Raw genomic sequence first — 57,671 nt, 5'->3', positions numbered from 1 at the left:
TGGTCGAGAGCCCAATTTGCGATGACAGCCATGTACCACTGGATTTTCGTTCCGCTCACCCTCGGACTGGCTGTGGTGATGGGAATAATGGAGACGCTGTATTATAAAACAGGCAATGAATTCTGGAAGCGGACTGCCAAGTTTTGGATGAAACTTTTCGGTATTAACTTCGCCATCGGTGTGGCAACGGGGCTGATTCTGGAGTTTGAGTTTGGTACGAACTGGAGTAATTATTCTTGGTTTGTGGGGGATATTTTCGGTGCGCCGCTTGCTATCGAAGGTATTCTGGCGTTCTTTATGGAAGCTACGTTTATTGCGGTCATGTTCTTCGGATGGGATAAGGTAAGCAAACGCTTTCACCTTGCTTCTACTTGGCTGACAGGCTTGGGAGCTACCATTTCCGCTTGGTGGATTCTCGTTGCGAATGCATGGATGCAACATCCGGTAGGCATGGAGTTCAATCCTGATACGGTGCGTAATGAAATGGTAGATTTCTGGGCGGTGGCAACTTCACCTGTAGCGGTCAATAAGTTTTTCCATACGGTGTTGTCCGGATGGGTGCTTGGCGGTGTGTTTGTTGTAGGTATCAGCTGTTGGTTCCTGTTGAAGAAACGTAACCGTGAGTTTGCACTTGCCAGTATAAAGATCGGTGCTATTTTCGGACTGGTCGCTTCGTTGCTGGCAGTATGGACGGGCGATGGTTCCGGCTATCAGATTGCACAGACACAACCGATGAAACTGGCGGCTGTAGAAGGACTTTATGAAGGAGGCACCAAGGTAGGTCTGGTGGGAATCGGAATGCTGAATCCCGAAAAAGAGACTTACAATGATGGTAAAGACCCTTTCCTGTTCCGGATTGAGATACCCAGCATGCTTTCGTTCCTTGCCGAACGGGATGTGGATGGTTACGTTCCGGGAATTACGAATATTATCGAAGGTGGCTATCAGCTGAAAGACGGCACGACTGCCCTGTCGGCAGCCGAAAAAATAGAGCGGGGTAAGACCGCTATCGGTGCATTGGCAGCTTATCGTGCGGCAAAGAGTGCAGGACACGAAGAAGATGCTGCGGTTGCCTATAAAGTGTTGCAGGAAAATATGCCATACTTCGGATACGGATATATTAAAGATGTTAATCAGTTGGTTCCGAATGTTCCTCTGAACTTTTACGCTTTCCGTGTAATGGTGATCTTGGGCGGATATTTTATCTTATTCTTTATCGTTGTGCTTTTCTTTGTATATAAGAAAGACTTGAGTAAGATGCGCTGGATGCATTGGATTGCTTTGCTGACTATTCCTTTGGCTTACATCGCCGGACAGGCAGGTTGGGTGGTTGCCGAATGCGGTCGCCAGCCTTGGGCTATCCGTGATATGCTTCCTACGACGGCGGCTATCTCTAAATTGGATGTAGGCTCCGTTCAGGCTACTTTCTTTATCTTCCTGATCTTGTTTACCGTGATGTTGATTGCGGAAATCGGGATTATGGTGAAGGCAATTAAGAAAGGACCGGAAGAAGAGGTAAGTAATAGGTAACAGGTATTAAGTAATAAGTATTAAGTATTAATCGTAGCTGCTGGCTGATTTGTCATCGTGGTTGACGTTGTTACTTATTATCTATTACTTATTACTTGATACTATATATTGCTTATTACTTGAGCTAATACTTAATACTTAAAACTTAATACTTACATATTATGTATATATTTCTACAACAATATTGGTGGCTGGTCGTTTCCTTGCTGGGGGCCATACTTGTGTTTTTATTATTTGTGCAGGGAGGAAATTCTTTGTTGTTCTGTTTGGGTAAGACGGAGGAACATCGTAAGATGATGGTGAACTCTACCGGGCGTAAGTGGGAATTTACGTTTACTACGCTGGTAACGTTTGGAGGTGCTTTCTTTGCTTCGTTCCCGTTGTTTTACAGTACCAGTTTCGGTGGGGCTTACTGGCTTTGGATGATTATTCTTTTCAGTTTTGTGTTGCAGGCTGTGAGTTACGAGTTCCAGAGCAAGGCAGGGAATTTGCTGGGTAAAAAGACCTATCAGACTTTCTTGGTAATTAATGGGGTAGTGGGACCTCTGTTGCTGGGTGGAGCAGTCGCTACTTTCTTCACCGGTTCTGATTTCTATATCAATAAGGCGAATATGACGGATACGATTATGCCGGTTATCAGTCATTGGGGAAATGGATGGCACGGACTGGACGCGTTGACTAATATCTGGAATGTTATTCTCGGACTGGCTGTATTCTTTTTGGCACGTGTGTTGGGTTCGCTCTATTTCATTAATAGTATAGCGGATAAGGAACTGACCGATAAATGCCGTCGTGCAGTATTGAATAATACTATTTTCTTCCTTGTATTCTTTTTGGCATTTGTAATCCGTACATTGGTTTCTGACGGTTTTGCTGTCAATCCGGATACATTGGAGGTTTATATGCAGCCTTATAAATACTTTATCAACTTTATAGAAATGCCGGTAGTTCTGATCATCTTCCTGACAGGTGTAGTATTGGTACTTTTTGGAATCGGTAAGACGGTTCTGAAAAAGACTTTCGACAAAGGAATTTGGTTTGCAGGGATAGGTACGGTGCTGACAGTCTTGGCTTTGTTACTCGTAGCCGGATATAATAACACTGCTTATTATCCTTCATATACGGACTTGCAAAGTTCGCTGACATTGGCTAACAGCTGTTCGAGTGAATTTACGCTGAAGACCATGGCTTATGTCTCTATTCTTGTTCCGTTCGTGATAGCTTACATATTCTATGCATGGCGTAGTATCGACCGTCATAAGATTACGGAGAAGGAGATGGATGAAGGAGGACATTCTTATTGAATATAACTTTTCCTAAATGGAATAACCGATTGAATATTTTATTGGGATTTACCGGAAATTCCCCTTATATAAGGCAATTTCTATGATATGGAGTTGACTTACATGAGGGGAGTTCTTTTAATTATAACATCCTCTGTAATAGCTTTTCTTTTATGTAACTCATCTATCGTGTTTCAAGCAGAGATGTCTTTTGGGGGATTGTCAGTACTCTTGGCAAATAATAAATATACTAACAGGAAGATATTCGCTATTGGAACGACTAATACCAATAGCCACAGACCGGATAACGAAATATCACGCAATCTTTTCATACATTGTGCAAGAAAATACCATAATGTTATGAGAATCATAACTGTAGTTATAAACAGAATGATTCCTCCCCAAAAACTTAATGAAGGTGTGGTTCCCGGTTTGTAATCGCCTCCAAAGTGTATAAATAGATCGATCATGGATATTGCCAGACATACAATGAAATTTATAATTGACAGAATCATGGATAGCAGAAACTCTTTTCTATTAATTGTGCCTTTCAGGTTAAACTTTAATTCGAACATATTCGTGAGGTTTATTAGTATAAGATTTAATTTCCTTTTAAGGAATGGTAAGATGGGTTAGAGTATAAAGGCTGTTTCAAAATAAAAAAGAAACAGCCTTTTCCGTATTATTCAAATATATAGTCTTTTACTTATTCACTACATTTTCCGGTGTTCCGGAGATATAAGCCTGTAGATTGCTAATGGCAATATTCATCAGACGTTCACGAGCTTCTGTGCTTGCCCACGCGATATGCGGAGTAATGTAGCAGTTCTTTGCAGTCAGCAACGGATTGTCGGCACGAGGAGGTTCCGAAGAAAGTACATCTACTCCGGCAGCATAAATCTTGCCACTGTTCAGTGCATCTGCAAGGTCTTGTTCGTTAACCAATGGGCCACGACCTGTATTGATCAAGATAGCATTCGGCTTCATTAGAGCAAGGCGGCGTGCATTCACCAATTCATGAGTTTCCGGAGTGAGCGGGCAGTGCAGGCTAATGATATCACACTCGCTGAACAACTGATCCAAATCCATTTTCTTGATTTCCGGCGGCAACTGGAAGTGAGACTTTGAAGTCAAAGCATATACCTGCATGCCGAAGCCGATGGCAACGCGAGCAGTCGTATATCCTGTATTTCCCAATCCGACGAGACCGATTTTTTTGTCTCTCAGCTCTATCAGCGGAGTATCCCAGAAGCAGAAATCCTTGTTGTTTGCCCAGCGGCCTTTATGCACTTCTTCCGAGTGGTGCTGTACTTGCTGGCAGATATTGAGAATATGCGCAAATACCATTTGTGCAACAGAAGCTGTGCTGTATGCGGGGATGTTGGTGACAATGATGCCACGCTCTTTTGCTGCTGCCGTATCCACTACGTTATATCCCGTAGCGAGTACACCGATATATTTCAGCTCGGGCAGAGCAGCCATGTGATCGGCGTTGATGATTACTTTATTCGTCAGAATCACTTCAGCTCCGGCTGCGCGTTCCAATACTTCTTCGGGAGCAGTACGATCATAAATGGTACATTCTCCGAGAGCTTTCAAACCTTCCCATGATAAATCACCGGGATTGGCGGCAAAGCCGTCTAAAACTACTATTTTCATTTCAATTTAACTAGTTATTATAAGTTGCTTATTGTCTTATTTGCATTAGCTATTAGCATATCCTCTCATAAATTAATAGTTCATTCATGTGGTGTAACAGCTAATTTATGGCTTATTTTTTGAATCTTTCTCCCCATAGCTGCTGCATCCGTTCTGCATGCTTTTGTTCCGCAGCATTATTCTGTGGTTGCCAGATTCGTTTTTCTTTCAGTTCGTCCGGTAAGAATTGCTGTTTCACAAAATTACCTTCATAGCTGTGGGCGTACTTATATTCTTGTCCGTATCCCAGTTGCTTCATCAGTTTGGTGGGAGCATTACGCAAATGCAGGGGAACGGGTAAGTTTCCGGTAGAACGCACTAGCTCTAATGCATCGTTGATGGCACTGTATGCCGAGTTGCTTTTAGGACTTGTTGCCAGATAAATGGTTGTTTCTGCCAAAGGGATACGTCCTTCGGGCCAACCGATTTTCATTAGAGTCTCAAAACAGGCATTAGCCAGTAGCAGGGCATTCGGATTGGCCAGTCCTATATCTTCGGCAGCAGAGATTACGAGTCTTCGTGCAATGAAAGCAGGATCTTCACCACCTTCTACCATACGGGCGAGCCAGTAAATAGCGCCATCGGGATCACTGCCGCGAATGGACTTGATAAAAGCAGAAATGATGTCGTAGTGCATTTCTCCATCCTTATCATAAGCCAGCGGATTCTGTTGCAGACGTTCGGTTACCATGTCGTCAGTGATGACTACCGTTTCTTCCGTGTCCGATTCTACTACAAGTTCGAGTATATTGAGCAATTTGCGGGCGTCTCCACCGGAGAAGCGCAGCATTGCTGTCGTTTCTTTGAGTTCGATCTTCCGCTCTTTCAGTACCGTATCGGTAGCGATGGCGCGTTGCAGAAGCTCCAGTAAGTCTTCCTTTTCCAAAGACTTGAGCACATAAAGCTGGCAACGGGAGAGGAGAGGGCGGATTACTTCGAATGACGGGTTCTCGGTCGTTGCGCCGATCAGCGTCACAGTGCCATTTTCCACTGCTCCCAGCAAAGAATCCTGTTGAGACTTGCTGAACCGATGGATTTCATCAATAAACAAAATCGGGCTGGATTGCGAGAAGAAGCGGTTGCTCTTGGCACGTTCTATCACTTCACGTACGTCCTTGACTCCTGAAGTCACGGCACTCAGCGTATAAAACGGAGTTTCCAGCTTATTGGCGATAATCTGAGCCAACGTGGTTTTTCCTACCCCCGGAGGTCCCCAGAGGATAAACGAAGAAATGCGTCCCGCATCAATCATCTTGCGCAGGATAGCCCCCGGTCCAACTAAATGTTTCTGACCGATATAATCATCCAATGTCTTTGGTCGTAACCGTTCTGCTAGAGGTTGCATAGTTTTAGAATACCATTAATACCATGAAACGAATACCGTTCTTATTGATACCCGGGTTGTCACGGTAGGTGAAACGATGTACATATTCAACGTGCAGCAGCTTGAAAATGTTGTAGATACCTATGCTTCCCTCGATATACGGCACTTTGGGGTCCATCACGAAGCTGGTGAACTTGCCGTCGCGTGTCGGGAAGCGGAAGAGATCGGGATTGCTGCTCTTGAATGGATTGTTCTTGTCGGTCAATGTTCCCCACAAGGCGCGGACACGGAACATCTCTCTCCATTTCAGATTCTTGATCAGCGGAATGCGGTTGAACAATTTTCCGTTCATGTCATAAGAAAGGGACATGGATGCATAACGGTCGTTCAGGAACTCCATATTGTTGATCAGGGAGAATGTTTCACGTTGAGTGATATATGACAAGTTGGCTTCCGGCAGAATCAATAACGGGAAAGGGACGACATTCCATTCTGCACCTGCTTTTACGCTGCAGTCTATCTTTCCCCACGAAGCGGGAAGCCAGAAGCGTTTCCAGATGCTTGCTTCCGTGCGGTTGAAGTTGTATTCTCCACCCAGTACGCCTTTGAAGCCCATGGCATGAGTCAGTGTAAAGATAGGAGCGTCCAGCGATACCGGAACACGGCGCTGCTTGGAGTTGACAAAAGACTCTCCCGGAGCATAACGCAGCGTCACACTTGCTTCGGAAGTCGTCACATCATGCACACGGGTTTGTGCAGCGTCATTCCGCAGGTATTCCAGTTTGCCGGCAGGCTCGTCGTTTCGATGACGGAGCATAGCTTTTACTCCGAATCCCGTAAGCGTTTCGAGTTCGTAGTTGATGGTGGCATCGCGCATATATGACATCTGGTCTACTGTCGTTGTTTTTATCGAAAGGAAGATGTTGTCTTTGTCCGTAAACAGGAACTTGTCCATCGGAGACATTACGTCATAACTGTATGTAGCAGATATGAAATGTTTGGGGAATTCCCACACCACATAATCCCGTTTGTTGAAAGAGTAAGTCAGCGTTCCGCTATATTTCCACTTCTCATCTTTCAGACCGTAGGCTCCGTATCCGCTCAGGAACCAGTGTTTGTCAAAGTGGGCAGTAGTCATACCACTCAGGCGGAAGCGGGTTCCGTCGATGTAGTTGCTCGAAATCATCGTGTTGATAGGACCGATATCCACTTTACTCTTATGGTCTTTACTACCGGTTTCCACGAAGTTCTCGATCAGTGCTTTCGCACCAAAGATGATATATTTGAATCCCGGGATTTGTTCCAGACGATTGACGAATACATCCATATTGCTTTCCTTCTTGGTCAACGGTACTTGGCGCACACTCGCCCAATATTCGTCACTCTTCGAAAGCATATCGGCTTCTTTGATCACAGGGCCTTTCAGGCGGAACAGCCGCTGCTCTATCGGGTCAAACTTATAATTGCTGTATTTAGTCGTTCGTTCTACCTGTAGTCCTCCCGCTGTTTTGTTGGAGCTCCATGAAAGGTCTACTGTCATGTCGTCATCTGCCAATACCCAGTTTCCGTTAGGAAGTTGCTCGTACTGTTGCACGATGTCCATGCGGTTGACGAAGTTGACGCCACTCTTTTTAGGCAGGTTCATCGTACACTTCTGAACAGCATAGGTCGAATCTTTCAGCACATAAAGATGTCCTGTAAATCCGAAATCCTGTGAGTTCTGCGGTACGAAAGTCAGATGTACGCATTCGCGCTTGTCTACCATCAGCGTATCCATCAGATAGTACTTATAAAAGGAAATGGCATTGTTGCCGATAGGACTTACGAAACGCTGTTGGAGCAGCCGGATGTCATCGTCGTAGATGTTGATATCTGCAAAAACGTCCTTCAGCACAGTCCCCAGCATGTCTCCCGTAGAGAAAAACTCTTCGATACCGTTGGAGTTCTTTCCTTTGATGATGGTCTTTTTGCTTTCAGGGTCTTTCCGGAAGATGGTCTGTGATGCCGTCTCCTGCACGGAGATCGGGAGAATCAGTTTGTTGGTAGTCTCCGATACTTCTACCTGATCTTTGAGGAATGAGTATTTCTTGTAGATACCTCTTTCCAGTTTCTCCGGTGTCAGGTCGTTGATGGACATCTTCATTTTCTCGTACTTGTCGTACTGGTAGTAATCGTTCACTTCGAGCACCTGTGCTTTTTTGTGTTCGATTACCTTCTTCATGAATTCAACTGCCGGATTATTCTTTCGGGAATATTTTTCTTTCTGGGGTTTTACGACTACTTCAGTGAGCATTACATCGTCCGGAGAGAGTTTGACATTGACGGTCTGATTTCCGGAGCCTACTTTGACAGTTTTGCTGACATATCCGATGGAAGAGAAAATAAGCGTTCCACCGTTTCTTCGTGCGTCGAGCTTATATTCTCCGTCAATATTGGTGACAGTACCCATATCTCTCTTGTCTTGATAGTAGACAGAGATATACATTAGTGGTTCATGAGTGACTGAATCAGTTACAACCCCCTTTATTTGCTGCGCAAAAGCATTTGAAACTGCAAATACGACTAAGAGCAGTATTATTATTTTATTATATCGTTGTATCATAACGTTCGTAGTAGGGCTGCAAAGTTAACAAATAACTCTGAGTAAAATAGAGTATATAACTTTTTTTACCCATCGTTTTTTGTTATTTAAGCGAATCAGCCGTTGATTTTTGTTCATTTCTGCGTCATCCTCATCTCGGTGGTGAGTAATTTTCACCTCGGTGGTGAGCTACTTTCACCTCGGTGGTGAGCTACTTTCATCTCGGTGGTGAGTAGCCTTCATCTCCGAGCTTACAGAATTCGGTCCGTATGTGGAGCCATCATAACTTGTATGTAGAATACTTTAATAGAAGTTTGATTCATCCTTGCATGGGAGATTCGTTCATACCTGTTTAAAAGGGGCAGTCTCCAAAAACTGTTTGAGCTCCATACGAATCAGAAAAGAATATATTTAGGCACGGATTACACGGATTTCACGGTTTTAGTGCTATGATTACGTAAAACAACCGTGTTAATCCGTGTAATCCGTGCCTAATCCTCAATTTATAATTTAGTTCATTTCTGTACGGAAAGAAATAATCTGAAAGCAACCGGTTTTTTCAGATTAGTCTGTTTAAAAAGTAAATTGGCGGCGGCGAAATTCTTTCTTTTCTTTCTTAATAATTCTATTTCTTTAGAATAGAATTATATACTCTTCTCTACTCTTCTCTTCTCTACTGGTTTTGATTGGGTTTTTGCGCCCTATCCATGGGGGGGCAGAGCTTTTAGTTTTTCAAATCAAGTAATATTTCCCCCATTGTTTTTTACCGAATTTCCTCCCGTTTTTCATTCGCTTTCCGGTAGTATTAGGTATTAAGTATGAATGCGAATCAGCAGTTGAGTCCGGTTCAATAACAAATGAACCGGACTCATTGCCTTCGTTATTTATTTGTTAAAATCTGTACGATTCGTTCGGCTGTTCGACCATCCCAGCGTTCGGGAAGTTCGCCTTTTTTCCATTCGCCTTTCATCAGCGTATCCATAGCCCGAGCGAGTGCGGACGGATCTTCACCGACCAGTTCATTCGTTCCTACGCGCCACGTTTCCGGATGTTCGGCATACGTATTGAGCGTAATGCAAGGGATGCCGAGGAACGTAGCTTCTTCGGCTACATTGCCGGAGTCCGTAATGATTCCTTTGGCTTTGTTGATCAGGTATCCGAAGAAAAGATAATTCTGCGGAGGCATGATGTGGAGATTCGGGGCTTCTATGCCGAGGTCTTTGACCGCATTGCGCACATAGGTGTGCATGGGAGCCACGATAGGCATACCGTCCGCTTTTTCGATCATAGTTTCCATCAATTGTCGCAGATTCTCTTTGTTGTTGAGTAGTACGCGTCGGTTGAGGGTGAGCAGGAGGTAATTGCCTTCCTGAAGTCCCAGAACAGAGAACCATACCGGCTTAAGCAGTCGGTTCCGGTTGAAGCGGACAGTGTCTACCAAAATGTTGCCGACGTAATAAACGTTTTCGCTTTCCGTACCCGTCTGATTCAGGTTTCGGTTGGCTACCATGCCGGCGGTAAACAGATAGTCGGATATTCCGTCGGTAATCATACGGTTCACTTCCTTCGGCATCTTCATGTCAAACGAACGTGTACCGGCTACCAGATGAGCTACTTTGATTCCTTGTTTCTTGGCTACGATGGCACAACTCATGGTTGCTGTCAGGTCGTCCACTACCAGAACGACATGTGCCGGATTCTCCGTCAGTTCCTGCTCGAAAGCGATCATGATTCCGGCTGCCAGACTGGTGGGGTTACTGCTCTCCACTCCGAGGTAAACGTCGGGAGCTTTCATGTCGAGATCCGAAAACAGGGAAGCATCCAGACTTGTATCGTCCCGTCTGCCTGTATATACCAAACGGTAGGAAATGCTTTTACCCAGCCCTCTTGCGGCTTCGATAGCGCGCGTGATAGGGGCTATTTTCATGAAATTGGGGCGTGCCCCGGCAACAATTGTTATTTTCATATTGTTTCTATCTAATTCGTGTAGCAAAAGTACATTTTCTTACGGAATTTATTCGTTACTTTGCATACAAAATAACAAATATATGCCCACATTCGTTCAGATTCTTGATTTTATAGGCACATTTGCCTTTGCTATTAGTGGTATCCGGCTAGCTTCGGCAAAGCGTTTCGACTGGTTCGGAGCTTATGTTGTAGGTCTTGCTACCGCTATCGGTGGCGGTACTATTCGTGATGTACTGCTGGATGTGACTCCCGGATGGATGACGAACCCTATCTATTTAATCTGTACAGGACTTGCCTTAATCTGGGTAATCTGCTTTGGCCGCTGGCTGATTCGTTTGAATAATACCTTTTTTATATTCGATACCATCGGACTCGCACTGTTTACGGTAGTCGGTGTGGGCAAAAGTATCGCTTTGGGCTATCCCTTCTGGGTGGCTATCATTATGGGTAGTATCACCGGTGCGGCGGGAGGTGTGATCCGTGATGTCTTCATTAATGAGATACCTCTGATTTTTCGAAAAGAGATCTATGCGATGGCATGTGTAGTAGGCGGCATCGCTTACTGGCTGTGCGATGCCGCAGGTATGGAATCTTATGTCTGTCAGCTCGTTGGCGGATCAGCGGTGTTCATCACGCGTATTCTTGCTGTGAAATACCACATTTGCCTTCCTATATTAAAAGGTAGCGAAGAGACTGACAGTGATTCTTAAGGATTTTACTTCTTGTTCTCTGTATCCAGTTCTCCCCGATAACTGATGGACTGGCGATTCTGCATGATGACGTCAATGCTGGCAGTACCGTTCGAGAATACTTTGGCACTGAACTCAAAGAAATCTTCCGGACTTCGGGCGGAGAACTTGATAACTGCATTTCCCTTCTTATCCAAATCCATTGTATATTCTTTGAGGGGGGCATTGAAGATCAGCCCGCTTCCTCCGCCATAAGGAACGCTATAAGCACGTCCGTAGTAGGGCAGGTAAGAGAATACCGAATCATTTCTGATTTCCAGCGAGTATGGAGAACTCAAAGTGATATTACGTCCACGCATGGGCATAGCTGTGTTGACGTCTATCTTGTAGTTTTCTGATACGATCAGCTGTCTGACAGCTTCTTTCTTTTGTTCCTTCTTCTCTTTCTTGGTTTGTGCGGAAAGAGTTGGGATTCCTGCCAGCATAGCCAGCAGTAGCATAAGGATTTGTTTTTTTGTTTTCATATCAGTTATAGTTTAGTGTATATATGTATAACACTCAAATATACTAAAAATAAGGAGTCTCCCTGCTTTCTTTAATGAAAATTAAACAGAAATCCCTAGAACTGTTCCAGAATGGAGATTCGTTTCTCGATAGGGGGATGTGTGGCAAAGAGACCGCTAAAGCCGCTGAGAGCACTTTCTGACTGCTTGCCGGGATTCTGAATGAATAACTGTGCCACATCTCCGCGTTTTACAGCTTCTATATTCGGATCATCTGAAATCTTACGCAGGGCACTGGCCAGTGCCAACGGGTTCTTTGTCATTTCAGCCGACCCGGCATCTGCCATATATTCACGTTTCCGTGAAATGGCGAAACGCATCAGGCTGGCAAAGAAGAAGCCGACAGCAGCGATTACTAAAGCAATCAGCATAATGAGGATGACACCTCCGCCATTTTTCCCATTGCTGCGTATGCGCGTGTGCGTGATAGTATAGAAGGTGATTTGTGCCAGCATCGAGAAGATTCCGACAAATACAATGGAGACAATTAGCAGGCGTACGTCCCGGTTGCGGATATGAGTCAGTTCATGGGCGATGACCGCTTCGAGTTCTTCATCGTTCAACTTCTGAATAATCCCCCTTGAGAGGGTGACGGTATAAGTACGGTCGTTGATGCCACTGGCAAAAGCGTTCAGCGAATTGTCGTCAATGATGTTGATTTTAGGAGTCTTCATTCCGTTCGCCATGCAGAGGTTCTCTACCAGATTGTAGACACGTTTGTTCTCCCTGCGGTCGAGCGGCTTTGCACCTGTGGCAGCTTTGATAATGCTTGTATTCATCCAGAAAGCAATCAGGAACCAGATCAGTACGATGCCCATTGTGTAGGGGAGGGCATTGATAAATAAAGGATTGATCATTTCCAGCATCCCTGTCTCCATGCTCTCGTCATGTCCTAGGGCAACCAGCAAGTAGCATGCCAAATAAAGCAGTGCTGCTACCAGGCAAGGAAATAGAAATAACAGAAAGACAGAGCGGCGGTTGTTCCGGCTCTGCTGTGTTTGAATTCCGACGTACTGCATGTGTGCTTCGTTTTTTAGAAACTGATCTTCGGCGCTTGTTCCAGGTTGGCACGTTCGTTGGTACCCAGATCGAACATAATTTCTCTGCGGAATCCTGCCATACCTGCTACGATATTGGACGGGAATGTCTGAACGGCGTTATTATATTCCTTCGTTGCCGAGTTAAAGTAACGGCGTACAGCGGCTAATTTATTCTCCACATCGGATACTTCTTCCTGCAATTGCAGGAAATTCTGGTTAGCTTTCAGGTCGGGATAAGCCTCCAGAGTGATTTTCAATCCCGATAAAGCGGAAGATAACTGATTCTCGGCTGCTATTTTTTCGTCGATCGTTTTAGCGCTGACTGCACCGTTACGTGCCTGAATCACCCGGTCGAGCGTTTCTTTTTCGTGTGAGGCATATCCTTTCACAGTCTCCACTAACTGCGGGATAAGATCGTGACGTTGTTTCAGTTGCACGTCGATGTCTGCAAACGCATTTTCACGGTTGTTTCTCAGTCTCACCAATGAGTTGTACATGGAAGCAAATATGATTCCTAATAATACGATAATTCCTACGATAATAAGTATAGCCATGTCTTTATCTTTTAGTTAATAATACTAGCCAAAAGTAAGTTATTTTGCATTGCCAAGCAAGTAGAAGAGAATAAAAATAGTTCTAAACCACCTAAAAACTATCAAAAAGCACCTGAAAACTATCATTTGACAGTTTCACCCCCTAAGAAATGACGAATTTCCCCCTGTTTGAGTCATAAAATACCTTTAAACTTGCAAATGTCAAGAAAGAAACGAAATATTAACCGTAAAACCCTTAAAGTATGAAAAGTTTAAGTTTCAGAAAAGATTTAATTGGAGTTCAGGAAGAGTTGCTTCGTTTTGCTTATAAATTAACTGCCAATCGTGAAGAAGCAAATGATTTATTGCAAGAAACATCATTAAAGGCCTTGGATAACGAGGAAAAATATGTTCCCGATACAAATTTCAAAGGATGGATGTATACGATCATGCGTAACATCTTTATTAATAACTACCGTAAAATAGTACGTGACCAGACATTCGTAGATCAGACCGACAATCTGTATCACTTGAATCTCCCTCAAGACTCAGGATTTGAAAGTACGGAAGGCGCTTATGACTTGAAAGAGATGCACCGCATCGTCAACGCGCTGCCGAAGGAATATAAAGTACCATTCTCGATGCACGTATCCGGTTTTAAATACCGTGAAATCGCAGAGAAACTGGACCTGCCCCTCGGAACGGTGAAGAGCCGCATATTCTTCACACGCCAACGTTTGCAACAAGAATTGAAAGATTTTGTATAAATTGGGATAACACATCAACCAGACAATTAATGCCGGTAAGGAGCAACGAGTGAGAAACTCGTTTGCTCCTTCGTTTTTGTGACAATATGATATTAAACATATCTTTATAGCCCAACTTATTCGCTGAATGTTTGTTATTATGTCAGAGAACTTTCTATATTTGTATCAACTAGTTAACCTAAGTAATATAAATCTCATCTATTTACGGCAATGAAAAAGGAAATCAAATTTAGTCTCGTTTATCGGGATATGTGGCAGTCGTCCGGCAAGTATCAACCACGTGCCGATCAGTTAGTAAGAATTGCTCCGTTAATTATCGAAATGGGTTGTTTCTCTCGTGTAGAAACCAACGGAGGTGCGTTCGAACAAGTCAATCTGCTGTATGGAGAGAACCCGAACAAAGCCGTCCGGGCTTTCACAAAACCTTTCCACGAAGCGGGCATACAAACTCACATGCTCGACCGTGGTCTGAATGGTCTCCGAATGTATCCCGTACCGGCAGATGTACGCCGGCTGATGTATAAAGTGAAGCATGCGCAAGGAGTGGACATCACCCGTATCTTTTGTGGGCTGAATGAAGTCAGGAATATTATTCCTTCCATCCGTTATGCCCTCGAAGCAGGGATGATTCCGCAGGCAACGTTGTGCATTACGTTCTCACCCGTGCATACCGTAGAATATTATACCGCTATCGCCGAGCGTCTGATAGAAGCCGGAGCACCGGAAATCTGCCTGAAAGACATGGCGGGTGTCGGTCGTCCCGAAATGCTGGGACGTCTGACGAAAGCAATCAAAGAACGGCATCCCGAAATCATCATCCAGTATCACGGACATAGCGGACCGGGGCTCTCCATGGCTTCTATTCTGGAAGTTTGTGAGAATGGTGCGGATATTATCGATGTGGCGATGGAACCTATTTCGTGGGGAAAGGTTCATCCGGATGTTATCTCCGTGCAAGCTATGCTGAAAGATGCAGGATTTCAGGTACCGGAGATTAATATGAAGGCTTATATGAAAGCCCGTGCCATGACGCAGGAGTTTATCGACGATTTTCTGGGCTATTTTATGGACCCTACCAACAAGCATATGTCTTCTTTGCTCTTGAAATGCGGACTTCCCGGAGGTATGATGGGCTCTATGATGGCCGATCTGAAAGGAGTACATTCCGGCATTAATATGATATTGAGGGGTAAGAACGAACCGGAACTGAGCATTGACGATTTGCTCGTGATGCTGTTTGACGAAGTAGAGTATGTGTGGCCAAAACTTGGTTATCCTCCACTGGTAACTCCGTTCAGCCAATATGTGAAGAATGTGGCATTGATGAATGTGATGTCTCTTATCAAAGGAGAGGAGCGTTGGACGATGATCGACAATCATACCTGGGATATGATTCTGGGTAAAAGCGGGCGTTTGCCCGGTACACTTGCTCCCGAAATTATCGCATTGGCAAATGAAAAAGGATATGAATTTACGGACGAAGACCCGCAGAAGAATTATCCGGACCAGCTGGATGAGTATCGCAAAGAAATGACAGAAAACGGTTGGGACTTTGGAAAGGATGATGAAGAACTCTTTGAGCTGGCAATGCACGACCGTCAATACAGGGATTACAAATCGGGTGTTGCCAAGAAGCGTTTCGAGGACGACTTGCAGCGTGCCAAAGATGCTGCTTTGGCCAAACAGGGATTCTCGGAAGAAGAAGTGAAACGGATGAAGCGTGCGAAAGCCGAACCGGTGACTGCTATGGAAAAAGGCCGGATCATTTGGGAGATTGACGTGGAATCGCCTTCCATGCCACCCGAAGTGGGACATAAATATGAGCCGGATGATGTATTTTGTTATATCGCTACTCCTTGGAATACGTATGATAAGGTGTTGGCAAACTTTAGCGGTCGCGTGATCGAGGTATGTGCCAAGCAGGGGGCACTGGTCAATAAAGGTGAGCCGTTGGCGTATATTGAAAGATGTGAGGAGCCGGCATAGTGCATATATAAAATAACGGATAGAAACAATCCCTTTATTCTGGTTCTGTTTCCTGATGGAATACAGACTGGGATAAAGGGATTGCTTTATTTCTTTTTCTTCCTGGTATTCTTCTTCTCTATGGCTTTTTTCTCCACAGGAGGAAATTTAGGAACCAGGTCCATTAGTCTCAATATCTGTTTTTGTCGTCTCAAAATATATGCCGAAGGCTTTGCTGAGTTAAACCGTATCGGGTTGGGGAGCGTAGCGGCAATCAGTGCGCACTGTCCTTTGCTCAACTTGGCGGCTGTCGTATTGAATTTGTATTTGGCGGCAGCCTGTGCACCGTAAATACCTTTTCCCATTTCAATAGAGTTGAGATATACTTCCATTATTCGTTCTTTCGACCAGAACAACTCTATAAGAAAGGTGAAATAAACCTCGAATCCTTTGCGCACCCAAGATGATTGCGGCCATAGGAACACATTCTTGGCTGTCTGCTGACTGATGGTACTTGCTCCGCGCTTCCGTTTCCGTTTCTCGTTTTCTTTGATCGCTTTCTCGATCTCGATAAAATCAAATCCATTATGTTCGGCAAAACGGTTGTCTTCGGAGGCGATGACCGCCATCGGCAGTTGGGGAGATATCTTATCAAAAGAAACCCACGTGTGTTTCCACGTGGGTTTATCTCCTGACGCAAGCTGCTGTACACTTCGGATGACCATCAACGGGGTGACATACACCGGCATAAACCGATAGACAATCACAGCCAGAATGGTAGATGCAAAGAAGAAAATCAGCAGGTTGCGTGCATAACGCAATATTCTTTTAATGGGAAGCGGCTTGTGCATCTTTAATCATCTGCTCACTTGCGTACATGTAAACTTCTACACGACGATTCTGCTCTCTTCCGGCAGCTGTGTCGTTGCTGGCAACAGGATCACTTTCGCCCATTCCGTCCACACCTTTAATCTGGCTGGATGAAACGCCGCAGCTCAACAAATAACTGGCTACACTCTGTGCACGTTCCTGTGACAAGTTCAGATTCTTCTGACGACTTTGTTCGGCAGTACTGTTTCTCCAGCCCTGATTGTCGGTATATCCATAGATGGATACGTCCATGTCTCTGTTCTGGTTGAGTACGTTGTTGGCGAACTTGCTCAATGCAGACTTGGCAGCAGCACTTAGAGTCGCATTACCGGTAGTGAAAAGAATACCCGAATCGAATGTTACCTTTACTGCCTGCAATCCGTTGTTGTCAGTTATCTGCTCTACTTGTGCGCCTTCAATCTGTTTTGCTTCTGCTGCCGCTTTATCCATCTTCTTTCCGATAAGGGCACCTGTTCCTGCACCTACGGCAGTACCAATAGCCGCACCGATGGCAGCACCCTTGCCTTTACCGATAACACCGCCGAGGATAGCACCTAATGCAGCACCCGAACCACCGCCGATTGCGGCACCTTTGCCCGTATTGTTCATGCTTGCGCAGCCACTGAATATAATGGTTATACTCATGAAGAGAACCATCCATTTCATTTTGTTCATAATGCAATGTTTTTTTAATAGGTTTATAAAATAATACTTTAATAAATTAACAACGCAAAGATACATATTATTTGCCAAGGTCATACTTTTTAGGTTAAAATAACTCCGGATGATCTTTGTATATGTTAAATAACAAACGACATGGCTACCTTGTTGACACGGAAGGCAGATTTAAGCATTTTTTCCTGATCATGGTAAACCATCCCAAGAGAATCATTCCTTTAGCAATCGTTGTGACGCATACTGCCCACCAGATGCCTTCTACTCCCATGCCCATCCGTACAAACAGGATGGCAAGCGGAATACGCATATAATTGCATACGATGCTGACAATGGCAGGAGGTACGGTACGTCCGATGCCATAGAACACTCCCTGCATCGTGATTTCGAGCATCATGAATAGCTGCGAATATCCGTCGATACGCAGAAATACACCGCCGGCTTCATAAGCCGCCTGTTCGGGGACAAAAATTGAAAAGACTTCGTTTCCGTAAAAAATGAACAGCAGTGTGCAGAAAGTACCGAAGATTCCTGTCATCCACAAGGTAGTATGCCATGCTTTCAGCACGCGCTCTATTCGTCCGGCAGCGAAATTCTGTGCAATAAAGGCGCTAAGTGCGGTGGAGAAGCCTTGGGAGGTATTCCAGGTGATAGCTTCTATTTGTCCTCCGGTGGTGAAGGTCATCAGTCCGATGTGTCCGCCCTGTTCGGAGGCGGTGCGGCAGAGGAACATGTTGACAAACGCAAATAACGTGTTCAGGGTAGCTACGGGCAGACCTAATTTCAGAATATGCCGTGTGTACTTCTTCTTCAGGCGGGAGAAGAATGGGAAACCGCCGAGCAGGGCGTCCTTGCGGAAACGTAGTTGGTAGATGAAGATAGCGAAAACAGTAGCTTGCGAAAGCCATGTGGCATAGGCGGCACCGTTTGTACCCAGGCCGAATCCGAAGATAAACAGGGGATCGAGAATGATGTTCATAATCAGTCCTGTACCGCTGATATAAAACGGGATTTTGCTTCGTCCTGCTGCATTATAGATACCGGTAAAGGCGGCAGACAGGAATATGAACGGTAATGCGGTGGAGATAATCCGCAGGTATTCGATAGCATTGACCGTGATGTGCTCTTTGAGCTCGTAAATCCGGATAATGGGACTTGCGAATGTGAAAAGCAATCCGCCCCAGCAGAGCGAAATGATCAGTGCAATCGTGATATTGTGTGAAGCGAACTGACGGGCATCTTCTTGGTTTTGTGCACCGATGGATTGTCCTACGCTGACTTCGGACCCTACCTTATTTAATAAGGAGATAGAACCGGACATCCACGTCAGGATTCCTACAGAACCGATGGCTGCTACGGCTTCACTTCCCAACCGTCCCACCCATGCCATATCCGTAAGGCTGTATGCCATCTGTATAAACGATGTTGCCATGATGGGCATCGCCAGATTGAACAGTTGGCGGTTGATAGGACCATGTGTCAGATTCTTTATCCCTTGCATATTACTTTTTCTATTTAAAAGGAGGCGCAAAGATACATAAAATTACTATCTTCGCACATCAAAATATTCATTAATCAAAGTATACAGATACTATGAAACAAAAAATCTCTTCTTTTTGGGTATTGCTCGTCCTGTTGTTAGCAGGTCTGCAAGCCTCGGCACAAAGTGCGCCAAAACCATTTGATATTGAACAACCTTCTCTTCGTGTTTTTCTTCCGGCACCGGAATTGGCAACTGGGCGTGCGGTGGTAGCTTGCCCGGGTGGGGGATACTCCGGCTTGGCGGTCAATCATGAAGGGTATGACTGGGCACCATATTTCAACAAACAAGGAATTGCATTGATCGTTCTTAAATACCGGATGCCGAAAGGGGACCGCACTCTCCCGATCTCTGATGCCGAAGTCGCCATGAAAATGGTACGCGACAGTGCTGACGTATGGAATCTGAATCCGAATGATATTGGTATCATGGGATCTTCCGCCGGAGGTCATCTGGCTTCGACAATCGCTACACATGCGCCTAAAGAGCTTCGTCCTAATTTCCAGATTCTCTTCTATCCGGTGATTACGATGGATAAATCTTTTACCCACATGGGCTCTCATGACAATCTGTTGGGCAAAGATGCTTCTGAAGAACTGGAAAAAGAATTCTCTAACGAGAAGCAGGTGACAAAGGAAACTCCCCGTGCGTTCATTGTTTATAGTGATGATGATAAAGTCGTTCCTCCTGCCAATGGAGTCAACTATTATCTGGCTCTGAATAAGAAAGGCGTTCCCTCCGTTCTCCACATTTATCCCACAGGCGGACATGGTTGGGGAATCCGTGAAGACTTCCTCTACAAGAGTGAAATGCAGAACGAACTGACCTCTTGGTTGCGTAGCTTCAAAGCTCCCCGCAAAGATGCCGTACGTGTAGCTTGCATCGGCAACAGCATTACGTTCGGAGCAGGAATAAAGAATCGCAGCCGCGATAGTTATCCTTCCGTATTGTCTCGTATGCTGGGCGATGGTTACTGGGTGAAAAACTTCGGAGTAAGTGCCCGCACTATGTTGAACAAAGGAGATCATCCGTATATGAATGAACTTGCCTACAAGAATGCATTAGCTTTCAATCCTAATATCGTTGTTATCAAACTCGGGACAAACGACAGTAAATCATTCAACTGGAAATACAAAGCCGACTTTATGAAAGATGCGCAGACAATGATTGATGCCTTCAAAGCCCTTCCGGCACAACCGAAGATTTATCTCTGCTATCCTTCCAAAGCCTATCTGACAGGTGACGGTATCAACGATGATATTATCTCCAAAGAGATCATCCCGATGATAAGGAAACTTGCCAGGAAAAACAACCTGTCTGTCATAGACCTCCATACTGCTATGGACGGAATGCCCGAACTTTTTCCGGACCGCATTCATCCGAATGAAAAGGGAGCCAAAGTAATGGCAGAAACTGTCCGTCGATCTATCATCTCTTTAAAATAAAAAAGATGTTATTGACTATTGAGCTTTTGACCGGATAATTGTATTAATAATATAGCCTTGATATAGGAAAGGAGAATATAATGGTCAGAACAATTGTTGTTTTCGTTTTTGTAACTTCTGTATGTGTTACTGCTGCCTTTTCCCAAACTGTAGAAAAGGAGAATAAAGTAGACGTGCAAAAGAAAAATAGTTCTACGGAAGTAAGCGGACGTTTATTGCTTGAAACAAAAGACATAGAACCGAAGTTGCCGGATATGGAGGTCAAAAAGAAAGCAGCAGATGATAAGTCCACGCAGTCATACGGCTTGACACCCTCAAACCCTGCATCGGGCTTATCTCCTTATTTTTATGATTTTCCTGCATTGCTGGAAAGTAATCCGACATTGACGGATTTTTATAACTTCCGGTGGTATCCGATGAATGGGCGACTTTCTTTTATTGGGAGTGCGGAACAGAAAACTTATTTGGGATTAGGACAATATATGGCAGTCAATGCCGGAGTGCGCTGGGTACCTTCCCAAAGATTTTTCGTTGAGGCAGGAGGTGCCTATAGCCGGCAATACTACTTGGTTTTGCCTATAGCGAGGCAAGATATAGCAGGAATGTATACGAGGATGCAATATACTTTGGCCAGAAATGTCCGTCTAAATGTCTGGGGACAGTACTTTATCTGGGGCAATACGCCTCCTCCGGCTTATAATCCGATATTTCCACATACGGGGATGGGAGCCTCCATATCGGTCGATGTGAAAAAGAATACGGAAGTAAGTGTCGGTGCTGAATATCAGTATGACAAGAATTCAAAGGAATGGAAGATGGAAACGTCAGGCCGCATATCCATTGGCTTTTAACACGGCTGGCTTTTGTCACAGCGTAATTATGTCGTTTCAGCAATTGTAGGCATGTCTCCTGTTTTTTATAGCAAAGGCATTTCAACTCTTGTGACATGTTCTTCTTCGGGCACATCCGGATTACTGTAATAATATTCTATTGATGTTCCGGAAGCCTTATATCCATTTGTCTTTATCCATTCGGCCATCTCGTTATACAGTTGTGCCAATTCATTGTAGTTTCCTCTGTGCAAGCATGAGACTATTCTTCTGGCGGGGATGATGACAGACTTTATGTTTCCGGTCCCTTGTAGAGTTCTCGACGATTTCAATCCGATAATCATTCTTACATGTTCTTCGGTCAGGCTTTCAAAGTCGGGGTACCCGACAAAGGGAATATTGGTGGTCACTTCCCCTTGCTCCTTGAATAAAGTGTCGATTCTTACAAAGTTCTCTCCGATAGCTTGTGGCATTCCTTTCATGTCGGTTTGCACTTCGATAGCCAGAGCAGGCTGCTCCGGTTGCTGTAAAAGCATGATTTCTGATATCTTTGCCATAGATTCTGTTTTTAATGATGATTACTTCCGTATGACCGGTATATATATGTCTGTTAGCAACTCCGATGTTTCTGTAGTAGACGGACGATTCATATATACCTCAAAGCTGGATGTACTTTGAGGATGGTATTTACTTTTCGGGAACCATTCCTCATAAATCATCCTGTACGCTTTGTATAAAGAAGAATAGCTTCCCTTATGCCTGAATATGGCATACCGTCCACCGGGTATCTGCATGATCCCCGGCATCGTTTTCACTTTTGAATCATCGCGAATGGTAATACCCAGATAGAATCTGCACTTATCTGTAGGTGTGATTGACGGATCGTCCATACTAAGGCTGATAAACTTGTCATACCGCTGATCGGCTTCATACTGTCTGGCGTAATGCCGTAGTTTATTCCATAGCAATTGGTATTTTATTTTGTTTTTATACGCTTCTCCTACTTCAATGCAGAATATCTTCATCGGGCTGATCACTTTTATTTCCGGCTCGATATCCGTTGCCGGATTTTTACTGTTCGGTTTATGCTTTTCTCTGTATTGGGAAGTTGATATACCAAAATGTTTCTTAAAAGCTTTAGCAATGCTGGATTTAGTCTGATAACTTGTCTGCTCTATTATTTGTTTCAGTGTATAGTCTGTTGAGATCAGCAAATGTGCAACATGTTCAATGCGCAAACGCTGTATATAGCTGCCGATATTTTCTCCGGTAGCGGCAAGGAACACTCTTCTGAAATGGTATTTGGACAGCCCGCTCATTGAACTCAGTGTATCAGTATCCAATATCTCCGTCAGATGACAGTTGATGTACACTATTATGTTCTGAATCATCTTGTGATGCAGATAGCTTGTTTCCACCTTTTGCCGCCATCTGTTCAGTGTAGGAAGCCGTTTATTCAGTATATTCCTCAGTTCTTCCGGAGAATAGTCCGTATCTGCATATTCATTATATTTATCTGTATATTTTATCCAGATATCGATCATTTCCCACATGGATATGTCGACAATGTATTTTCCCTCCTTCAGGCAATAATAGCAAAACTCATCACTTCTCGAACCGTCAGAGTTAGTACCTAGATATTCTTCCACATCAAAGCGAAGCGGCATTCCGCAACTTTGGCAATATCTTTTATTTATTTCGGATTCAACCATTTGTCTATTCTTGCTTTGCTTGCAAAAATAAGCTATTTTTCCGGTAAGCAGTTGTCCGGAATAGGCATCTTTTTATTAACAAATGTTCATTTCTGCTATTTCCTAAAGTTGTATCTTTCCTTTGTATGGAAGTATCAGTCAGTTCCCTTCTGTCATCGGTCTGCTGCTAACCGGTTTTATTGCCGATAGGCTGGGGGTGGAGAATATTTTCATCATCGGAGGAGTAGCGATCAGCATTAATATCTCTTATCCGTATATACGAATAAAAGAAGAAAAGTCTCCAATAACCATTGATTATCAGAGACTTTTCTTCTTTTTTAGTGATCCGCCTGGGGCTCGAACCCAGGACCCCAACATTAAAAGTGTTGTGCTCTACCTGCTGAGCTAGCGAATCAATCCTTTGTGCTTTCTTTCGAATTGCGGGTGCAAAGGTAGAACATTTTTTTAGAACTCCAAAGCATTTCAAACATTTTTCTTATCTTTGTGCCATTATCAACAATATACAATCATTAATATATGGCTGACGATAAAAAAATCATCTTCTCAATGGTGGGAGTGAGCAAAGCTTTCCAACCAAATAAAAATGTACTGAAAGACATTTACCTGTCGTTCTTCTATGGAGCGAAGATTGGTATTATTGGTCTGAATGGTTCCGGTAAATCTACCTTATTGAAGATTATCGCAGGTTTGGAGAAATCCTATCAGGGGGAAGTAGTCTTCTCTCCGGGATATTCTGTGGGCTATCTGGCACAGGAACCTTATCTGGACAACACAAAGACCGTAAAAGAAGTAGTAATGGAAGGTGTGCAACCAATTGTTGACGCACTGGCAGAATACGAAGAAATCAATCAGAAATTCGGTTTGCCTGAATATTATGAAGATCAGGACAAGATGGATATTCTTTTCGCCCGTCAGGGAGAGCTGCAGGATATTATCGATGCAACCGATGCGTGGAATCTGGACAGCAAACTGGAACGTGCTATGGATGCACTCCGTTGTCCGCCCGAAGATCAGCCGGTGGAAAATCTTTCCGGAGGTGAACGCCGTCGTGTTGCCCTTTGCCGTTTGCTATTGCAGAAACCGGACATACTGTTGCTTGATGAGCCTACCAACCATTTGGATGCTGAATCTATCGACTGGCTGGAACAGCATCTCCAGCAATACGAAGGTACAGTAATCGCTGTAACCCACGACCGTTACTTCCTGGATCACGTTGCCGGATGGATTCTCGAACTTGACCGTGGTGAAGGTATTCCATGGAAAGGAAACTATTCGTCGTGGCTGGAACAGAAGACCAAGCGGATGGAGATGGAAGAAAAGACTGCCAGCAAGCGCCGCAAAACACTGGAACGTGAGTTGGAATGGGTGCGCATGGCTCCGAAAGCTCGTCAGGCTAAAGGAAAAGCCCGTCTTAATTCATACGACAAGTTGCTGAACGAAGACTTGAAGGAAAAAGAAGAGAAACTGGAAATCTTTATTCCGAACGGTCCCCGTCTGGGTAATAAGGTGATCGAGGCCAAACACGTAGCGAAGGCATACGGTGACAAACTGCTGTTTGACGATCTGAACTTTATGCTTCCTCCTAATGGTATTGTTGGCGTTATCGGTCCTAACGGTGCGGGAAAAACAACCCTTTTCCGTCTGATTATGGGATTGGAAACGGTGGATAAAGGCGAGTTTGAAGTAGGAGAGACCGTAAAGGTATCCTATGTAGACCAGCAACATAAAGACATTGACCCGAACAAGAGCGTCTATCAGGTAATCTCCGGTGGTAACGATTTGATCCGTATGGGCGGACGTGATATCAATGCACGTGCGTACCTGTCCCGTTTCAACTTTGCCGGTGCCGATCAGGAAAAACTTTGTGGTGTTCTTTCCGGTGGTGAAAGAAACCGCCTGCACTTGGCAATCGCTCTGAAAGAAGAAGGTAACGTGTTATTGCTCGATGAGCCGACCAATGATATTGACGTGAACACCCTTCGTGCTTTGGAGGAAGGTTTGGAAGACTTTGCCGGTTGTGCGGTAGTCATCTCTCACGACCGTTGGTTCCTCGACCGTATCTGTACGCATATTTTAGCTTTCGAAGGAGATTCAAATGTATTCTACTTTGAGGGTTCTTATTCAGAGTATGAAGAGAATAAACTGAAACGTCTGGGCAATGAAGAGCCGAAGCGTGTTCGTTACAGAAACTTAATGACTGACTAGTATTTGCTGACAGATTACAAGTTAAATCTCGCTTAATATACGAAAATGAAAGGCTCTGCAAGCATTGCAGGGCCTTTATTGTTTTCGAAAGCAATAAAATGTTTATCTCTCTTAAAAGAATGTAGCATAATTGTCATCTAAGTCTAAATAATATTAATTATCTTTGTGCACAGTTTCAATGAAACAAACAATTAGTATTAACTAATAAATTACATTATGTTGAAGAGAATGCGGTCTTTTTTAGTGGTCGTAATGTTACTGATTACTGCTACGATGAGTGCGCAGGTTACCACAGCAAGTATGAGTGGTAAAGTAACAGCACAAGATGAACCTATTATTGGAGCAACGATCGTTGCTATTCACGAGCCCTCCGGTACCCGCTATGGTACAGTGACCAATGTCAGTGGGCAATTCAATCTGCAAGGTATGCGTACGGGTGGCCCTTACAAAGTCGAAATCACCTATGTTGGCTATCAGTCAGCCATTTACAAGGGCATCCAGTTGTCATTAGGAGAAAACTACGTATTGAATGTTTCTTTGAAAGAAAGTTCAGAGTTGTTGGATGAAGTAGTAGTAACAGCACCAAAAACTATTGAAAAAATAGGTACCGTTACTAATGTAAGTGAACGTCAGATGAACACTTTACCTACTATTAACAGAAGTATAACAGATTTCACAAAGCTCTCTCCTTATGCAGGTGGAAGCAGTTCTTTTGCGGGGCGTGATGGACGTTATAACAATATAACGATTGATGGTGCTTCGTTTAATAATAGTTTTGGACTAAGTTCTAATAATTTGCCTGGAGGAGATTCTCAACCCATATCTTTAGATGCAATCGATGAGATTACTGTAAATGTCTCTCCTTACGATGTTAAATATTCCAACTTCACAGGTGCTTCTATTAATGCTGTAACAAAAAGTGGAACAAACTCATTTTCGGGTACTGCATATACTTATCATAAACCAAGAGGATTTGCAGGGAGTTCTATTGACGGTGAGGATATTCTTAAAGCAAAAGAATACAACTCTCATTCATATGGTGTAACTTTTGGAGGTCCAATCATTAAGAATAAGCTTTTCTTCTTCTTGAATGCTGAAATTGAAAATAAGGAAACTCCGGGGGTAACTTGGCTTCCTAATCAAGATCAAAATGGAACAGGGGATAGCGGAAAACGTATCTCACGTACTTGGGTGGGTGATATGCGTACTATCAGTGACTTTGTTAAAACTAAATATGATTATGACCCCGGACAGTATGAGAACTTCAATAATTTCCAAAGTGATAATTGGAAGTTAATGGCCCGTATTGATTGGAATATACATCAGAACCATAAGTTGACAGTGCGTTTTAATTCTGTTTCCTCAGAAGATGACAGAGAAGTAAGCGCTAAGTCCACTATTATAACTAGTACTAATTCTAATCGTTATGGTTTGGATGCCTTTTCTTTTGGTAATTCAAACTATAAGATGAAAAACGTAGTAACATCGATAACAGGCGAGTTAAATAGTCGTTTCTCGAATAATGTTCAGAATAAACTGTTAGCCACATATACTCATATTAGTGATACACGCGAGCAGAAAGGCTCTGATTTTCCTTTTGTCGATATATATAAGGACGGAAAGCAATATATAACTTTAGGTACAGAAGTGTTTACTCCTAATAATCAGGTTATCAATAATGTATTTAGTCTTGTTGATAATGTGAGTATATCATTAGGAAAACATGAATTGCTTGCTGGCGTTTCTTTTGAACGCCAATATTTTAAAAATTCTTATTTGAGAGGCCCTTACGGATATTATCGTTATGATTCAATGGATGATTTTATGCAGGGAAAAGTACCTACCATTTATGGTATTACATATGGGTATAATGGTAATGATGCTCCAGGTTCTGAGTTGACATTCGGAATGGCTGGTGTGTATGCCCAAGACGTATGGTCTCTTACTCCTAATTTTCGTTTGACATATGGCTTACGTCTGGATATGCCAATATATATGAATTCATTGGATTCTAACAAGTCAATAGAGGAATTAGCTTTTGTAAATAATACTCATGTCGATATTTCTAAGTGGCCGAAGACACAAGTCTTGTTTTCGCCAAGAGTCGGTTTTAATTGGGATGTAAAAGGTGATCGCTCCGTAATTGTATCAGGAGGTACAGGAATCTTTACTGGATTGTTACCTTTTGTATGGTTCACTAATCAACCAAGTAATTCGGGCTTATACCAAAATATGGTAGAGTATAATACACAAAAAAATCCGGGCTCTTTACCTGCTGACTTTGGTTTTAATCCTAATTATAGAGAAACTCTGCAGAAATATCCCAGTTTATTTCCTTCTACACCTTCAGAGCAAGCACCTGATGTTATAGCATATGTAGATCCTAAGTTTAAGATGCCGCAAGTTTGGCGTAGTAATTTGAATGTGGATATTCAACTGCCGTATGATTTTATGTTATCTGTTGGAGCAATGTATACAAGAGATATTTATAATGTTGCGCAGATCAATATGAATGAGGCTGAGCCTACGGGTGTGTATAATGAACAACCGGATCGTATTTATTGGGCTTCAAAAAAATACGAGTATAATGATTATACTAATGGTAAGAATGTAGTAGTAAAACTTTCTAATGGAGAAGATAAAGGATATCAATATTCTTTTAATGCTATTTTGACAAAGAAATACGATTTTGGTTTTACAGGGTCTATCGGCTATACTTATACAATGGCTAAAGATCTGACTGCAAATCCTGGGTCAGCACCTAATTCAGCATGGCAAAATAATGTGGCAGTAAATTCATTGAATGATCCTGGAGTATCTTATTCTTTATTTTCTACGCCCCATCGTATTATTGCTAATGCTTCTTATGAAATCAATTATGCTAAATGCTTAAAGACAACGTTCTCGTTATTTTATTCAGGATATCATACTGGACGTTATTCCTATACATATTATAATGATATGAATGGTGATGGCAATTATTCGGATTTAATATACGTGCCTAACTCTCAGGATGAAATGACCTTTGTTGATATTACAGATAAAAGTGGTGCTATTACTTATTCTGCTGTAGATCAAGCTAAAGATTTTTGGGATTTTGTGAACAATGATTCTTATCTTAAAGATCGTAAGGGAAAATATGTGGAACGTAATGGATCTTTAACACCTTGGATTAATCGCTTTGATTTTAAAATTGCTCAGGATTTTTATGCAACTTTAGGTGGGCGTAAATATGGAATACAGGTTAGCCTTGATATGCTGAATGTAGGAAATATGATTAATTCAAAATGGGGAGCATATCAATCTTGTGGTCTCAAGAGTTATGACAATGTACAGTTATTAAAAACTGCCAGCAAAGTTGGTGAACCCTTGACTTACCAGATAAATGCTAATTCACGTGAAGCTTTTAAAGAAAGATCATCATGGCAATATACCAATACCATTGGTAGTGCATGGTCTATGCAATTAGGAGTAAAAGTTACTTTCTAATACAAGTTTTAAAGTTAAAAAGAAGGATTTTATTTTAATGGGAGCCGGTTAATTCATAATGAGTTAACCGGCTTTTTTGTTGCCTTACTATATAGTGATATGCAGCGTAAAGCTTATAACCTCATCCTCATCACCACCGGATTATGATCACTATACTCCAAATCCGGAGAGAAGTAATCCACCCCTTGAAACTCAGACGAATGGAGGATATAGTCGATTCTCAGCAGATGCTTGAAATATCGGAAGGTGTACATATACCCATGTCCGCAGGTCTGAAAACCATCATTCATCTTTTCTCCTTTTACCGTTTGATATACATATGAAGAAGGGAGAGAGTTGAAGTCACCACATACCAGGGTGGGATAGGGAGAATCGGAAATCAGTTGATTGATTTGTTTAGCTTGTACAGCACGTTTTTTGAAGTTCTCGTGCAGACCACCGGCAAGGGTGAGAGCGGCACGTTCCGCACGGTCGGTATCGTCCGCACGAAGTTCTTTTTCCAGTTTGCGCTTGTTGCGGCTGACTTCTGTAGTCTGCAGATGATTGTTGAACAGACGGATTGTTTGGCCGTTGATGTCGATATCACACCACAGGCTGCAATTGTTGGAATTTGGGTAGGTGACGAGCTGTTTCTCCTTGATAGGATAACGGCTGAACACAGCCAGTTGCAAAAGACTCTCCCCGGCAGGAGAAGAAGGTACATAGTAATACGGCCATTCGGAAAGAACGGTGCGAAGACTGTCAATACCAAATTCATGATTGATCCCAAACTCTTGAAAACAGAAGATATCTACACCGAGCTCCTTCATGTAAGCAGCGATTCCCTTGCATGAGAAACCTGTGTGTTCGTGATTAAAGCTGTTAACGTTATAGGTGGCAATAGTCAGTGCTGATTCGGTGCCTCTTTCGTTTTTCTTCAGAGACAAAGATTCAGTATTCGGTTGGGAAGCTGAGTCAAAAAGCGGAGACTGGAGAACACGAGTCGGGTATCCCCAGTTTCCCAATATGGCGATGAAAGGAATGAAAACCCAGCATCGCCAGCGGACCGTCCAATAGATCGCAGAGACGACATTAGCCAGCAAAAGTACCGGCAAAATCAATCCGATAAAAGGCATTAGCGTAAAGCTGTCCGGTGAAGCATCTCCGGCAAAGGCTCCGGCTAATGTGAAACCAGCCAAAATACTTGTCAGCAAGATAGACAGATAGTAGAGTAATCTATAGAAGGCTTTCATTTTACGGTAACCATTTATTAATCATATCCTTGAGCTTCGCTTGCGAGATCGGTTTGGCAATGAAGTCATTGCAGCCGACGTCCATAGCAGCTATCTGATCCTGCTGGTAGGCATAAGCACTTTGTGCGATGATGGGCACAGTGGTAGAGAGCTCACGAATAATCTTTGTGGCCTCCAGACCATCGAGATTGGGCATTTTGATGTCCATCAGGATAAGGTCCGGCTTCGCTTCGTCGTATGACATGACGGCTTCCATACCATCCCGGGCACGTATCAGCCTGTACTTCCTTCCAAGAATGGCCTTCAGCAAATCAAAGTTGCTGTCCTCATCTTCTGCTATCAGAATCGTTTGCTGGCTGGGAGAGGCATCAGCGGAACTACCTTCGGAACAGCCTTCCTCTGTATTTCCGGACACGCTGCCGGAAGCATCCTGGACAGACGTTTCAGCGAACGTTCCCATGGCTGCCGTATCACTCGGATTTCCGTTTGCATTCGTCGCATTCCCTTCCTGTTCTTCCCTATCTCCGGATGCTTGATCCGATTCGTAAGGCAGCGTGAAAGTGAAAGTCGTCCCTTTGCCTACCACCGAAGAAACAGAGATTTCGCCACCCAACCGTTCAACGATTGTTTTACAGATAGACAGTCCCAGTCCTGTGCCCTGCGCGTAGTTGTTCAGTTTGGCAAAACGTTCGAACACACGTTCTATTTTCTCCGGTTCGATGCCCGTACCGGTGTCAGTCACGTGGAAAACAACCTGCTTGTTCACCAGCTTGTATCCGTAGCTGATGCTGCCCGCCTTTGTGAATTTGAACGCGTTGCCTATCAGGTTCGAGAACACCTGGAACACCCGGTTCTTGTCAGTCTCTATCACCAGACCATTTTCGGATGGCTCGTAGATTAGCTTCACCCCTTGTGGAGTACGGAAGACGTGGGCATCGTACACTTCCTTACACAGGCTGTGGATATTTACCGGTGCGCTGGTGAACTCAATAATGCCCGATTCGATTTTCGAAAGATCGAGAATCTCGTTGATCAGTTGCAGCAAACGTTCGTTGTTGGCCTCGACAATCTCGTAGAATGTATGCCGTTCTTCCGTATTTTCACTTTCGGCGATCAGATGCGAGAAGCCGACGATGGCATTCAGCGGAGTACGTATCTCATGACTCATATTGGCGAGGAAAGCAGATTTCAGTTTGTCGGACATTTCGGCTTTCTCCTTGGATGTCTGAAGTTCCCGTTTGATCTTTTCCAGTTCCGTGATGTCCCATTCGATGCTGACAATGATAGGAGAGGATAGTTCGTCCCCGTCCACCCGTATCTTCCGCTTGTCCAGAATGAGCTGGTTTCCGTTTTTGTCTTTTCCCTCCATCGTCCAGTGGAGTCCTTGTCCGGTAGTGGCAACCAGTACATCTTCCTCCCTTTTCTTTTCTGCCACTTCGGGCGGATAGTAGTCGAAGTCATTCTTGCCGATAGCTTCACCGACGCACAGGTCCCGGTTGTACGATTCCCGGTTGCGGTAGATATATCTGAAATCATTGTTGACCTCCTTGACGACAATTCCGGCGGGAAGATTGTCGATGGTGGTATCCATGATCAGGTTGAGCCGTTTGATTTGCGCTTCATAGTGCAGCCGTTCGGAGATGTCGTGTGAGAACGACCAGTAACTTTCCTCTCCGGAGTCGTTGGTGACATTGTACATGATCCCTTCGTAAGCCAGTATGTTTTTGCTTATCCTCGAGGGGTGATGGGCGATGAAACTTCTGCTTCCTCCGTGAAGAATATCTTTGCAGCGTTCCTGCCAGTCATTCTCCGTTTTCATGTCCCCGGCTATTTCGTAGATTTTCAGTTTGCCGATCTCCTCACTTTCTGGAATGCCATGATTCTGGAGGAACTGGCGGTTGGCGAAGATCAGCGTGCCATCCTCTTTGGCGGCGAAGATACTCTCCTTTGCGTTGTTGATGGCATGTGTCAGCGTGTTGATATCGTTTCTGTGACGCTGTATGTAGGTGATGTTCTGGATGTACCCTTCGATGTTGCAGCTACCGTTCGGCAGCTCTTCGCGCAGATAGGCCTGCAGACGCATGTAGTAGATCTCTCCGGCAACGCGGACGCGGTAGCTGATGCTCTCCTCGTTGGGACCTTCCTCGTTTTTGCGGCACCAGTTGGTGAAGTTCAGGCGGTCTTCTTCGACAATAAGCTGCTGGTAGTTGTCAAGAGAGATACTTCGGGAGGACTCTTCGCACAACACTCCGGTGTAGCCCATATAATAGAATACATTGTCGTATGTGTTGTACATCCACTGTCCGATCTGGGCCACTTTCTGTATCTCCCGTAAGTTCCTGTTGACCTGCTCCAGCTGGCGTTTCACGTTGCTTCGCTGGGTGATGTCCCGATATTGGCAGAGCACGTTGTCATCGTAAGGATACATGATACACTTGAAGTAATAGGTATCATCTTTCAGTTCCAGCTTGTAGTTTTTGCTGATGCTGCGCTGTTCCCGGAGTACGGTTTCGAAGGTGCTGTAGACCTTCTCCCGGGTATGTTCGGGCATTAATTCGAATATATTTTTTCCTAAGAGCCTCTCTTCTTGCAAAAACCATAAATTGCTATGAATATCAATATCAATGCAAATGCCATTTCTATCGACTAATAGCATGGTGTCGGCAGTCAGTTTCAGTATCCTCTGCGCATTATCCGCCTCATGTAATGTTCTGTTCATGCTTGTCCGATTAGATTTATAAGATTCTGTTTCATGCAAAGATAATAAAAGATTTGTTTCTCTGTTCTTATTTTTCCGCGCGTTTTGCTTTTTCCCACGCTCCGCTTCCTTTTTTTCTTTTCAGGTAGCCGATTCCTTTGAGCACATTCACGTTCATGAATAAGAAATAATAGGGAATAAACAGTACTTTATTCTTTATTTGTCTGGTAGAGAGGTAATATCCCCAGTATCCCATTCCGTAGAAAAGAATCTGTAACCCCAGCAGGGTGCCATAAAACAGGGGAGATCCGCCCAGCAGTAAAACGACTATATTCAGCGGCAACAGCACAAACAGCAGGAATGGAGTGACAGACCAGCGCAATACCCGGTGCGACGTGTACTGAAAACTAAGGATTCCGTAACGGAAAGGGTTCAGCAACGGGCGCAGACGCCAGATCGACTGTAATCCTCCGGCAGCGATGCGCACTTTCCGTTTTTCCTCTTCACCCATATTTGCCGATCCGCTTTCGATGGCGTAGGCGTTGGTGCAGTAGGCGATGGTGTATCCTTTCATGGCGATGCGGAGAGAGAGGATGAAGTCGTCGAGCAGCGTATCCGGTTCCATCGGTTCGAAGAGTTCGCGGCGGACGGCAAACAGTTCTCCGGCAGCGCCTACAGCTGAGTAGAGACGGGAGTCGAGCGCTTTCAGTGTCGATTCGTATTTCCAGTAGATGCCTTCGCCTCCGGCGGCTGCTCCGTCCTTCGTCTGTACGGCTATACGTTTTTCTCCTGCCACGCAGCCCACTTTCGGGTTTTGAAAAGCCAGTACGATTTCACGGATTGCCTCGCTGTTGACCATCGTGTTGGCGTCCGTAAAGACGACAAGCGGGGTCCGGACGAGTGTCATTCCTCGTGTCATGGCGGCTGTCTTTCCCTGCCGTTTCGGCTGGAAGTAGACGGTTACTTTTCCGTTCCAGCGGGTTTGGAGACGGTCGTTTGTGCCGTCATCGCTTCCGTCCGTCACCCAGACGATGCGGAGTTTGTCCGCAGGGTAGTCCAGGGCGAGGCTGTTCTCCATCTTTTCGTCCACCACGTCTTCTTCGTTGAAGGCGGTGATGAAGAGGGTTACTTCCGGCAGGTCACTGTCCGGTGGCAGCACCCGTTTCACGGGTTTCACGAAAAGCTCTTTCAGCCTGACGAGCGCGTAGAGGACGATGCCGTAGCCCAGATAGGTGTAGAACACCATGAACAGGGCGAACCAGAAGAGGATTTCGAGGGTGAGAGTTTCGTTCATAGCTGTATTCTCGTTTAATAGATGTTTGTTGATTTACTTATTGAAGTCGTTTTTTCAGTGCCTCTTTTTTAGCCGATTCTTTCAGCATGTTTACAAAGTAGAGGGCGTCTGCTTTGTTGGAAGCATCGGAAGGATTGGCCTCGTATCGTTTTACGAAGTTCTCGGCGTGTTCAAACAGGTATTTCCGACAGTCGATATTGAGCATGATACCGTCTTTGTAGTCAGCATAAGATAGTCCGGTCAATGCATCATTTCCTTCGATGGAAACAATGTCATACATGCTAATTCCCGACAAATTGATAGTGGTAGAAGGATAGTAGAAGAACTTTTCTCCCGGTAAATTTATTGTTAATTTGAAAGAACTTGCGTCTATTTGTGCTATACTAATATGGCTGTTTAAACGATAATAGTTATATTCATAATATTCTTCCTGGCTTGGAAACCATAACGAATCATCCCCATCTTTACCATAATTACTATTTAACCATAATAAAAAGTCGATCCAATTGTTGTCCGTACCATGAACACCTATGCAGATTGCTTTACGTTCTTCTTTGGGTAATTTTAGCAGGTCAGTAATCTGTTGTTTAAAATATGCTGGTGAATCGTTAAACTCCCGTTCTATCAGAGATTTTTGTAAAGTTTCAGACACCTGATACGGATATAGGGTAATTGCTCCTGCTTGTGCGGTCATCGTTTGAATTTCCGGACATTGAAGAGCAGCAGTTACGTATGTCTTATTTCCATTGGGTTCAGCAAGAAATTTGCATCCCCTTCCTGTGAGTTTCTCTACAATAATGTTTTGGGCAATATCAAAATGTTCCAATATTTGTATTGGATCATTAGCATCCTTTGTCATTACATCATGGAGGGCAATGCCTGTTCCATAGTTCAACATCTCTCGTATGTTATCCCATATAAGTCCGGATTTCATATAAAAACGATAATAGTTTGCAGTAAACCCCGGCAGTACGTTTGTTTCAGCATCCATCCATTTTTCTTCAGGGGCAAGAGTGGTAGTAATAGCAAACCGAACTTCATTTCCTGCTCCGTCTGTACATCCCAAAGATTGGTTGGCGGAAATAATAGTAGGGGGAAGATCCCCTTTTTGCAAATGTTTGATGTCAAAATATAATTGGTGTTTCATATTCTGATCAGTGGGAGTTGGAGTAGGATAAGGTATTGAACTTGAGATCGGTTTACCGTTTATTGCAGCCCACGTACGGCAAAAAGCAGCCTGCATGCAGTCGTCTTGTGTTAGCATCAACATCCATGTCTTATTGTATTTTAAATGAGGGATTTCGACATTAATATCTTTGGTCTGTATTTCTTTTTTTGTGTGGATAATGATTTCTGCTGTAACGTTTGCTGTTTCTTTGTCGAAAGGATACATATAGACGGGAGTAGAATCTGTATCTTTTTCGTTATTGTCTTGTCCTGTATTTCTATTCTCATCGTATAGATTCATTTTTCTTATACAGGAAGTATAGGTGAAAAGACAAGCTGTTACTAAGATGATATTTACTATATATTTTGCCATATCCATAATGATTTTGATGAGACCTTATTTGATGAGATTAGAGTCTTTATCTTTGTATGCCGTTTTTTTGATAAAGAGTCCGGTGATTTCTTTCAGTGCTTTGATTACCCGTATCCATATATTATCAATCAGTGATCCTTCAGAATTTAGGGTTCCATTACTTGTAAGCACTCGTGCTTTGCGACTTGTAATAAATACGATTTTTCCATACGGTTTCATAGCTAATGCTAACGAACCGTCTTCTCCGCGGATAATATCTGTACGAAATCCGAACCGACGTCCTGTTTCCGTATTAAAACTGAAAGCCATACCCCGCACACAGAGTTCAGGACGCTGGATGGCTTGTAAGCGGAGGTATATATCGCGCAGGCCTTCGTAGCACCATAGTCCGAATCGGGAATGTCTTTCGTCAACCATAAAACTCCATAAACTGAATGTACATGCAACCTTCGGATTCATTAGATATTTTACATGCGTTTCAATGTAATGCGGCGGATATAAAGTATCTGCATCAATACAAATATGATATTTTCCTTTTGCATGGTCCAATCCGCATTGGCGGGCGTATCCCGGACCTTTCTTCGTTTCGTTATAATAGGTAACTCCCAATGATTTTAATACTTCTTCCGTTTTATCCGTTGAATTGTTGTTAACGGCTATTATTTCAATGGGGAAATGGCAATGATTCTCGGAGAGTGACCAGATACAACTTATCAGATGACGTTCCTCATTGTGTGCAATGAGTACAACCGATACCAGTGGAGAATCGTTTTGACGTTCTTTGAGTTGTCTTTTGACTTTGCGGATACTATCGTCAGAAATCTCATCAAAAGATTTCCCGTATACTTCCAGATAAGTTTTATACCACTTTACCATATATTGTTCTGTTATTTAGAAGAATAAGTTAATGATTCGAATAAGTTTTTCCATTGTGGCATCACATTTTCCGGCAGAAAGCGTTTTACGTTTTCCCTGGCTTTGTGTCCCATCTTGATGCGTACATTTTCATTCTCAATCAGATAGCAGATTTTGTCTGCAAGTTCCTTGATATTTTCTTTCTCCACTAGTAGACCGTCTTCATGGTCTTTTATGATATCCGAAGGACCATGCGGACAGTCAAATGAGACACAGGGTATACCACATGACATTGCTTCTGCCAGAACGAGTCCAAAACCTTCGTATCGGGAACTCATGACATAAAAGTCGCTATCCATGTATTTTTGATAGATATCGGGAGTGGGAGGATGAAATAACACGGAATTTTCCAGTGCCAGATTTTTCCGTTTCTCCAATAACATGTTTTTGTCTTCACCCTCTCCATATATATCAAGAATCCACTCAGGGTGTTTCTGATGTACTTTACTCCAGGTATCCAGTAATAAGTCATATCCTTTCTGCTCTACCAGTCTTCCTGCGGTAATAATCCGTTTTTGAGTTTTCTTGTCTGGACTGATTTCTGCAGGATACCGGTGCAGCATATTGGGGATGATTCTTGCCTGCGGTGTTATGTCGGACCAGTCTTTCGCATCGTTGTGAGTCAGTGTTACAAAAGCGGACATATGTTTGATATACTGGTGAAGTTGCTTGTCTCTTCTTTTGAATGCCCATCTCATCAATAGATTTCCGGCAGGTGGATTATTTTTTTCAATACTTGTCCTCATGCTATGCGTTTCCAGTATGGTATGCGTTTTTCTTTGAAGTAAATCCATACCAGCCATAGTTGTGAATTCGCAACTAGCTCCGATGACTATGTCGGCTTGAGTTGTATGTACGAAATTACTGAGTTTTTTAAAAAACTCTTTTTCCATTTTCCACTGCATGAACATGCGTTTGAAAAGCCCATATTGATACTGGCGATAGAATAGTATGCCCCAATCTATATGGGTCACTTTGGGTGATAAAGGGTAAACGATGGAATGTCCCCCTTGCTCCCAAGTAATAATGTATACGTGGTATCCGTAATGTTCTGCCAGATAATTCGCCTTGTCGATGAAGATTCTTTCTACGCCACCAAAAGCCGCTAGTGAGCGATATAAATAGATGATAGTCATTCTTTTCTTCTTTTATTGAGGTGCATATTCCATCAATTCTTCAAATAAACTTTTCCATTGTCGCGAGATTACTTCCATAGTAAAATCTTTGGCCCTGATTTTTGCCTGCCTACCCATTTCTATGCGGATATTCTCGTTCTCAATCAGATAGCAAATTTGCTTGGCCAATTGTTCAATGTTTCCGTTTTCTACCAAGAGCCCGTTTTTTCCATTCGTTATCATGTCCCGCGGACCGCATGGACAGGCAAAGGCAACCGGAGCAATTCCATAAGCCATTGCTTCGCCCAATACCAGAGGTAGCCCTTCGTATCGGCTTGATAAGACAAATATCGAACTCATACAGTATTTTTCGGCTATATTCGATACAGTGTGATGAAGCAGACAATTATTATTTAGTTGTAGTTCATCTATTAGTTTGGTGAACTTCTCTTTCAGGTCGCCTTCTCCATAAATATGTAGTTTCCAGTCCGGATGTCTTTGGGCGACAATGCTCCAGGCGGGGATTAGCATATCAAATCCTTTTTGGGGCGCATATCGCCCTACAGCAATAGCATTATGTGACAGAATATCTGTTTGTTTTCCTTCTACAGGAGTAGAAATAGGATTAGGGATGATGCTGATATTAGTCAGTTCCGGCCAGTCTTTAGCCCCTTCACTTGTAAGTATAATCACTCTGGACAGTTTAGACAGGTTTTTGACAAATCTGTTTGCCCATCTTTTCTTTATCATGTTGACAATCGCGCTTTTACGTTTCAGTGCTTCTGCGCCATAGGCGTAGCGGCTGACGTGAAACTCTCCGATTTTCAGGCTACCGTCTTTCAATTTAGTGATAAAGTTCAGTTCCCGGCGCATGGTTGAGATAGTAATGTCCGGTTTCAGTTCGTTCAATAGATTCGATAGTCGTTGTTTAAACCGATAGTAGCGGAACGGATACTTCAGCATTTTACTTACTGTGGATTGAGAGTAGGGCAGGTCGAAAGATACTCCTAAGTCGATATGCTTTACTTTGGGGGATAATGGAAAGTGTGGTGCTTTACCCATTTGTTCGGATGTAATGATGGTGATGTCGTATCCTTCAAAATGTTCTGCAAAATAATTGGCTTTGAATGTAACTATCCGTTCTATTCCGCCAGGTGCCTGTAGTGAGGGCAGGTAATAGGCTATCTTCATGATTTAATAGATTTTAGCAATGATTTGTTTCCGATAAAATTCTCCGGCGTCGGACACTTGTTTTCCGTTGGCGGCTTCGTTTACATATTTTCGTTCCAGCTTTACTTTCCGTTTGGCTCCCATTCGCCACCATTCATATTCTACGTCCACGTGCCCTGCGTCAATTGCCTGATAACCGGACTTGAATAAATCGTAAGCCAGTACAGTAGCCGTAGGTCCTAAAGCAATCAGGAAGAGAGCGGTTTTCTCGAGTTTTTGCGCTTCATTCAGTATTTCTTCGTAGCGGTCAAATGCGTCACGGGGCGGACAAAGAATACGTCTGATGCTTTTTACATTGTCAAAGAGGTCGTTGCCTACCCCCAAACGGCTTTTTTCGCCTTCAATGAATACGACATCCCTGTCTTTCCAGATAGCTTTCATCTGGTGAAACCACCGTGGGCAGTCTTCTTTGGAAGCGAAGTCCATGTAGGGACGGGTGATGAATGTATTGTAGTATAGCCTGTCGGGCAACAGCAAGCGGTCCCACCAGCTGCCATACAGAAAGAAGTGAGTTCTCCAGAATCGGCGTGCTTTGCGGTTATAGCGATAGATGTTTTCGAAAGTATCGGAGATACAAACCAAATGTCCTTCTTCATGGCTTGTCAATACTTCCTTGAGACGCTGAGCCAAGAGTACATTTCCTTTTTGGAATCCTATTTCCTTGTCCGGGTTGGTAAGCAGCATCTCACCATCGCCGAAACGGCTCACGGAACATTGGTCTTCTACGATTATCCGGATGGTCTCATCAATGGAAGCTACCTGCGGAGTTGTTTTCTGATGGCATCTGAGAGCCATGTACCAGAAATTGTACCATTCTACAGTAATGCCATAACGCAATTTATAGCGGACAGCATTGATCAGTGGCTGTATATTCATAGTGATATAGTTTCATTCAAAGGTTTCATTAATAACAATTTGCATCTGGGCTTTCCATGAAAGTGATTGCTCTATAGACATCCGTATTTGGAGCGGCGTTGTTTTCAATGATTGATAAAAGCGGATTACTTTTTCGATGTCAAGGGGCGAATCGTCCGGTGCTGCCTTAAGTATGTATGGCTGATGCTCAAAGTCATCATCCGTTTCTGAATAAACAAAAGGAATGCCTCTTGCTGCATATTCACGGTTCTTTAAGGTCTTGATTTTGTCAATACCGCTACGATGGCGAGCCAGACTGCCTATTCCCATGTCCGACTGCTCGAACACGGCATCCAGTTCTTTGCCGTATAAGGCACTATGAAAGATGATATATTTCTCTAACTGATGTTTGGCTACATCTTTTTTATAGCTGTCCACCAGTTCGGGAACCCCGAAGCCTACGATATTGAGATATACTTTATAATCATGAGTGTCCGTATGTGTACGATAGTAATTTGCCATGCCGGCTATAACTCTGTCGAAACCATGCCATGGGTGCATTGTCGCTACGGCAATCAGTTGTAGAGAATGTGCGGTATCATTCTTTGGACCTCTTAAAGGGATTTCGCTGAAATCAATTCCATTTGAGATGCGGATGGTGGGGCGATTCCAAATAATGTCATAGTCCGAAAAAGTGACGATCTTGTCAACATAGCGTGCCAGATGCTGTCGGAAACATTTGTCTATAAATAGGATTCGTTGGTATACGAATGGGAGTCCCTTATATTCTTGGTCGTATGGATATGTCGGGATTTCCATCACTATACGTGCTCCGGTCTTTTTTAGTAGTTTCATCAGCCGTATGCTGAAAGGGCTGGCATTATGGACATAGCGTACATAGATAAAGTCTATGTTTTCTTTCTGTACATAATGTACGATACTGTCAAATTCGATTCTTTTTAGGATTTTTCCTTTGATCCCGAAACCATAGTCGGCGATTATCGATTCATCTACCATACGGCGTTTATGGTTGTCCGTATCGTCTAGCCAACACGTATGCATTTCTAGTCCGCATTCTTTGAGGGCTTTTACTTGATAACGTATCTTTTTACTGATTCCGTTGAATGCTTCGAAACCATGGAATATGAGGAATAATCCTTTCATTGTTTGTTCTTTTGTACCAACTTTCTATTTCTTACAAGAGTCTTCACTTTGCCTGTGATATCATAGGTGTGTGTTACTTGCATATATGTCCCAAAGATAATAAAACTTACGAAACTTTTTGCAATAAGTGTTGCGAAAATATTCATATTTTCCATCATATAATATATAGGCGTGAGGAATGCCGTTATTAGTAGGCTGACAAGGAGTGGAGAAAGAAGTTGTCTGATAAATATCCATGCGTTTCTTTGAAAAGTTACTCGGTACATCATCCAATAGCATTGTACGAAATTGATAGTAAAAGTTATCACGATACATGTTGCTACAGCTGTCAGTGTGCCGAAATAGAATATCCCTGCCAGCATTCCGGTCACATTGAGTACGGACGAAAAGAGTCCGCAGATGAATAAGCTTCGTGTATCACCTGCTGCCTGGAAAATGGAACCTGAAGAAGAGAGTATGATCTGAATGCCGACCGAAAGTGCCAGTATCCGGAATACGGGAACCGAAGGCAGCCATTGATCACCGAAAATAATCAGTGTCACTTCTTCCGCCGTAAAGAAAAGCAGTACGCTGAGCGGCAGACCGATGAATGACAGAAAACGGACAATGCGTTCGTAGGATGTTGCCAGCTTTTCCTTGTCATTCTGGAAATCGCTGAAGATGGGGTGCATTACCGGTGTGATGACTTGCGTAATATTCTGCAGAGGGAGCATCATCAAGCGGTAGGACTTTTCATAGTATCCTAGCGCTGACAGGCTCATATATTTACCGATCAGCAGTTTATCCAGATTGCGGCTGAAGTAGTTAATCACGTTAAACAAGAATTGATAGGCCGAATAGGAGAATATCTTTCGGAGTACTTTCAGTCCTAACGTGAAACGCAGCCGTTGCGGATAGCGTTGATAGGAAATAACGAATATCAGTATGCTGGAAAGTATAGGATTGATGATCAGCGCATATAAACCGGCTCCGCAAAGCGCGGCAGTTATTGCTCCGGCGCCTCCGGCTATCTGGATGATAAAGCTTCGGACAGCAATGAACTTGAACTCTTTGTTGCGGTAGAACAAGGCTCCCGGCACGATGTTGGCAGAGGCGAAGAACAGGTTGACGGACAGGAGCTGGCACAACGTCCGTAAGATCCCGCTTCCGTAGTAACCGGCGATCAGCCAGGAAGCGGCAAAAAAGAGTATGCTGATTCCGATGCCTGTCCATACGGTGAATGAGAAGATGTCCGAGAGTTCTTCTTTAGTCAATGATTTATGTTGTACGATAGCAGGCGATATTCCCATATCCGTAAAGAGATTGAAAAATGCAATAATGACCGTAGCGATTGCCACTACTCCGAAGTCATCCGGAGAGAGTAACCGCGCAAGAATCCCTGCCACGACGAGTGATATAATGATTCCACTGTATTTGGCTAGTGCCGTGTAGAATACTCCGGAAAATAACTGATGTTTAATATTGTTTGCCATTGCCTGAATGATCCTTTTCTGGTCTACTTGTGAATGATGGATTTGAATAACAAGACTCCGATGCTTCTTATAGATATGAGTTTTTTGTATCTAAACAGACACCGCCACGCCAGCCGAAGCCGGTACGGGTAAGGGAGCACATGGGCTTGCCAAATGACAGCATTCAGCATTTGCGACAGATATAAATCAATAGTATTCCTGATTTCGTATTCAGAGGTTTGTTGCTTGAATCTGACTATCTCTTGAGCAACAGTGAGATATCCTTTTAAATTTTGGAGTGAAAAATCGCATGTCATAATTGAATTTTTACGTATGCGCCGGTGAAAGAACGATCGTTGGATACAGCTTGTTCTTCGGGCTTGCAGATAAAGTAAGGTCGTGAATAGCTGATCTTCGTGTACAATGTCCGGATAAAAGAGGAGCTGCCGTTCTTCCAGAAAAGCTGTGCGGATAACGTTCAGACAGGCGGATGGGGTGTACGTTTTGTGCTGCAATTGTATGTTGATAGCTTCGGGACCTGTATAAACCTTGTCTTCTAACTTATCGGTACGTTGGTAATTTAGTGCGGGAGCATTGCGAATATCCTCTTCAAAAAAGCTCTGGGCATCAAAGAAAACGAAATCCAGTTCTTTTTCTTCGCATTTGCTGTAGCACAACTCCATTGCATCTTTTTCCAACAGATCATCACTATCCATGAAATAGATGTATCTTCCGTGGGCATGCGTGATGCCGGCATTGCGTGCCATTGACAATCCCCGGTTGGTTTGCGAATACACCTGTATCCGACTGTCTGCCGCAGCCAGTTCTTCTGCAACTTGCAGACTGTTATCCGTGGAGCCGTCATTGATGATGATGATCTCCAATTCCCGCAGTGTCTGATTCATAATGCTTTCTACTGCCTCCCGAACATATTTTTCGGTGTTATAGACAGGTATGACGACACTGACTTTTATTTCTTTATTTTCCATAAATACTGTGTATGGCTACTCTATTGTTGTTTGTTTTTGAGATCGTTTAAAGAGAGAGATTGGGCAGGTTTCTGTAAAGCTCCGCATATTCTTTTCCTATTTTTCCGCTGTTCATGTTTTCAATGGCATATGCATAGTTGTCTTCCCCCTTCCTTCGGGCGGACAGTTGGCGGGCCGCTTCCAGTGCTCGTATGATATCAAATTTGTTGTCGGGGTGGAAGACGGGGTTGCCCGTATCCTGGAGGATTTCTCCTATATTCCCGATATTGGGACCTATGACCACTTTGTGAAAAAGGAAGGCGAGAGGTATACTGGCAGAGTTCAGAATATCTTTTCGTTGAATGAATATTACATCCGAAGCGGCCATGTAGTAAGGCAGGTCGCAGTTGTCTATAGGTTCGTCGCTGGCTCCGGCGTGCATTCTGGTTCCGGTGTGCATTCTGCGCAGGCGGTTGAGCAAGGGTATAAGCAGGTAATATCCTGTCCGGGATGTCCAGCGTTTGAAGAAGTTGCTGCCATACCTGTTGAATCTCGAAAACGGGTACAGTCGCGGAGCAAGCAGGAACTTCTTTGCTTCATCCCATTTTCGGAACGCTCCGGTCACCATCCGCCTCTCTTCACGATTCCGGAACTTTCCGAACGACGTGACGATAAACGCCTCCTGCGGCAGATTAAGATACTGGCGCGCACGTTCCATACTGATGTCCTCCTTGTACGTGTATTGATAAATAGGATGAGGAATGATGACATTCCGGCTGTCCGCATGTTTGGCTGCAAATTCGTCGCGACTGTAACGTCCCATGTGCACCACCACATCGCTTTGTTCTTCGATGATGTCATAAGCACGGCCGGTCACCTCGTCCGCATCATGCGGACGGACATTGTGGCGCGTATACACGAACCGGGCCCCACGGGACCGGAAAAAAGCGATACGCTCTTCCAGGCGGCAAATCCTGTCCGGATCGTCACAACTCCCTTCCGTCACCTCTTCGGGCCATTGGAAGTGGATGATGTCGTAAGGTGTATCCGAGTTCCAGAACTCATTTGTGGAACATCGTACGTCAATCCCCGTCGTCCTGATAGCATCGCATAAAATGGGGACAAAAAGATTGTCCGTATCTCCATTCTCTCTGAAAACGATTAATGCTTTTACCGGTGGATTGCCTATTTCATTGTCGTTCATGCTTGATTCTTTGTTTTTGGTGGGCTTTTGCCATATACAAAGGTAATAAAAGATATGATACTTTTCATCTTTTTTGCTTTTTTTCGGTGTTGTGCCTTCATTCTTTGTGTGTCCGTTTTATCTCTCTGTTTCTCTATTAGTTATCAAACGTATTCATATCTATGAGAAACAGACTCCTGTCGAAGGGGATATGCTGCTTATAGAGGTACTTCTGATAGTGGTAGCATATCGTTATGAAACTTTGTACGCTGCATTTGGTCACTTCGTTTTCGTACCGGCTCAGGGTGGAAATACTGAGATTGGTTACATCTGCCGCCTCTTCAAGGTTCAGATTACATAGATGGCGCAAATGGATGATTCGTTCTATTTGTGCATGACAGTTCTCTTCAATACGCAGCCGGTCGTTAATTTCTTCCTTGGTCGCTCTTTCGTATCCTTTCATAATTTCTTTCTTTTTACTAATTATGCCGCAAAGTTCATAGAAAAATGTCAAACATCGTTTGCAGTTCTGCAAGTAGTTTTTCAAAAAAGTATTCAGACCTTTGCAGAACGAATTCGGGACATCCTGAATCACAGTCAATTAATTATAAGATATGAAGAAAGATCAGTATTTTAATTTAGAGGTAAATTTTTTGAGTAATGACAATATTGTCAGGATGATGATGGAACTTGACGCTGCGCAATCGCTCGGAATCTATATGATGCTTCTTACGCATTTGCGTAAAGCGGACAATTATGAAGCATCCTGTTGTCCGCTTTGTATGGGGGCTTTTGCGCGGATGTATGACTTGGATGCCGATGTGTTGCAAAGGGTTCTCCGTGAGTTCGACCTTTTTGTGCTTGATGAAGAACGGCAGATGTTCCGTTCGCCTTATCTGGACAGGGTGATGGCAAAGCTCGAAGAAAGACGGATGATTAATGTGGCAAACGGCAAAAAAGGAGGTCGTCCGAAACGCATGGAAAGCACACCGGAAACACCGATGGATAAAGGCGGAAAACCGAATCAAAACCAGAAGAGTAGAGAAGAGGAGAGAAGAGTTACTACTGTTGTCAAAGACAACAACAGTAGTAACGAAGAAAAGACAGAGAAAGAGCACTCTGCCGCCGCCGCTTCTGACGGACTTCAGATTGTTACTCCACCGGAGGATAGGGGACAGTTGCCCCTGCAGCCGGTTCTTCCGTGGGAGATGCTGGTGGATCAGATGGCCGAATCGGAAAGTTACATGGAGTCGATGGCTATGCACTCCTGTATGGGCAAACTTTTCGTGGAACGGCAGGAGGAGGTGATCGCTGCCTTTAAAGAGCATATCCGACGCTTTGGCAGGGAAGATGGCTTGCTGTTTTTGAGGGATGTGAAACTGTATTTCGGCAATTACCTCTCTCCGGGCGGGCGTCCGGCTCAGGAGCTGAAGAAAAGGCTGCTCGGCAGTTGCCGGCAAGCAGCTGAGGAAGAACTGTATCGCTTTGAACAACTCATTGGCGGGCAACGGACGTATCTTGGGCATCCGATTCCGAAGGATGCGCCTCCAAGACCGGACAGGTCTGCCGTGTGGGATGAAGTGCATTGGAAGTGGGGAAATTAGCTCCGGATTTCTCCGACATCCGGCTACGTGAGCGTTGCCTTTCGGCTCGCTGCTCGTTCATGTTCGGCTCGGTGCTCATTCATGCTCGGCTCGGTGCTCATTCATGCTCGGCTCGGTGCTCGTTCATGCTCGGCTCGGTGCTCGTTCATGCTCGGCTCGCTGCTCATTGGTGTTCAGCTCGCTGCCCATTGATGCTCAGCTTTCCGCCTGCATTGGGAACTGATAGAAAAATTATTAATACAAACTTAAAATCTCCTTTTCGGAAGGGGAGAATAAAAACAAGAAATATGAGAAATTTTGCTAATTATCATGTCGATGTCCGCAGACATACCAGCGGTGTCGTTAAAACCATCTGCGAGCAATGCCTCCCGACGAGGCACAACAAGCGTGACCGTTCGCTGCGGGTCAATATCGACACAGGGCATTGCCATTGCTACCATTGCGGAGCCGACTTCTACGTCCCCGACGATGCCGAAGAGCGTGAGAAAGCCGAGCGACAGGCTGCCCGTAAACGTCGTGCGGCATCTGCCGTTCCCCAGCACTTCCGCCGTCCGGTGTTCGACGCTTCGAAGACGACGCTTTCCGAAGCTACGGAGCGTTGGCTGGTAGAGACGCGTTGTATTCCGCAGTCCGTCATCGCTGGTCTGCGCATCACGGAGCAGGAAGAGTTCATGTCGCAATCCGGAGCGAAAGAGCGGTGCGTCTGTTTCAACTATTTTGAGGACGGGAAACTCGTCAACACCAAATTCCGTAGCGGTGCCAAAAATTTCAAGATGGTGCAGGGAGCCGAACTGATTCCCTACAATATCGATTCCGTGCTGGGACAGGACACCTGTATCATCCACGAAGGCGAACTGGATGCCGCGTCCTCCCTTGCCGCCGGATTCAAAAGCGTGATCTCCGTACCTGCCGGAGCAAACGCGAACCTTTCGTGGCTCGACCGCTTCATGGAGTCGCACTTCGAGAATCTGAAAGACATCATCATAGCCGTTGACACCGACTCTGCCGGGCTCAAACTGCGTGACGAGCTGGTCAACCGTCTGGGTGCCGAACGCTGCCGTGTGGCCGTCTACGGACCGGGGTGCAAGGATGCCAATGAACATCTTGTCAAATATGGGATCGACAGCCTTCGTATCGCCATCGAGCAGGCGGAAGAAATCCCTCTTGAAGGCATCTTCACCGCCGCCGATCTGCACGAAGACCTGCGGGCATTGTTCGACAACGGCTTCGGTCCCGGTGCGGAGACGGGTTGGGAGGAGATGGATAAGATTTGTACGTACGAACGTAGGCGGCTGGTCATCGTTACGGGCATACCGGGGGCCGGAAAATCGGAATGGCTGGACGAACTGGTGTTGCGCCTCTGTATGCGCCATCAGTGGAAGATCGCGTTTTTCAGTCCGGAGAATAATCCTATCGTCTACCATCTCCGCAAGCTGGTCGAGAAACTGACCGGACGCCGTTTTCAAAACGGTTGCGGCATGACGGAAGGACTTTTGCTCCGTTCGGAAGAGTTTCTTGCCGAAAACGTCTGTCATATCGCCCTCAAAGGCAGCGCCACTCCGGAACGGGTGCTTGCCAAAGCCCGTGAGCTTGTCCTGCGTCGGGGATGCCGCATCTTCGTCTTCGACCCGGTCAACCGTTTCGAGCATACCCCCGCGCCGGGGCAATCGGAAACGCAGTATCTTTCCAATTTTCTGAATCTGTTTACGGAGTTTGCCACGCAATATAACTGTCTGGTGATTCTTGTGGCGCACCCCCGAAAGATGAACCGCAATCCGGTGACGAACCATACTCCGCGTCCGGAAATGTACGACGTAAACGGGTCTGCCGATTTCTTCAACAAGGCGGATTATGGCTTGGTAGTGGAGCGTGACAAGGAGGTCGGAGTGACACGCGTCTATGTCGAAAAAGTGAAGTTCAAACACCTCGGAGCGGGTGGTGTGGCTACTTTTGTCTACGATCCCGTCAGCGGACGTTACCTCCCCTGCGAAGAGTCCCAAGACCCGTCCGTCCCACCGGAACAACGGGTCAGAAATACTGTCAGTGACAGCTCGTGCTGGTTGCCGGAGAAGGAGCTGTTTGAAGGGGCTGACTAAAAAGTCGGCCCCATACTTATCTTCAAGGTTCCTGCAGCACCTCTACGATCAGTCGTACTTGTGCGGGTGTGTAGTGTCTGCTTCGGGGATTCATGCCGGTGGATAGCAGGCGTTCTTTTAGTCCGGGTGCGGCTTCGATCCATTCGTTGAAGCGGTCTACTGCGCTTTGTTGCTGGACGTTGGGGATATATAGCATGGCGAGTTCTCCTTTTCCGTAGCTGCGGTATTGGAAGGATTTTTCTTCTTCCTGTTTTTGCAGGGTATCTGTATTTGCTTTCATTTTTGATTTAATTGTAGGGTGTTGCAATGGGTATAAAGTTACTGTTTTTTACTGGATTTAGCAAATTTGTTGCTCATGAAAGTGTCGCTTTTATGTTTGTATTGTTTAGCTGTTATTCACGTTGTCTGCTTATCTTTTTTTGGGGGGGGTATTCGGGGTCAGTCCGAAAACCCTGTTTGAGCTCCATACTATACCGAAAAGAATATATTTAGGCACGGATTACACGGATTAACACGGTTGTTTTACGTAATCATAGCACTAAAACCGTGAAATCCGTGTAATCCGTGCCTAATCCTCAATTTATAATTTAGTTCATTTCCGTACAAAAAATAATCTGAAAACAACCGGGTTTTCGAACTGATCCGGTATTCGGGGTTGGTTGGGAGCTTTTCAGCTTTTATCTGCTTTATGGTTACTTTGTATTCGCTTTTAGTATGCTTTCAATCAGTTTCTGATTCACTTTATTCTGCTTTTATCCGTCTTAATCCGTTTTATCCCGTCATAGTCCGGTGCAGTCCGTCGTAATCCGGGAAGTCGCCGGTGCACTGCCGTATCTTTGTTTCACCAACAGAAAGGGAGAATGTCCTTCTTTTCTTTAATACAAATTCAGTATGGCAACAGTGTCTGTGGTGCGCTATCAGCGCAGAAAAAAGATTGGTGATGACAAATCGCCGATGGTGTATGTGCTCAAACCCAAGCCGGGGGAATCGAAACTTTATTCTATCGGGTCGCTGGCGCGTGAGATCGAGTCGATCGGTTCGCTTTCGGTGGAGGATGTGGAGCACGTGATGCAATCCTTTGTCCGCTCGATGAAGAAGGTGCTCGTAGCGGGGAATAAGGTGAAGGTTGACGGCTTGGGGATTTTCTATACCACGCTTACTTGTCCCGGCGTGGAACAGGAAAAGGACTGTACGGTGAGGAATATTACTCGTGTCAACCTCCGTTTCAAGGTCGATAATTCTCTGCGGCTTGCCAACGACAGCACGGCTACCACACGTGGCGGGGACAATAACATGGTCTTCGAACTCATCTCCAAGAATGCGCCGGCTTCGGGAGGCAACGGGGATGGCGGAGGCTCCGGTAGTGGCGGCGGCAGCGGCTCCGGTGGCGATGGAGGGGAAGAGGAAGCTCCCGATCCTACCGTTTAGTCCGGTAAGTATATCAGCATCATTAATGCGTGATACCTGTAAATGAATAACCTGTAAAAATAAAAAGTTATGATTGACAAGATTTTGGAGATTGCATTGGAAATCCTGCTTTTCTTCCGCAGGAAGAGAAAAGGAAAACGAACGAAAGGGCAGGTCGATGAGGAAGATTGACCTGATTGTGATCCACTGTTCCGCCTCTAGGGCGGACAGGGATTTCACGGAAACAGACCTTGAAGTGTGTCACCGCCGGCGGGGATTTAACGGGATCGGCTACCACTTTTATATCCGGAAAAATGGCGACATCAAGACTACCCGCCCCATTGAACGGATAGGAGCTCATGCGAAAGGATTCAACCGGACAAGTATCGGCATTTGCTATGAGGGCGGACTTGACTGTCACGGGCGGCCTGCCGACACCCGTACCGAATGGCAGGTACACTCGATGCATGTGCTTGTGCTTACGTTGCTGCGTGACTATCCCGGTTGCCGGGTGTGCGGGCATCGTGATCTGAGTCCTGATCTGAACGGGAACGGGGAGATCGAACCGGAGGAATGGGTGAAGGCTTGTCCGTGCTTTGATGCGGAGAAGGAGTGGGCTTGACGAAGGCCTTATTCTTCTCCGTGCTCAGTATGAATAAACTTTTTGTTTGCTCCTTTCAGTCGGAACATATTGGCTATCATTGCCAGTGCCAGTGCCGGAATTTGCAGGATTGCTTTTCCTAATTTCCGGTCCAGCAACTTTCCCGGCACAGGTATGATCATGGCGGCAACTTGGGCGGCTGACAGTATCCACCATTTGATGGCCGTATACCACTCGTTTTCTCCGCTTTGCAGACTCATTAGTAAGCCGATTGCGGTAAAGAGTAAAGTGAAACCGAAAACTCCCACCAGTTGTATCAGACGGGGAGGCAGCATCCATTGAAGAATCTTGTCGCAGTAGTCGATATTTCCCTGAATCAGTGCTTTCGGGAAATCGGGCAAGGAAGCCCGCAATGCACCGTATTGTGCTGCAATCCATCGTTTACGCTGATTTTTGATACCTTCTTTTTTCTGTGTCTTTTCATCGTATACGGGCAGTTGTTCCAGATACTCGATATGAATGCGTTGTTTTAGCAGCAGGGCTTCCAGCTCCTTGTCTTCGCCCGATGTTTGCAGATGTCCTACATTTCGGCGGAACCAATGAGCGTCGAATGCCATTCCGGAACCGGCTAATCCGGCTGACAATCCTATCGCGTTGTGCCCGCTGCGGAAGAATCCGTTGTTTATTTCTTCGCTGATCGCATCCAGAACAGCGATGTCTGTATTCATGTTTTTTCCTGTGCGGTGGGCTTGTACAGCATGCAGGCCGGAGTCAAAAGCACGGTTGATTTCTGCGAGGAAATTGGGTGTCGTTACATTGTCGGCATCCATGATCACTACTACGTCATAAGATTCGTTGGCAGTGACGTTCATTGCCAGCGTAAGGGCTTTGGCTTTGGAACTGTTGGTATAGCCGGCTACTTGCAAACAGATGGGGAGTGCTTGTAGGGCAGCATTCGTGTCCGGCTGCATCTGATCGGAGATGACAAGAACGTCGTACATTTCTTTGGGGTATTCCTGCTTGAGGAAACTACGGATAGTGGAGACGATCACCCTGTCTTCCTTGTATGCAGGGAAGAGTACAAGAAAACGACGCTGGATACGTGCTTCGGAAAGTTTTCGCGGACGATAGAATTTGGAAGCAATGGCGTAGAACAGCAGATAACCGACACAAAGTGCCAGGAGAATAAAGAGAATCCAGTCAATAAAGGTATACATGGTCTTTCATTTTTAGGGGTTATCAGATAGGAGAGGTGACAGAAAAGCTTCTGACAACACCTTTCCATACTGTGGCAAATAAATCGAAACGACCTTTCAGGGCAAACTGAAGGCTGTTTTTTCCGGCAGCTATGGTAGATTGATAAAGAATGGAGAGCAGCCGCTGAGCACCTTTCCGGTTGCGGCGGGTGTAGAGCAAACGGTTGCGCGTCATGTAGAAAGTACGTAGCTTGCTGAACTGTCCGGTGCTCTGGCTTTCTTTGTGGAAGATGGTGCAACGAGGCTCATACCATAGTTCGTAACCGGCATTTGTCATCTGTGTACACCAGTCCATTTCTTCATAATACAGGAAGAATATTTCCGGCATTTCTCCTACTTTCTCAATGACTTCACGTTTTACCATGAGTGCCGCCCCATGCAGGTAGGGGGTCGTGTGCGGGGTGTCGAACGTGCCGTCGTCCGGACAGCCGAAACCTGTCATTTCGTTGCGTATAGTGATTGCCGACAGGGGGGTGAATCCGGCAAACTGTATGTTTTGCGGAGGAAAGGCAAAGCGTATCTTCGGAGAGACGGCTCCGATGTTTTTCTGACTTTCCAGTCGCTCTGTCAGGTAGTGGAATCCGTCTGATTCAACATAAGTGTCATTGTTTATCAGAAAGATATAGGCTCCTTTGGCTACTCTGATTCCCAGATTGTTTCCGCCGGAGAAGCCTAGGTTCGACTCGCTCCGCAGGGTGACTATATCGGAATATAGCTCCTTGATTCTGGTCGCTTCGTCTTCGCGCGAAGCATTGTCTACGACGATGATTTCATAGCTCACGGAATGTACATGTGTTTGCAGCGATTCTATTAATTCGCAAGTGTCTTTAAAGCCGTTGTAGCAAACTGTGATAAAGGAGACTTGAGGGTCGTTCATCATAATCTATTGTTCGTTTTTCAGTTCTGTTTCTTTATTTTGCTGCATCCGCTTGTCAATGTACGGTCCTGCGAAGCAGAGGGCAAAGGCTGTGTATATGGGGATGGAGTTGGGATATTGCATCACGTCGTTGGCATAGGCTGCCAGATAGAATCCGGCAGCGGTACAGAGCCAGGCAGTAAGTAAGCCTCGCAGGCGTTTGTTCATGATCTTGAACATCAGTATCCATCCGCACCATGCAAAAAGGACTCCGTGAACAGCCAGGTAGAGAACTAGACCGATGATTCCGGTTTCTACCCATACTGAGACTAACCAGGAATCCGGTGGATAGGGCATACGTTCTTTGGGATAGAAACGGTCGCCTTTGGACAACCCTATCCCATATCCGAAAGGCTTGTGAATCATCAATTCTCTCATTTTCTTTCGATTGTCTACACGTAATTGATAGGAAGCGTCTTGGCTAGGATGAAATGCAGAACGCATCTTGCGGATATATTGATTGTCATCTCCTATATTGGTACATACGAAAAACAAGAATAACAAGGCAAGAACTGAAATACCTGTAATACATGCTTTGCGATTGCGTGAAAGAATAATGAAACTCCCTAAAGCACCGATAGGCAGAGCTATCGCAGCCCGTGTTCCAGAAATTCCCATTCCGTAAATGGCGGCAATAATGACAAGTATAAAATAGATTTTCAGCCATACGCCTTTTATATAAAAAAGTGAAATTCCAAAAAGTGAAATACCCATAGCCATGTGTACGCCGAAGTTCGCTGCATCACTGAAGAATGAGAAATAACGAATACCGGACCAAATAATATGAGTTCTTGCTCCTCCCAAAACGTATAAAAAATACTGCTCACGTTCATTAAAACCACAGTTTTTCTGCCAATATCCTTTGGCTGCTGCCAAGAGGATGAAAAGAGACCATATAATTAGAAGCCACTGAATCCCCTTGATGTTACGGATTGCTAACGGTACGATGACAGCACATACAATAGGATATATGAGATAATGGGTGATGGAGATATTCCATGCTGCCTGAACATTGTTCGGATTAGCTATCTCTAATATGCAATAAACTCCCCATATCAGAAAAAGCATAAGCATACCATTACGACTTTCCGACCAGTCAATTTTTTCATGCATTCCGTACGCAAAGAGCAAAACAACGGCAAACAATGTACACATTAATGTTGCTACTCCCAATGGTATGTCTGTCACTGCATAAGCTGCTGCCAGCAGGAATTGGAGAATGAAAAGTGTATAGAAACTTTGCTTTGAATATTTGATAATCAATAAGAGAATAACTGTCATTAAAGGCAATGAACTAATCGTCAGAAAGAAAGGAAGGGAAGTACGAAAGAACATTTTGTATAATATATACAATCCTCCTGCCAATAGCAAATGTACCCATCCTTTATTGGCAAAATAGTTACCGGCTACTGTTAAGTATTGACTGTATTTTCCTTTATCATTCGTCATCTTCATCTCCTGATGTTGCCGGCTGCTTCTCTCTTTTTGTGAACGTGAATATACTTTCTGTCAATGCCAATTGTGACAGTCGGTATACTATTTTCCTCCAAAGTGTATAGGGTGGAAGCATACCGGTGTAGTCTTCAACCACATTGCGGGATGCGTGTGTCAAGTAAACATAAAGTGGAGTTTTACCTACTTGTTGACTTAGCTTTTCTGACAAGAGCTTATCGGTCTCTTTCCAACCACGGTCAGCACGGGCTACGAGTATATTTAGATTAGCTTCTTGTAGTAATTCCGGCGATATGCTAGCTTCCCGCAGATTGGGATATTCAACGATGAGAATATCTTCTTCCTCTGATGTGTATAGATCGGTAATGCTTTTGGCCAGGTTGTATTCTCGTGAATCAATTCTGAAGTCTGACTTCCATGTTATTACTTTTGTTTTAAGTCCGATACTGTTCCAGTATTTTTTTAGGGCTTCGATCACATAACTTTTGCCTTCCCCGCCTTCTGTGCTAATAAAATTGATAATGTAGGGCAATCCTTCTTTCTTTTGCTGACAGAAACGAAGGATACTATTGCTTAACTGTTTTGTAGCTATACTTTTTGATTCTTCAACATAATTGTGATACTCTAAAATAGAGTCTTTTGGAAAGGCGCCTAACATCGGAAGTCCAATCAAACGACGTGTACGAATAGAATCGCGTAGAGTACGGTCTAATAATTCAAGAATTAAGAAGAACCCCAAAATAAATAGGAAGGTACCGGCACACGCTGCCATCACCATTTTTTTCAAAGGAGTGGGCATGGCACTGATCGGATATGCCGGAGCATTTAATACTTTTAATGCAGCGGAGGTCATTTCCAGATTTTTTCTACGCATGAGGGCATCATTGTAGCTTTTCAATACAGACAAGTAATTTTGCTCTATAAAAGTTATGTTACGCTCTTGACGTTTGATAGTGGAACCTACTGGTGCAAATTGTCTGTATTTCTCGTTGAGGTCTATACGGCTTTGCTGTATAATTTGTAAGTCTGATTTGGCTTTTTCGTATTGCATGGTTACTTCAAGCCACTGTTCTATGATGTTCTCTTTAGCTATTCCTTCTTTGGTATATTTGTTCTCTACATATTTATTTGAAAGCTCGGAAAGCTCCTTGCGCGTTTGATTTAAGCGATTCTTATATTCCTGTAATGAGGCTTCTTGATTCTGATGATCACTTGAAATCGTTTCCATTTCTGAGATTTTTCCTGTAAGCGAAGCGGCTTCATTCAGTTTATCCAAGAACTGAAGATTGTTGATTACATGTTTGGCATTGCTGCCCATTTGCTTTTCCAGTTCGTTTAACATTGCTTTGGCGCTGTTGTATGCAATCAATACGTTTTGTTCACGTAACTCAAACTCTTTGTTGATGGCAGCGATTTCTTTGGTCTCATCGTAATAATTAATAACACGTTTTTCTACGTTATATTGCGTTAGTGAGTCTTCTTTAAGCCGAAGTTCCTTTCCGATGCGTTGAAGTTCGCTTTTAAAATATTCGATAACTTTATCTGTTTCACCATAGCGGATTGCACTGTATTCGTTTACAAATTCTTTGGTCAGGATGTCGATGGTATTATAGGCGATACCCGGATCACTTGCCGTATAACTTATTTCAATCAGATCGCTGGCACCTTTACGCGCTACTCTGATTGCTTTGAGATCATTATAAGAGTAATAGGGCAAATTATAATAGAATACTCCATAGAGATAGTTCGCCTGGGTCGGTCTCAAGTAGTTGAAAAAGTTGGCTACCGTTTTATCTTCGCTGTTTTTATCTATTAATGACAGTATTTCTTTCCCGTTCGGACTGTTCTTTAGGTGTTCGTATATTCTGTTGTAATTGCTGGCTTTGATGAATTCATTGTCTTCTTTTGGATTACCTTTGATCAGACTTCGGGCATATAATCGCATAGATACCCGTTTGAGTGTACTTTCAGCCTTGATAATGTTCATTAGGTTATCCATAGCGTTCTGAGTTGTCGCCCAATCCACTTTGTTATTTCCACCTTCTAGATTGTAGCCGGAAGCAGCACCAGTGTAGAGGGTTGCCTCTACGTTATATGTTTTGCCTATCATGCGTTTCCCAAAATAGTAAACAGCAAATGTTATAATGGCTGTTCCAATAAGTAACCACCAACGGATACGATATAGGAATCTGCTGATATAAAGGATGTATTCCATAGATGTATGTTTATTTGTTTCTTAAAATGGGAGTGTGGGTGACTAATTCAAGTATCATTAAACTCTTGCTTAGCTCGAATTTGCTGTTTTCGAATTTCTCTTGTGCGTCTGATTGGCGAGATTTTTCAGATGATAAAGTTCCCGAATCAATAGCTCCATTCGAGAAATCCTTTTCAGCTATACTATATTGTACATTAGCAAGCATGAGGGCTTCGGCATTAAGTTTAAGAATGTTTAATTGGGAGGTCGCAGTTGCGTATAGAAGGATAATTTCCTTTTTCATTTCCTCAAACTTAACTTCTCTTTCAAGTTGGGCGGTACGTACATTCAGTTTTTGGCGTTTTACCCGCGCTGTCAAGTCAAAGAGACCGTCCAAAGGAATGTTGACTCCTGCACCTACTGTATATCCGTTCTGTGCCTGTGTTGCATAGGTCAGGTAAGGTGCAATTGCTACATCTGTATAAGTAGACTCGTTACCGAACATACCATACTGGTAGCTGCCCCGTAAACTGAAAAAGCCTAAGAAGGCACGCTTCTCTTTTGCCAGAAGCTTCCGTTCAATTTGTTCTTTTACTGTAGCTAATTCATAGGTCGGAGCGCTTTTTGCGTTCTCGAAAAGAAGATCCAGCGGTGGGAGTGTAATGCTGGAATAATCACTTGGTTGAAGTTTCGAATAGTCGCTTACCTCCTGCGCAGCTACGCTTCCGATGGAGGCAAACAAACATAGTAATCCTCCGAAGAGGCATTTTTTCTGTTTCATAAATTAACCCTATTATCTGCTTTTGCTGTGTTATAGCAAGTGCAAATATAAGGATTAATTTCATTTATTGATACACTATGCGGTCAATTTTGCAATTTTTCCCGTAAATAGTGTGCAAATGCTGTTTTTAGAATGCTTCCGTCATGTTGAAATAGAACAAATTCTGCTTGTTCACCATATCTCTTCCGAAGTCAAGACGGACGTTCATACGAGGCTGAACTTCAATACGTAAGCCAAGTCCCAGATTAGGAAGTACGCCTTCAATCTTGCCCGGAGTAGGACCCATGAATCCGCATCCTCCCCACGCTACATATCCTACATGGCTCAACATCTTCTTCACCCAATTACTTTTATCTGTATTGATCATCTGGCGGTATTCTGCCATCACCACATGTGAGGACTTGTCGCGAAACTGTCCCATATAGTAACCGCGAAGATCGAAGGGGGTACCGCTAAGCGCATATTTGGTCAACGGAACATCGCCGAATACATTCTTTGTCTGCACCGTCCATGCCAAGACTCTGCGTCGTCCGAGGGTCTTGTATTGGCGGTAGTCTATCTCCAGACGGTAGAAGTTATCGTCGCTTCCGAAGGCTTTGTTGTACATCATTCCACGAAAATCCAGGTAGGTCCCCCGATAAGCATTGGCGGGAATGTCACGGGTGTCATACGTCAGCAGGAAACCGACTCCGGAACTGAGATTGGAGTAGCCGTGCTCCGTGCCACCGGCAGCAATGTACGATGGTTGCTCTATCATCCCTGTGGCAGGTTTAGTGATCTTGTCATAATTGAAGTCGATCTGCGGACCGGCAAAGAAGTTACTTTTCCCCAAACGGAACAGGAACCAAGGATTCACCTGGACACCGCTATAACGGTATTCGCTGGTGTCTTCACCGCGCGGATAGTCCTTGTTGGTGCTGTATCCGATGCCGTAGAAGTTTTCCAGTGTGTTCTTATAAGCAAAGACGCCGAAAATACGGAAACGGTCGCCTTTAAAGAAAAGCTGTGGCTT

At 44.3% G+C, this 57,671-nt stretch carries 46 protein-coding genes and 1 tRNA gene (2 of these 47 only partly in view); 13 read left to right on the top strand and 34 right to left on the bottom strand.

The window, feature by feature from the left end:
- Positions 1-1,530, top strand: the 3' portion of a protein-coding gene (locus BLW31_RS04270; protein WP_010537785.1) for a cytochrome ubiquinol oxidase subunit I. 33 nt of this gene lie to the left of the window's left edge; 1,530 of the gene's 1,563 nt are visible here — the last part of the coding sequence; its start codon lies beyond the left edge, outside the window; its stop codon occupies positions 1,528-1,530.
- A 161-nt stretch (positions 1,531-1,691) separates the two neighbouring features.
- A complete protein-coding gene (locus BLW31_RS04265; RefSeq protein WP_010537786.1) occupies positions 1,692-2,834 on the top strand; it encodes a cytochrome d ubiquinol oxidase subunit II in 1,143 nt (380 codons plus the stop codon).
- Between the two features lie 173 nt (positions 2,835-3,007).
- Here BLW31_RS04265 and BLW31_RS04260 read toward each other — a convergent pair whose 3' ends face one another.
- The 5 genes from BLW31_RS04260 to wecB form a co-directional block, all read right to left on the bottom strand.
- Entirely contained in the window at positions 3,008-3,388 is a 381-nt protein-coding gene (locus BLW31_RS04260) for a DUF805 domain-containing protein (RefSeq protein ID WP_010537787.1), read from the bottom strand.
- Positions 3,389-3,515: 127 nt separating this feature from the next.
- Positions 3,516-4,472, bottom strand: coding sequence for a D-2-hydroxyacid dehydrogenase (locus tag BLW31_RS04255; protein WP_010537788.1), 957 nt, complete (start codon positions 4,470-4,472; stop codon positions 3,516-3,518).
- A gap of 112 nt (positions 4,473-4,584) precedes the next feature.
- A complete protein-coding gene (locus BLW31_RS04250; RefSeq protein WP_022301049.1) occupies positions 4,585-5,856 on the bottom strand; it encodes a replication-associated recombination protein A in 1,272 nt (423 codons plus the stop codon).
- Between the two features lie 4 nt (positions 5,857-5,860).
- Positions 5,861-8,437 carry a DUF5686 and carboxypeptidase-like regulatory domain-containing protein gene (locus tag BLW31_RS04245; protein WP_022301048.1) on the bottom strand — a complete coding sequence of 859 codons (2,577 nt, stop codon included), beginning with the start codon at positions 8,435-8,437 and terminating at the stop codon, positions 5,861-5,863.
- 859 nt (positions 8,438-9,296) lie between these two features.
- Complete coding sequence (gene wecB / locus BLW31_RS04240; protein WP_010537791.1) at positions 9,297-10,382, bottom strand: non-hydrolyzing UDP-N-acetylglucosamine 2-epimerase; 1,086 nt, start codon at positions 10,380-10,382, stop codon at positions 9,297-9,299.
- Between the two features lie 82 nt (positions 10,383-10,464).
- Between wecB and BLW31_RS04235 the strand changes: the two genes are divergently transcribed.
- Complete coding sequence (locus tag BLW31_RS04235) at positions 10,465-11,094, top strand: trimeric intracellular cation channel family protein (protein ID WP_010537792.1); 630 nt, start codon at positions 10,465-10,467, stop codon at positions 11,092-11,094.
- A 5-nt stretch (positions 11,095-11,099) separates the two neighbouring features.
- Here the strand turns inward: BLW31_RS04235 and BLW31_RS04230 are convergent, their stop codons facing one another.
- The 3 genes from BLW31_RS04230 to BLW31_RS04220 all read right to left on the bottom strand — a co-directional run bounded on the left by BLW31_RS04230 (position 11,100) and on the right by BLW31_RS04220 (position 13,230).
- On the bottom strand, positions 11,100-11,597 hold the full coding sequence (locus BLW31_RS04230; RefSeq protein ID WP_022301535.1) for a DUF4251 domain-containing protein: 498 nt from the start codon (positions 11,595-11,597) through the stop codon (positions 11,100-11,102).
- Between the two features lie 95 nt (positions 11,598-11,692).
- Positions 11,693-12,655, bottom strand: a complete 963-nt coding sequence (locus BLW31_RS04225; RefSeq protein WP_010537794.1) for a M48 family metallopeptidase — start codon at positions 12,653-12,655, stop codon at positions 11,693-11,695.
- A gap of 14 nt (positions 12,656-12,669) precedes the next feature.
- A complete protein-coding gene (locus BLW31_RS04220; RefSeq protein WP_010537795.1) occupies positions 12,670-13,230 on the bottom strand; it encodes a LemA family protein in 561 nt (186 codons plus the stop codon).
- Positions 13,231-13,472: 242 nt separating this feature from the next.
- On the opposite strand from BLW31_RS04220, the gene BLW31_RS04215 reads away from it, so the two are divergent.
- Both BLW31_RS04215 and BLW31_RS04210 read left to right on the top strand, forming a co-directional pair.
- On the top strand, positions 13,473-13,976 hold the full coding sequence (locus BLW31_RS04215) for an RNA polymerase sigma factor (protein ID WP_008763441.1): 504 nt from the start codon (positions 13,473-13,475) through the stop codon (positions 13,974-13,976).
- Between the two features lie 210 nt (positions 13,977-14,186).
- Positions 14,187-15,962 carry a hydroxymethylglutaryl-CoA lyase-like TIM-barrel protein gene (locus tag BLW31_RS04210; RefSeq protein WP_010537796.1) on the top strand — a complete coding sequence of 592 codons (1,776 nt, stop codon included), beginning with the start codon at positions 14,187-14,189 and terminating at the stop codon, positions 15,960-15,962.
- A gap of 86 nt (positions 15,963-16,048) precedes the next feature.
- Here the strand turns inward: BLW31_RS04210 and mtgA are convergent, their stop codons facing one another.
- The 3 genes from mtgA to BLW31_RS04195 all read right to left on the bottom strand — a co-directional run bounded on the left by mtgA (position 16,049) and on the right by BLW31_RS04195 (position 18,987).
- Positions 16,049-16,792 (bottom strand): monofunctional biosynthetic peptidoglycan transglycosylase, encoded by a 744-nt coding sequence (gene mtgA / locus BLW31_RS04205; protein WP_029425522.1) that lies wholly within the window; start codon positions 16,790-16,792, stop codon positions 16,049-16,051.
- Positions 16,770-17,486 (bottom strand): YiaD family glycine zipper/OmpA-like lipoprotein, encoded by a 717-nt coding sequence (locus tag BLW31_RS04200; protein WP_010537798.1) that lies wholly within the window; start codon positions 17,484-17,486, stop codon positions 16,770-16,772. Before BLW31_RS04200 ends, mtgA begins: the two co-directional genes overlap by 23 nt.
- A 145-nt stretch (positions 17,487-17,631) precedes the next feature.
- Positions 17,632-18,987 (bottom strand): MATE family efflux transporter, encoded by a 1,356-nt coding sequence (locus BLW31_RS04195; RefSeq protein WP_010537799.1) that lies wholly within the window; start codon positions 18,985-18,987, stop codon positions 17,632-17,634.
- Between the two features lie 92 nt (positions 18,988-19,079).
- Here BLW31_RS04195 and BLW31_RS04190 point away from each other — a divergent pair, with 92 nt between their 5' ends.
- The gene (locus tag BLW31_RS04190) at positions 19,080-20,471 is read left to right on the top strand and encodes a GDSL-type esterase/lipase family protein (RefSeq protein WP_010537800.1); all 1,392 of its coding nucleotides are present in this window, start codon (positions 19,080-19,082) and stop codon (positions 20,469-20,471) included.
- Between the two features lie 80 nt (positions 20,472-20,551).
- The gene (locus BLW31_RS04185; RefSeq protein WP_010537801.1) at positions 20,552-21,322 is read left to right on the top strand and encodes a hypothetical protein; all 771 of its coding nucleotides are present in this window, start codon (positions 20,552-20,554) and stop codon (positions 21,320-21,322) included.
- A 65-nt stretch (positions 21,323-21,387) separates the two neighbouring features.
- Here the strand turns inward: BLW31_RS04185 and BLW31_RS04180 are convergent, their stop codons facing one another.
- The 3 genes from BLW31_RS04180 to BLW31_RS04170 all read right to left on the bottom strand — a co-directional run bounded on the left by BLW31_RS04180 (position 21,388) and on the right by BLW31_RS04170 (position 23,407).
- Positions 21,388-21,858, bottom strand: a complete 471-nt coding sequence (locus BLW31_RS04180; RefSeq protein ID WP_010537802.1) for a GyrI-like domain-containing protein — start codon at positions 21,856-21,858, stop codon at positions 21,388-21,390.
- 21 nt (positions 21,859-21,879) lie between these two features.
- Positions 21,880-23,013, bottom strand: a complete 1,134-nt coding sequence (locus tag BLW31_RS04175; protein ID WP_029425523.1) for a GyrI-like domain-containing protein — start codon at positions 23,011-23,013, stop codon at positions 21,880-21,882.
- Positions 23,014-23,334: 321 nt separating this feature from the next.
- A tRNA-Lys gene (locus BLW31_RS04170) sits at positions 23,335-23,407 on the bottom strand.
- Positions 23,408-23,529: 122 nt separating this feature from the next.
- Here BLW31_RS04170 and ettA point away from each other — a divergent pair.
- The gene (gene ettA / locus BLW31_RS04165) at positions 23,530-25,218 is read left to right on the top strand and encodes an energy-dependent translational throttle protein EttA (protein WP_010537804.1); all 1,689 of its coding nucleotides are present in this window, start codon (positions 23,530-23,532) and stop codon (positions 25,216-25,218) included.
- 216 nt (positions 25,219-25,434) lie between these two features.
- Complete coding sequence (locus tag BLW31_RS04160) at positions 25,435-28,707, top strand: TonB-dependent receptor (protein WP_008765900.1); 3,273 nt, start codon at positions 25,435-25,437, stop codon at positions 28,705-28,707.
- Between the two features lie 113 nt (positions 28,708-28,820).
- Here the strand turns inward: BLW31_RS04160 and BLW31_RS04155 are convergent, their stop codons facing one another.
- The 13 genes from BLW31_RS04155 to BLW31_RS04095 all read right to left on the bottom strand — a co-directional run bounded on the left by BLW31_RS04155 (position 28,821) and on the right by BLW31_RS04095 (position 44,815).
- Positions 28,821-29,939, bottom strand: a complete 1,119-nt coding sequence (locus tag BLW31_RS04155) for an endonuclease/exonuclease/phosphatase family protein (protein ID WP_010537806.1) — start codon at positions 29,937-29,939, stop codon at positions 28,821-28,823.
- A gap of 1 nt (position 29,940) precedes the next feature.
- Entirely contained in the window at positions 29,941-32,658 is a 2,718-nt protein-coding gene (locus tag BLW31_RS04150; protein WP_029425524.1) for a hybrid sensor histidine kinase/response regulator, read from the bottom strand.
- Positions 32,659-32,725: 67 nt separating this feature from the next.
- The gene (locus BLW31_RS04145; RefSeq protein ID WP_010537808.1) at positions 32,726-33,931 is read right to left on the bottom strand and encodes a glycosyltransferase family 2 protein; all 1,206 of its coding nucleotides are present in this window, start codon (positions 33,929-33,931) and stop codon (positions 32,726-32,728) included.
- A gap of 37 nt (positions 33,932-33,968) precedes the next feature.
- The gene (locus tag BLW31_RS04140; RefSeq protein ID WP_029425525.1) at positions 33,969-35,471 is read right to left on the bottom strand and encodes a polysaccharide deacetylase family protein; all 1,503 of its coding nucleotides are present in this window, start codon (positions 35,469-35,471) and stop codon (positions 33,969-33,971) included.
- A gap of 24 nt (positions 35,472-35,495) precedes the next feature.
- Positions 35,496-36,347, bottom strand: a complete 852-nt coding sequence (locus BLW31_RS04135) for a glycosyltransferase family 2 protein (protein WP_010537810.1) — start codon at positions 36,345-36,347, stop codon at positions 35,496-35,498.
- An 11-nt stretch (positions 36,348-36,358) separates the two neighbouring features.
- A complete protein-coding gene (locus tag BLW31_RS04130; RefSeq protein WP_010537811.1) occupies positions 36,359-37,522 on the bottom strand; it encodes a glycosyltransferase family 4 protein in 1,164 nt (387 codons plus the stop codon).
- A 12-nt stretch (positions 37,523-37,534) separates the two neighbouring features.
- The gene (locus BLW31_RS04125) at positions 37,535-38,692 is read right to left on the bottom strand and encodes a glycosyltransferase family 4 protein (protein WP_010537812.1); all 1,158 of its coding nucleotides are present in this window, start codon (positions 38,690-38,692) and stop codon (positions 37,535-37,537) included.
- A 3-nt stretch (positions 38,693-38,695) separates the two neighbouring features.
- On the bottom strand, positions 38,696-39,607 hold the full coding sequence (locus BLW31_RS04120; protein ID WP_010537813.1) for an SP_1767 family glycosyltransferase: 912 nt from the start codon (positions 39,605-39,607) through the stop codon (positions 38,696-38,698).
- A gap of 12 nt (positions 39,608-39,619) precedes the next feature.
- On the bottom strand, positions 39,620-40,750 hold the full coding sequence (locus tag BLW31_RS04115) for a glycosyltransferase family protein (protein WP_008765892.1): 1,131 nt from the start codon (positions 40,748-40,750) through the stop codon (positions 39,620-39,622).
- Positions 40,747-42,222 carry a lipopolysaccharide biosynthesis protein gene (locus BLW31_RS04110; protein ID WP_010537814.1) on the bottom strand — a complete coding sequence of 492 codons (1,476 nt, stop codon included), beginning with the start codon at positions 42,220-42,222 and terminating at the stop codon, positions 40,747-40,749. The genes BLW31_RS04115 and BLW31_RS04110 overlap by 4 nt, the downstream gene beginning before the upstream one ends.
- A 23-nt stretch (positions 42,223-42,245) precedes the next feature.
- Complete coding sequence (locus BLW31_RS04105; protein ID WP_010537815.1) at positions 42,246-43,190, bottom strand: glycosyltransferase family 2 protein; 945 nt, start codon at positions 43,188-43,190, stop codon at positions 42,246-42,248.
- Between the two features lie 46 nt (positions 43,191-43,236).
- Positions 43,237-44,373, bottom strand: a complete 1,137-nt coding sequence (locus tag BLW31_RS04100; RefSeq protein ID WP_010537816.1) for a glycosyltransferase family protein — start codon at positions 44,371-44,373, stop codon at positions 43,237-43,239.
- Positions 44,374-44,509: 136 nt separating this feature from the next.
- On the bottom strand, positions 44,510-44,815 hold the full coding sequence (locus BLW31_RS04095; RefSeq protein ID WP_224207176.1) for a helix-turn-helix domain-containing protein: 306 nt from the start codon (positions 44,813-44,815) through the stop codon (positions 44,510-44,512).
- Between the two features lie 151 nt (positions 44,816-44,966).
- On the opposite strand from BLW31_RS04095, the gene BLW31_RS04090 reads away from it, so the two are divergent.
- Together BLW31_RS04090 and BLW31_RS04085 are read left to right on the top strand one after the other, a co-directional pair.
- Positions 44,967-45,956 carry a DUF4373 domain-containing protein gene (locus tag BLW31_RS04090; RefSeq protein WP_010537818.1) on the top strand — a complete coding sequence of 330 codons (990 nt, stop codon included), beginning with the start codon at positions 44,967-44,969 and terminating at the stop codon, positions 45,954-45,956.
- Positions 45,957-46,243: 287 nt separating this feature from the next.
- Entirely contained in the window at positions 46,244-48,052 is a 1,809-nt protein-coding gene (locus tag BLW31_RS04085) for a bifunctional DNA primase/helicase (RefSeq protein WP_010537819.1), read from the top strand.
- Between the two features lie 22 nt (positions 48,053-48,074).
- On the opposite strand, the gene BLW31_RS04080 is transcribed toward BLW31_RS04085, so the two are convergent.
- Complete coding sequence (locus tag BLW31_RS04080; protein WP_008765886.1) at positions 48,075-48,332, bottom strand: DUF4248 domain-containing protein; 258 nt, start codon at positions 48,330-48,332, stop codon at positions 48,075-48,077.
- Positions 48,333-48,943: 611 nt separating this feature from the next.
- Between BLW31_RS04080 and BLW31_RS24335 the strand changes: the two genes are divergently transcribed.
- Positions 48,944-49,480, top strand: coding sequence for an HU family DNA-binding protein (locus BLW31_RS24335; protein WP_010537820.1), 537 nt, complete (start codon positions 48,944-48,946; stop codon positions 49,478-49,480).
- Positions 49,481-49,637: 157 nt separating this feature from the next.
- On the top strand, positions 49,638-50,081 hold the full coding sequence (locus BLW31_RS04065; RefSeq protein WP_010537821.1) for an N-acetylmuramoyl-L-alanine amidase: 444 nt from the start codon (positions 49,638-49,640) through the stop codon (positions 50,079-50,081).
- 8 nt (positions 50,082-50,089) lie between these two features.
- On the opposite strand, the gene BLW31_RS04060 is transcribed toward BLW31_RS04065, so the two are convergent.
- From BLW31_RS04060 to BLW31_RS04035, 6 genes are all read right to left on the bottom strand, one after another.
- Positions 50,090-51,277 carry a glycosyltransferase family 2 protein gene (locus tag BLW31_RS04060; RefSeq protein ID WP_010537822.1) on the bottom strand — a complete coding sequence of 396 codons (1,188 nt, stop codon included), beginning with the start codon at positions 51,275-51,277 and terminating at the stop codon, positions 50,090-50,092.
- A gap of 22 nt (positions 51,278-51,299) precedes the next feature.
- A complete protein-coding gene (locus tag BLW31_RS04055) occupies positions 51,300-52,196 on the bottom strand; it encodes a glycosyltransferase family 2 protein (RefSeq protein ID WP_010537823.1) in 897 nt (298 codons plus the stop codon).
- Positions 52,197-52,199: 3 nt separating this feature from the next.
- Positions 52,200-53,687, bottom strand: a complete 1,488-nt coding sequence (locus BLW31_RS04050) for an O-antigen ligase family protein (protein WP_010537824.1) — start codon at positions 53,685-53,687, stop codon at positions 52,200-52,202.
- Positions 53,671-55,899: a GumC family protein gene (locus tag BLW31_RS04045; RefSeq protein ID WP_010537825.1), complete on the bottom strand. Its 2,229-nt coding sequence runs from the start codon at positions 55,897-55,899 to the stop codon at positions 53,671-53,673. Before BLW31_RS04045 ends, BLW31_RS04050 begins: the two co-directional genes overlap by 17 nt.
- 10 nt (positions 55,900-55,909) lie before the next feature.
- Positions 55,910-56,659 (bottom strand): TolC family protein, encoded by a 750-nt coding sequence (locus tag BLW31_RS04040; protein ID WP_010537826.1) that lies wholly within the window; start codon positions 56,657-56,659, stop codon positions 55,910-55,912.
- Positions 56,660-56,786: 127 nt separating this feature from the next.
- Positions 56,787-57,671: the 3' portion of a BamA/TamA family outer membrane protein gene (locus tag BLW31_RS04035; protein ID WP_010537827.1), read on the bottom strand. 450 nt of this gene lie beyond the right edge of the window; 885 of the gene's 1,335 nt are visible here — the last part of the coding sequence; its start codon lies off the right edge, out of view — the gene reads right to left on this strand; its stop codon occupies positions 56,787-56,789.

The sequence above is a fragment of the Bacteroides faecis MAJ27 genome, from assembly GCF_900106755.1.
Lineage (GTDB): Bacteria > Bacteroidota > Bacteroidia > Bacteroidales > Bacteroidaceae > Bacteroides > Bacteroides faecis.
The sequence above is the reverse complement of the archived record's forward strand: the minus strand, read 5'-3'. Positions and strand labels throughout refer to the sequence as shown.

Excerpts from the sequence above, each read along its gene's own strand:
- BLW31_RS04265 (WP_010537786.1), top strand. The coding sequence starts at position 1,692 with ATGTATATATTTCTACAACAATATTGGTGGCTGGTCGTTTCCTTGCTG.
- BLW31_RS04260 (WP_010537787.1), bottom strand. The coding sequence starts at position 3,388 with ATGTTCGAATTAAAGTTTAACCTGAAAGGCACAATTAATAGAAAAGAG.
- BLW31_RS04255 (WP_010537788.1), bottom strand. The coding sequence starts at position 4,472 with ATGAAAATAGTAGTTTTAGACGGCTTTGCCGCCAATCCCGGTGATTTA.
- BLW31_RS04250 (WP_022301049.1), bottom strand. The coding sequence starts at position 5,856 with ATGCAACCTCTAGCAGAACGGTTACGACCAAAGACATTGGATGATTAT.
- BLW31_RS04245 (WP_022301048.1), bottom strand. The coding sequence starts at position 8,437 with ATGATACAACGATATAATAAAATAATAATACTGCTCTTAGTCGTATTT.
- wecB (WP_010537791.1), bottom strand. The coding sequence starts at position 10,382 with ATGAAAATAACAATTGTTGCCGGGGCACGCCCCAATTTCATGAAAATA.
- BLW31_RS04235 (WP_010537792.1), top strand. The coding sequence starts at position 10,465 with ATGCCCACATTCGTTCAGATTCTTGATTTTATAGGCACATTTGCCTTT.
- BLW31_RS04230 (WP_022301535.1), bottom strand. The coding sequence starts at position 11,597 with ATGAAAACAAAAAAACAAATCCTTATGCTACTGCTGGCTATGCTGGCA.
- BLW31_RS04225 (WP_010537794.1), bottom strand. The coding sequence starts at position 12,655 with ATGCAGTACGTCGGAATTCAAACACAGCAGAGCCGGAACAACCGCCGC.
- BLW31_RS04220 (WP_010537795.1), bottom strand. The coding sequence starts at position 13,230 with ATGGCTATACTTATTATCGTAGGAATTATCGTATTATTAGGAATCATA.
- BLW31_RS04215 (WP_008763441.1), top strand. The coding sequence starts at position 13,473 with ATGAAAAGTTTAAGTTTCAGAAAAGATTTAATTGGAGTTCAGGAAGAG.
- BLW31_RS04210 (WP_010537796.1), top strand. The coding sequence starts at position 14,187 with ATGAAAAAGGAAATCAAATTTAGTCTCGTTTATCGGGATATGTGGCAG.
- mtgA (WP_029425522.1), bottom strand. The coding sequence starts at position 16,792 with ATGCACAAGCCGCTTCCCATTAAAAGAATATTGCGTTATGCACGCAAC.
- BLW31_RS04200 (WP_010537798.1), bottom strand. The coding sequence starts at position 17,486 with ATGAACAAAATGAAATGGATGGTTCTCTTCATGAGTATAACCATTATA.
- BLW31_RS04195 (WP_010537799.1), bottom strand. The coding sequence starts at position 18,987 with ATGCAAGGGATAAAGAATCTGACACATGGTCCTATCAACCGCCAACTG.
- BLW31_RS04190 (WP_010537800.1), top strand. The coding sequence starts at position 19,080 with ATGAAACAAAAAATCTCTTCTTTTTGGGTATTGCTCGTCCTGTTGTTA.
- BLW31_RS04185 (WP_010537801.1), top strand. The coding sequence starts at position 20,552 with ATGGTCAGAACAATTGTTGTTTTCGTTTTTGTAACTTCTGTATGTGTT.
- BLW31_RS04180 (WP_010537802.1), bottom strand. The coding sequence starts at position 21,858 with ATGGCAAAGATATCAGAAATCATGCTTTTACAGCAACCGGAGCAGCCT.
- BLW31_RS04175 (WP_029425523.1), bottom strand. The coding sequence starts at position 23,013 with ATGGTTGAATCCGAAATAAATAAAAGATATTGCCAAAGTTGCGGAATG.
- ettA (WP_010537804.1), top strand. The coding sequence starts at position 23,530 with ATGGCTGACGATAAAAAAATCATCTTCTCAATGGTGGGAGTGAGCAAA.
- BLW31_RS04160 (WP_008765900.1), top strand. The coding sequence starts at position 25,435 with ATGTTGAAGAGAATGCGGTCTTTTTTAGTGGTCGTAATGTTACTGATT.
- BLW31_RS04155 (WP_010537806.1), bottom strand. The coding sequence starts at position 29,939 with ATGAAAGCCTTCTATAGATTACTCTACTATCTGTCTATCTTGCTGACA.
- BLW31_RS04150 (WP_029425524.1), bottom strand. The coding sequence starts at position 32,658 with ATGAACAGAACATTACATGAGGCGGATAATGCGCAGAGGATACTGAAA.
- BLW31_RS04145 (WP_010537808.1), bottom strand. The coding sequence starts at position 33,931 with ATGAACGAAACTCTCACCCTCGAAATCCTCTTCTGGTTCGCCCTGTTC.
- BLW31_RS04140 (WP_029425525.1), bottom strand. The coding sequence starts at position 35,471 with ATGGCAAAATATATAGTAAATATCATCTTAGTAACAGCTTGTCTTTTC.
- BLW31_RS04135 (WP_010537810.1), bottom strand. The coding sequence starts at position 36,347 with ATGGTAAAGTGGTATAAAACTTATCTGGAAGTATACGGGAAATCTTTT.
- BLW31_RS04130 (WP_010537811.1), bottom strand. The coding sequence starts at position 37,522 with ATGACTATCATCTATTTATATCGCTCACTAGCGGCTTTTGGTGGCGTA.
- BLW31_RS04125 (WP_010537812.1), bottom strand. The coding sequence starts at position 38,692 with ATGAAGATAGCCTATTACCTGCCCTCACTACAGGCACCTGGCGGAATA.
- BLW31_RS04120 (WP_010537813.1), bottom strand. The coding sequence starts at position 39,607 with ATGAATATACAGCCACTGATCAATGCTGTCCGCTATAAATTGCGTTAT.
- BLW31_RS04115 (WP_008765892.1), bottom strand. The coding sequence starts at position 40,750 with ATGAAAGGATTATTCCTCATATTCCATGGTTTCGAAGCATTCAACGGA.
- BLW31_RS04110 (WP_010537814.1), bottom strand. The coding sequence starts at position 42,222 with ATGGCAAACAATATTAAACATCAGTTATTTTCCGGAGTATTCTACACG.
- BLW31_RS04105 (WP_010537815.1), bottom strand. The coding sequence starts at position 43,190 with ATGGAAAATAAAGAAATAAAAGTCAGTGTCGTCATACCTGTCTATAAC.
- BLW31_RS04100 (WP_010537816.1), bottom strand. The coding sequence starts at position 44,373 with ATGAACGACAATGAAATAGGCAATCCACCGGTAAAAGCATTAATCGTT.
- BLW31_RS04095 (WP_224207176.1), bottom strand. The coding sequence starts at position 44,815 with ATGAAAGGATACGAAAGAGCGACCAAGGAAGAAATTAACGACCGGCTG.
- BLW31_RS04090 (WP_010537818.1), top strand. The coding sequence starts at position 44,967 with ATGAAGAAAGATCAGTATTTTAATTTAGAGGTAAATTTTTTGAGTAAT.
- BLW31_RS04085 (WP_010537819.1), top strand. The coding sequence starts at position 46,244 with ATGAGAAATTTTGCTAATTATCATGTCGATGTCCGCAGACATACCAGC.
- BLW31_RS04080 (WP_008765886.1), bottom strand. The coding sequence starts at position 48,332 with ATGAAAGCAAATACAGATACCCTGCAAAAACAGGAAGAAGAAAAATCC.
- BLW31_RS24335 (WP_010537820.1), top strand. The coding sequence starts at position 48,944 with ATGGCAACAGTGTCTGTGGTGCGCTATCAGCGCAGAAAAAAGATTGGT.
- BLW31_RS04065 (WP_010537821.1), top strand. The coding sequence starts at position 49,638 with ATGAGGAAGATTGACCTGATTGTGATCCACTGTTCCGCCTCTAGGGCG.
- BLW31_RS04060 (WP_010537822.1), bottom strand. The coding sequence starts at position 51,277 with ATGTATACCTTTATTGACTGGATTCTCTTTATTCTCCTGGCACTTTGT.
- BLW31_RS04055 (WP_010537823.1), bottom strand. The coding sequence starts at position 52,196 with ATGATGAACGACCCTCAAGTCTCCTTTATCACAGTTTGCTACAACGGC.
- BLW31_RS04050 (WP_010537824.1), bottom strand. The coding sequence starts at position 53,687 with ATGAAGATGACGAATGATAAAGGAAAATACAGTCAATACTTAACAGTA.
- BLW31_RS04045 (WP_010537825.1), bottom strand. The coding sequence starts at position 55,899 with ATGGAATACATCCTTTATATCAGCAGATTCCTATATCGTATCCGTTGG.
- BLW31_RS04040 (WP_010537826.1), bottom strand. The coding sequence starts at position 56,659 with ATGAAACAGAAAAAATGCCTCTTCGGAGGATTACTATGTTTGTTTGCC.